Below are 57671 nucleotides of genomic sequence, written 5' to 3'. Positions count from 1 at the left end.
TTTTGCCCGGACGCTTGCTGCGTCCAGGATCGCTTCCGACCAGTCGAGTTTGCCGGCGCCGCCGAGCCGGTCAAGCACCTCGCGATGCAGTTTTTCGAATACCCCGGCCGCCGCCCATGCGGTGAACCGGCGGTGCGCGGTAGGAACGGTCACTCCGAACGAGGGCGGAAGGTGCCGCCACGCGCACCCACTTGTCAGCACGAACACGATCGCGGTAAAGATCGCACGATCGTCGACCGGCGCGCTCCCACCTCCCTGCGGGCGTGCGGCGAAGCGCGGAATCAACGGTTCCGCGATCTCCCACAATGCATCCGGCACCAACCGCAGCGACAACTCATCTACCGCATGTCACAAGATGCATCATAAGTCACTTCAACCCCACGAGACACGCTCTAAGCCAGAGCGGTGCAGCCGAGTCAGTCACAAGGCCCTCAGTGTTCACGCGTACGGAAATCTCCGGGCGTAACGGCAAAACGCTTCTTGAAAACCCGCGTGAGGTGGCTTTGATCGGCGAACCCGCAATCTTGAGCGATCACTGCAATCGGCCGGCGGGTGCGCCGTAGGAGTTCCTTCACCCGTTCGAGCCGGTGGGTGAGAACGAACTCGTGGGGAGTCGATCCAGTAGCGACACGGAACTGACGGGAGAAATGAAAACGACTGAGAGACGCTGTGGACGCGAGTTCCTCCAGACTGACGTTGCGGTGCAAATTTGCCGCGATATAGTCGCGCACGGCACTCATCTGCCGCGGTGTCAGGCCCCCTGCCGTATGGGTAGCGAACTCCACATGAGCATGGTTGCGCAGCAGCTGCACATTTAACTGGACTGTCAACGAGTCGACGAGGAGTCGACTTCCTACATGCGCCTCCCGTGCCTCGCGGGCGAGACTCGCGACAGTCCGGAATAGTCGGTTGTCCTTCGCCTTTATGATGTCGGCGAGCTCGACCTCGGAGATCTCGCGGTCGAACATATCGCGCCCTGTCGATGCAAGTTGCTCGGCGCCGACGTAGGTGTGTACGACCTCGATGCACTCGGGCCACTCCCACTGCGTGAAAGCGCCCGAGGTCAACAACGTAATATCGCCGGGCCGAACCCTTTCCTCGCTCCACGGTCCGGAGGCTCGTCGCCGCATCAGTGTCGAGCCCCGCAAGTAGGCGATGATGACGTGATCACTGATCGGCGGGACGTCCACGACGTGGCCCGGATATGCGTACCCGCGGAGCGCGGGACCTGACCAATCGCCCCCGGGGTCTTGGAAGGTCAACGCACCGGGCACCCACTGAGGTATCTCATCGACATCGATAGCCATGTTCATGCCGTCCCATACTGAGCACAACGCCCCGCTGCCCGACCACGAGCGGTCAGAATCAGGCTTGCACGACTACCGCATTTTCACAAACGGACCCCGTGGTGTACATACCCGTGCCTGACCCAGCGGGTGCCCAGTCCTTTATGCGTTCAGGAGCGCGCTCTCCCAAAGGCGGACGGTGCGTACGGACTGTTCGAGCATCGGATAGTGCCCGGCTTCGTCGATACGGACCAGTTCGGCGTCGGGCAGCCCGGCTGCGGTAGTCCCCAGATATTCGGCAGTCACCAGTGCGTCCTCTGCACCGTAGAGCAGGTGCACTGGGCCTGGGTACGCGCTAAGCGCATCGGCAAAGCTCGCGCCTGTCCAATTCTTTAAATACGCCGACCACACGTTGTGGTCCATCGATTGGTGGCAGCGTGCGACGATGTTCGCGAGCTGGCGTTCTGACAGGTGAGGCGCGAGGGGCTGCAGTATCGGTCGCGGTGCGGGGAATCCGGCTTCGAAACCTGCATAGGCTTCCGCAGCAAGAGGAGTCCCCTCGCAGGCAACCGGTGTCAGAGCAACGATCGACTCGACGCGCTCGGGAGCGACAGTACCCACTCTGATCGCTGTTGCGCCACCCATCGAATGACCTAGGACTGCAAACCGGCTCCAGCCGAGTTCGTCGGCGCCGGCGAGTGCGGCCTGCGCCATCATATCAAGATTCGTTGCGGGGGAGGACAATCGATCCTCGCCGTAACCGGGGAAATCGAGGTATGCGTACGTAAACTGTTCCAGGTCTGTCAGGGATCGGGTGGCGTACCAGACAGCACTGTCGAGTGCCCAGCCGTGCAATACGAGGACGTGGCGTTGACCGGTTCCTTCGACTGATGCGATTCCTACCATTGGTGATGCCCTTCGTTGCCGGCGCCGAAGCGCCGTAGTCGTTCGTGGGAAATAGGCGCAGTGCGCGTGGAGTCCAGCTCACCGACCGAGCCAGACGCGGGGTTCCCAGCCTCGCCGGAATACCGATCGCAACCGTGCCGCAGCCTCCGTCAGTGCGGTCTCGCCTTGCGGCATCGCTGCAGCGAGGGAGACGAAGCCGTGGATCTGGCCGGTGTACCGCTTGAGCGTGACAGTGGTTCCGGATGCAGCGAGTTTGGCTGCGTACTCCTCGGCGTCGTCACGCGTCGGGTCGTACTCGGCGACGATGACGTGGGCCTCGGGCAGGCCGGCCAGCGAAGGCGCCACCAAGGGTGAGACCTGCCAATCATCGGCGCGATCCTCGTTGCCAACGTACAAATCGAAAAACCACTGCATCATATCTGCTGTCACGAAATAGCCCGTGCCGTACCGCGTGTAGGAGTCGGCGTCGGTTCGCTGCGTCACCACCGGATACAACAGAAGCTGATGAACGAAGCGGGGCGCACCAGCATCTCGGGCCATGAGGGCGACGACCGCAGCGATGTTTCCACCTGCACTGTCGCCGCCGACGGCGATTCGCTCGGGATCGGCATTGATCAGCGCGGCATTGTCAACCACCCACTGCGCCACTGCATAGCCTTCGTGGGCGGGGGTGGGAGCTTGCGCTTCCGGCGCCAAGGTGTACCCGACAGAGACGACAACAGCGTGGCTACGGACAGCCAGCAGAGAACAGATGCCATCAGCACTATCGAGGTCGCCGAGGACCCACCCACCTCCGTGGAAGTACACCAATACCGGGAATGGCCCGGAACCTGCCGGGGTGTAAATCCTCACCGGTATCTGCCCGTGGGCAGTGGTACAGGCGCGATCCTCGATGCGCGCCTGATCCGTTGCGGCAAGCCCGAAGGTGGCCACAGCACCGGCGAAGGCCTCACGGGCGGCCGGAACGGGTAACTCGTTCAGTGACGGCATACCGGAGGAAGCGATACCGTCGAGCCACTGCTGTGTGCGGGCGTCGAGTGTCATGGTTGATGTCCGTTCTGTGATGATGGGAGTGAAAGTCGAGAGCACTGCGGCGCGTTCATCTGGCGGGTTGGAGCACAAAATCGTCGAGCGCGCCTGCTGCGGCCTCGTCACACAACCGGCGGTACTCGGGGAATCCTCCGGCCCACGACATCACCAGTCGATGAGCCCCCTCATAGCTGGGCGCCGCCCGAGTCCACCACGACGCAGTCTGCGGGATCAGCGTCGCGTTCGCGATCTCGGAGTGGTGGGCGAAAAATTTCTCTTCGGCGCTCTCACGAGGCTCGATCGAGGCATAACCATTAATTTGCAGGTGCTCGATCCACTGCAGGATCCACTCGCTCTGTTGCTCGATCAACGAGGGCCCGTTCGTGAACGGCGCGGGGTTGTACGGCCCGCAGTACAGCATAAACATATTGGGGAACATCGCGCTCATCAGACCGAGGTAATTCCGCGGCCGGTCCGCCCATCTTTGCGTCAACGCCACGTCGTCGCGGCCGCGGATGTCGATAGCGCTCAGCGAACCTGTATACGAGTCGAAGCCGGTCGCGAACAGGATGACATCGATCTCGTGTTCTGTGCCATCGTGCAATAGCAACGAATTTTCGGTAACGGTAGCGATGGGATTGCTGCGGATGTCGACCACGCTCACATTTTCGCGATTCAGTGAAGCATAATATCCGTGATCGAGGGGTGGACGTTTAGTAAGCCACGGATCGGTCGGCGTCACGAGCGCTGCCGTTTCCGGATCTTTGATCAACGCCCGAATCTTTTCCTGCAGGAACTCCATCGTAGTGTCGTTGGCTTCCTTACTGGCGAGAACGTCGGCGAAAAGAAACAAGAAGGTGAAACCACCTTGATCCCAGCTTTTTTGGTATTCGGCGCGTCGATCTTCGGGTGAGAGATCGAGTGCCGCACCGACGAAATCGTACGGAAAGGAGCCGAAGGTGGTTCGCGAGTGGTCGAAGATCTCCGTGATATTGCTTTGTGTTTCTTTCACCTCGTCGTCGGTCAACACGTGGTTGCGACCGGGTACCAGATGGTACGGACTGCGGATGAGGTGCACGACCGACCGTGCCTGCTTGGCCACCTCGGGCACGATCTGGACCCCGGTCGCGCCATTGCCGATAACAGCAACTCGAAGGCCATCGAAATCGATTCCTTCACTTGGATACTCAGCGGAATGGTGGGCGGAACCACGAAAGCGATCCATGCCACGCAGTTCAGGAATGTTCGGTTTGGAAAGCGCGCCGACGGCAGGGATGAAGAATCGGGTGGTTGCCTTGACACCGGCTTCCGTGGTGAGGGTCCACAGCGAACTCGTCTCGTCGAATACAGCGGAGGCAAGCCGGGTATTGAATTCGATGTGCTCTCTCAACGCCAACTTCTCGGTGACCCAGTTGAAATACTGCTCGAGTTCAGGCTGCGTGGAGTAGCGTTCACTCCAACTCCATTCCTTCACGAGATCCTTGTCGAACCAGTCGGAGAAAGCGTAGATCATGCTGTCCGAATCTGTCCTCGCGCCGGGATAACGATTCCAGTACCAGGCGCCACCCACCCCGCCGCCCGCTTCGTACAGACGTACAGAAAGACCGATATCGCGGAGTCTTTTCAGGATGTAGAGGCCGGAAAATCCGGCACCTATGACGATCGCATCATAGTCGGCTTGACCGACAGGTGAATTAGCGCTCATTTGATGTAACCCTTCGATGACGCTGGTGCATGGATATTGTTTGGGCATTAAGACGGGCGCTGCCCTCGTTCGTGTTAGAACGACTCGCATTTAGACTTTATTTATGATGAAGGCCAGGTTAGCGTGACGCGGATCGCATTCCTTGAACATCTGTGCGCACATCTTTGAACGACCTTGCTCGTGGTCGCGGCGAACACAATGGAGGCCGTAAGTCTTTGTGTGATTCGATGCGGCAGCCACCCCGATGAGTCAATACCCGGACCTGCGACAACGATCAATGTCCGCTTTATCCACTGTTCACCGCAGTGAACAAGTCGTTCCCGGAGCCGGGTTTACACGTAGGTGATGTTCATCAAGGCGTGTCGCTGAAGCGCCTAGTGATGATTGGTTATCGTCGGACCTGCGTGGAACAAGGGGGTGCGGCGACCATGTGATCTTCAACCGACGTGTCGACGCTGCTGATGGTCGATTCGGCGTCTGCGCAGGACCGACACTTTCCGTCACTCCCCTCCCCGACGGCCACGGGTGGGCGGCGGAGGGTCATTTCGCGATGTCCCCGTCGCCCGCGGAGATATCGCGTCGGGCCGGTGCCTGGCGGTCGATCACGCCGAGAGGCGCCCGCCATTCTCACAGACCCGGCACATCCGCTGCACCCCTCCAGTTGGTCGCGGCGGATGCGGCCGCGCAGGTGTTGCTGACCGCCTGCCGTGACGGCGGGGCTCTGGCGTTCTACGACCCCACCCCCGGCTGGGCAACAGCGAGGACGGGTCCATCGTGGCGATCCCGGGTGCGCGGCAGACCGTCGCGTACGTCATCGTGCAGGAGCTGATGATCGCCGCCAACGAGTCGGTGCCCTGTCGCCGCTTCCGCCAAGGCCGGACCTCGCGCATCGCCTCCCCATCCGGCGCCTGTGGTACGCCAAACCAGCGCCAAGCACGGAGCTAGCATGATCCGAACAGCCAATTGAGCAAGTCATCGATGGCCATCCCGTATACCGGAATCACACTTCCCCGCAGAGGGTCCCGTCCGCCGCAGTGGATGGTCGAAGACCGTGGGTTCGGGCGGTGCGGCGAGCGTGGGTCGACGCGCACATCGGGCACCGGCAAACGTCGTCGACGGCCCACCTGTCGATCCCGGCGAAAAGCACCGCAGGCTCTCGCTCGGTCGCTGCAGTGTCGAAACGGTGCTCGCACAGCATTGCCCATCCAGACCTCGCTCGGGGGTCCGCCTCCTGCGGGTCGCACACCGCCGATCGCCTCACGCCGGCGACACCTGCCGCTCCCGATACGAAAGAAGCGGTGGAACACCATGACACACCGATCGGGCAATCCCCCCGTCTCCCCAAAACTACAGCGCACTACGGAATTCACGACCACACAAGAAGCCGATCGGTACATTGAGATTTATGCATCGGCTCCGCCGAACGATCCCAGGCCAGGCAATCTCGCCGACTTGACCCGCGCCGCCGGCCCCGCTGTCCGTCGCTGTCGCGAATCCGATCAGTACCCGTAGTGGTAACGGCACGCCGCAATGCGGATCTGGTCGGCGACGATTTTTGTGCACCAGCCGGTGCTCGTCGGGGATACGGGGGCGGTCATCAGCTGGCATCACTGTCGGCTTTGCGAACCCGGGCAATCGGCGTTCGACATCGCCTGCAGCGTCTGCGGCGACGGTCCCATCCTCGCCGGCGCGCTCGCCGAGCAAGCGAAGAACGGCAACCTGACCGAGCCGTGCGACGATGGCTTGCGGCAGCGGAATGGGCAGTCACACCGGATCTCTTATGTTCGGGCCACGCATATGCCGCGGACTGACCCTGGGCGACCACGCTGGTTACGTCGCTACACACTGACCAAAATCACGAATCATTCATGGTCGCTCGACAAGACTCAGCGGCGCGCGGTCGTGCAGTCGTTGGCGAGTGCGTGGCGCGTGGGCTGGACCGAACCGTAACGCTCAACTCAAGGACGGCAGAGTGAAAGAACTGAAAGTACCTTTCCGCCAATTACTTCCACACGCCGACAATTTATCTTAGGTAAACCAGCACGCACATTTTGCCTGACTGCACCTTTCGTTGGACATCAACGCACGCATCGATGTCGGGCTGTCCCCCGTCCACCGACGAAAGGCCCGTCGGAACGCTCGCTTATCTGAAAATCCTAGTTCGTTGGACAACACCTCGAGGGGTCGACCACTCTGTAGTGCCTCGAGAGCTAATCCAGTCCTGTGCTCGTCACGAATGCGGCGAAACGAGTTTCCCTCCGCCGCTAGAAGTCGGCGAAGGTGGGATTCGCTCACGAACAGCGCCTGCGCGACCATCGCGCAGGAGACAGCTGGCGTCGGTGAATCGCGAATAATGTCCCGAACTCGCGAAGTGACTGTGCTGGAGCCGATGCCGTCCTCGGCCTCATTGAGACATCCAGGCCCTCGGGCCATGATGAGATCGCGTGTTGGGACGGCCGCAGCCTTCGCCCCAGTCCCCACGTAGCGCCTGCGTTCGTCGCACAGCCCTGCATCGATCATCGGTCCTGGTAGCAAGGTCCGGGCCCGGAACGACGCGGAGGGGGCAAGTGGTTCCGACATCGAGCATGGAGGTGTCGATCTAGTGCATTGCGACTGTGGCATCGGATGCCTTTCCGTGGTGGCAGTACCGCAGTGTTCCGTCAGCATCGTGCTCGGCGGGACACCTCGGCAGGATCTTCCGACGAGGCATCACCGTGGTCGTGTTCCAACGCATCCTGGCTTGCTGAGACCTTGCGTTCCCTCGAGCACCTGCTGGTCCGAGCAGTAGCGACGTGGTCCGCGTTACCGGGTGAACAGTTTCGTAGAGCGAGGTTGGGCGTTTCCGATTACCGATGAGCGCTGGCACGGCCCTGTGTGCAGGAGCTGAGTGCGAAAGTCCCGCGAACGGGTCGCCGGAACTGAGTCAACTTCCAGGACGGGTTCGTCCTTCCCTCGTGCCCAGAAACGGTGTCCCACCCAGCATGCTTTCGCAACACCGGCCGGTGTCGAACTGCAACTGGCTGACGGGAAATGAGGCGGGTTGGGCACCAAGCACCCGATAACAGCGCAGCGCTCATAGTTCGGCGCCGATCCGGTAACCCTCCGCAATGGCGTGACCGATCCGCCGCGGCGTGATGCAGTCGCCGATGACGCTAACCGTTTCATCACGTTCGAGCCCAAGTGGCACCGGAACACGCGGTTGGTGCCAGACCGCCAGTACCTCATCACACGCGACGTCGCCGGTGCCGAAAACAGGACGCAAGAGTAACGGCGCGGCGGAATCGTTTGGAATCATCAGCGAGTGCGCCACCTTGAACTCCACCCCGGCGTCCCCGAGTCGACCGAGCAGCGGTCCCACGCTCTCAGCCGGCACGCGGGAGGCCAGCGCGGTCAGCGGGGTGACAAAGGTGACGTGCCAGCCCTGCTGCGCCAGGGCCTCGGCAGCGCTGTAAGCCGGCCAGAACCCGTCCCCCTCATCGAAGACCACTGCCCGTCGACTTCCCACCTCGGGCACCCGGCCGAGCAGGACGTCGTCGACAGTCGCCGCAGGCCGTCCGCGCAACCCGCTCGGAAGCTGCGCCGGCCGAGACCCGGTAGCTATGACAACGTGCTCGGCTGCCGCACGAATTTCGTCCAGGTCATCCGCCCCGATCCCCGCCGAGAGGTTGACCTCGACCTTCAGCCGTCTGAGTTCCCGTTCCAGATAATCGACGATGTCTATCAACGTGGCACGGTGGGGTGAGGCCGCAGCCACTCGAACACTGCCTCCGAGGACCGTGTTCTCCTCGAACAGGGTGACGCGATGTCCACGGCCGGCGGCTACCCGTGCTGCTTCGAGGCCCGCGGGGCCTCCCCCGATGACGAATACCTCCTTGGACCGCGGCGGCGCGGTACCGACGTTCGGGTGCCGGCCACGCCCGACTTCCGCGTTCACCGCGCAGTGCAGATGGGGGTCGAACGCTCGGCAGTCTTGATTGATACCCAGGCAGCCCCTGATCTCGTCCAACCTGCCGGTCTCCGACTTGACCGGTAGATCAGGATCGGCGATCAGTGCCCGCGCCATTCCGACCATGTCGACATGACCTGATTTGATGGCATGATCGGCGGTGGCCGCATCCCGAATGCGTTGGCCGACAAGAGTCGGCACACCTGTCGCAGCCCGGACCTTCGAGGCCGATGGGATGGCAACCGCATCCTCGTTCGACGAGTCCTTCACATACTTGCCGCGAGTGCCGTGGGTGATGCTGAAGTAGTCGATGCCCAGTTCGGTCAGATTCTCCGCCACTCGGACGCACTCGTCGATCCCCATCCCACCGACAATCTCTTCTTCGCCGCTCAGGCGCACTCCCAGGACGAATCCAACCGGCATGACCGATCGCATCGCCTCGATGACCAACCGTGTGAAGCGCATCCGGTTCTCGAATGAGCCACCGAAGTCATCGGTTCGCTGGTTGGTCAACGGCGACATGAACTGAGCGGGAAGATAGCCGTGCGCCGCATGGACTTCGACCCCGTCTGCGCCGGCCCCGACCAGATTCTGTGTCGAGACACGCCACCCTTCGATGATGTCCTCGATTTCGGCGACTGACAGTTCGTGTGGCGGGTAAGCATCCCGCACAGTTTTGATCGGAGACGGCGCGGAAGGCGGCGCATCCGACTCCCCACCGATGAACTCTCGTCCGAGGTGACACAATTGCCCCACAAAACGGGCACCGTGACGGTGGATCACCGCCACCTTCGCCGCCGTCGCAGGCACGAACTTCTCACCGTAGGCCTCGACGAGCTTTCGCGAACGCAGAGTCGTCGTTCGGTGTACGACAGTGGCACCACCGACGATCAGCCCTACGCCTCCTGCAGCAAGACGCTCGAAATGCTCCGTATCCCCGTGAGTGGGAACACCGCGCTCAGCCATACTCGTCCCGGCAGGCAGTGCCACCAGGCGGTTCTTGAGGGTGATCCCGCCGACCTCAAACGGCGAAAATAGATGCGGGAACTGACTTACCATGATTCCTTCTTCCGTTGCGCACTGCCGCGCTGACGATCCCTGGTGCTCGAAGTAGATGATGTGGAGGTCAGTCGGTCACCAACAAGACCCGCGATGACGGTCTGGACTCGAGCGTGGTCGCTACCCGCTCACGTAGTTGTTTCTCCGGCCGCGTGAGTCGCTCGGTCTCCTGCGAGATGTAGTCGGCCCAATCGCTGAACATGCAGTACTCGACGAAGGTGTCCGGCAGTTCGGCAGACTGCGTCACCACGCATCGGAGTGCCCCGAGCCGAAGCCGTGAGTGCTGTACCGTCCGGATGCCGACCAGGAAATCGGACCGGTTCGCAGGAGCGACCACGTAAGTCGTCTCGATGACCACGCGTCGCTCACCATAGTCACCGGAAGGCGCAGCCGGATTCTCGACCTCTGCAGGATCCGGCGCAATCCCCTCGCTGGGGAAGATGCCACGCCGCAATACCCCGCCGGCAGCCACGAGCATGAGCACGGCCGCGGTCGCGACGGCAGGAACCAGGCCGACGACATCGGCCAGCACACCCCACAAGATCGCCCCGACCGCCTGACTGCCCTGGAACATCAACATGATGAACGCAATGACACGCGCCTTGATCCACGTCGGCACGACTTTGTGCGCCGCGATCATCCAGGTGCTCTGGACCCCCACCCATGCCGCGCCGGCGACGACCATCAGTACCAACATCAAATCGAATCGGGTGATGGCTGCCATCCCGCCAAGTGCCAATGCATAGGCAGCCGAACCCAATGCGACATATCGATTCCACGTCATCCGGGCACGCAGCGGCATCAGCGCGATCGTGCCGACGACCGCTCCCACCCCGATGGCGCCCGACATCACACCGAACTCGAAGGTACTGGTGTGCAGGCGGTCGTGGGCGACCAGTGGCAGGAGCGCCCAAAGGCAGCTCGCGGGTATCCCAAAGATGGTCAACCGGACGAGCAACCGTCGCGTCCATCGGGAGTACCGGATAAAGCGCAAACCGCTCGACACCGCCCGCCCGAGAGGGCGACGTATCGAAGCGCTGCCCGCGCTAGCCGGTACCTGCCGGGCCGCGATCAGCGCGCACCCAGCAAACATCGCACCGACGGATGAAAACGCCCAGGTGGAGCCCAAGCCGGCAAGAATCGCGCCGCCGATCAACGGTCCAACAGCGCGCGCACCGTTGAACACGGCGCCATCGATGGCCGGGACGACGGCCATCATGTCTTTGCTGACAATGTGGGGCAACAACGCTTGCCAGACGATGGCGACGACCGCAAGTCCCACTCCGGCGACGAAGACGCTGCCCATCAGTACAGCGACACCTACATGACCCAGAAAGTCCAGAAAGGCCAGGCCGACCGATGCGGCAAGTAGCACCACCGACGTGACAACCAGGAGCCGACGATGACTGGTGTACTCGACGATTGCGCCGATCGGCACGGCAAACAGGAAGAACGGCACACTGATTGCGAACTGGACCGCCGATACGGTGGTGGCGGATTCGCCCGCCTCGGTCAGGATCCATTGGGCCGCAAGAACTAGTATCCATATGCCTACGCTGGCGCCGAGTTCCACGAGCAAGAGCAGGCGTAGGCGCCGGGTCCGCAAGGGAGCAAAGAACCCCATCTGCGACACGCCCGCCATACCCGCCTCCTCGCTCGATTCAAATCCGCTTCGCTGTTTGATATCTGGGGCACGTCATCTCGTCGTATCGAGACGAGATGCGTGCACCGCAATCGGACCGGCATCGATGCGTGCGGAATCGGGTGAAAAGACGAATATCTCGCCGCAACAACGGTCTCGACGACCACTACACAATGGACTTCTTCACGGCGCCGACGATGGGCATTTGGGCGAACGCGAGCTCAGGAGTGCGGGCGATGAGGAGCCGGCGCACATTGCCGTTGTCGTCGATTTGGGCAGTCGCGTTGAACGATGCCTCGAACTCACCGCCGCGGGTGGTGCGCCCGAGTACCAGTTCGACATCGCCGACCAGCGCGCCTTTGTCGATGTGGTGAACCAGAGTGCTCTTCTCCCGCTGGGCGAGGTACAAGATCAACCCGGCACGGTCACCCACGAATTCTGCTGCCTGGCCACGGCCCTTCGAGAACTGGACCGACATCTCGAAGTCGTCGGAAATCATGGTGAGCACCCGGTCCGGATCGTCGGAATCCATGTACTCGAACCACTGGGCGAGAATCGGGGTCGAAAGCGCGGTATCGGTCACGGGTCATGCTCCTTCGGAGGTCAGGGCGGTTGGCAGCAGCGAGAATTCGGCGTCGAAGGACACCTGATAGCGGTCGATCAGACCATCAGGGCCGATGCGCATCACGCCGACGAAGAACCCGGTTGTGACGCCGTCATCGGTGACCGCACCGTGCGCGAACTGCAGATCATCGGCAATCGCAACCCGCTCGATGTGGTGCTTGCGATCCACCGGGGGACGCCCCTGGAGGTAACCGAGCATGACCTCGCGCCCCTTGTCGCGCGTGATGCCGGTAGGTAGCACCATGGCGAACTCGACGTCCGGTGCCAGCATCGCGACGGCGTCTTCGAGGTGCCCGCTGTCGACGGCGGCATAGTATTTCTCGATGTTACAACTCATGAAATGAACTTAGTTCGGGAAACCCCTTCTTGTCGAGAGTTCGCCGGGTTAGTGTGGCTCTAACCCAAACTGAAGTCACGTCAATTGGAGCGTCATGCCCATCACCACCGCCGTCGAAGCACCCTGGCCTCGCTCGGAACCGTCCACACTGACCCCAGGGGTCGAGCAGACACAGCTTCGCGAAGCAATTCGCGGCCTGCTCACCAAATGGAGCGGCATCGAGCAGGTCCGCGCCGCGGCCGAGACCGCAGTCGGTTACTCACCCGACCTCTGGCGACGACTGGTCGAGGACATGTCGATCACCGCGCTCGCCGTACCCGAGGACCGCGGCGGCCTGGGGTACGGCATGGTCGAGTTCGGGATCATCCTCGAAGAATGCGGTCGCAACCTGGTCTGCGAGCCCGTCTACACCTCGGCAGTCGTGGGAATGTCCGCCCTCCTCGCGGCAACCGCCGATGACATCTCCGATCTGCTCGGAAACGTACTCGAGGGCACGATGATTGCCACTGCGACCTCACTGACACCGGCGACCGATGACGTCCAGGCGAGCGAGGCCGGCGACGCGTGGACTCTCACCGGTATGGCGACCCACGTGCTCGGTGGCGCCGGCGCCGATGTGGTCATCCTCTCCGCGAACACCGCCTCCGGGCGTCGCTTGTTCGTCACCACTGCGGGCGATCACCTGGTGCCGTCCGAACGCGAGGTCATCGACCCGACCAGACGACAAGCGGATTTGACGTTGCGGCAGGCCCCCGCGCTCGCACTGACCACCGCGGCCGACTACGACCAGGTCTGCACACAGCTGCTGGATCTCGCGACGCTCGCACTGGCCTGCGAGAACACCGGCATCGTCGACGCGCTGCTCGAGATGACCGTGCAGTACGTCCAGACCCGGCACCAGTTCGGCCGGCCGATCGGATCGTTCCAGGCGATCAAGCATCGCCTCGCCGATGTCCTGGTCGAGCTCGAGCGAGCGCGCTCGGCCTGCCGTTACGCCGCAGCCGTCTACGACGAGGACCCAGCCACCGCCCGCCTGGCCATTGCTGTGGCCGGCTCGGTCTGCACTGATGCCGCCCTCTATGCGGCCGCCGAAACCGTCCAACTCCATGGTGGTGTCGGCTTCACGTGGGAGCATCCCGCTCACTCCTATTTCCGTCGCGCCATGGGAAACGAAGCTCTACAGGGTGATTCACGGGTGCACCGCGCCCGGATTGCCTCCCTGATCGGAATCTGAACTCAGTTCAGGTTGGGTATTGACGGAGGTCACCATGGTGGTCGATACTGAAGTGAATCCAGTTCAAGTTTCCTGTAGATCGACAGAAAGGCTCCACGATGATCGACACCGACCACATCCTGTTGGAGAAAGACGGCGACGTCGCCCGCGTCTGGCTGAACCGGCCGCACAAGAAGAACGCCGTTACCCCCGAACTGCTGCACCGTCTCGACGAGATCATCGTCGAGGTCGACAACGACCCGAACCTCAAGGTCCTGGTTCTGCGCGGTGTCAACAACACCTTCTGCTCGGGCTTCGACCTCGACGTCCTGCTCTCGGATTACGTCGGGAGCACCAACGCGATGGACGTCGCCGTGCTCTCGGCCAAGGTCTGTGACCGTTTGTACTCGATGAACACCCCGTCGGTCGCGGTCCTCGAGGGTTACGTTACCGCCGGTGGCTTCGAACTGATGATCTCGTGCGACTTTGCAGTCGCCGCGGACGATGCCAAGATCGGCGACTTCCACATCCGTCGCGCACTGTTCGGTGGAGCCGGCCCCATCTATCGCCTGCCCCGCATGATCGGCATCCGCAAGACCAAGGAGCTGATGCTGACCGGCAAGTTGCTCTCGGGCAAAGAGGCCGACGCCTTCGATCTGATCAACGCCTCGGCTCCCGCCGAAGAGCTCGATCAGCTGGTCGAGGACTTCATCGCACCGCTGGTGGACAAGAGCCCGTTCATGATGAAGCTCACCAAGATGACCATCGACCGCGGCCTCGACGCCGACATCCAGTCGCTCATGGTCATGGAGCACCTTGCAGTGGGCAACGCCCTGCAGTCCGAAGACGGCCGCGAGGGCGTCACCGCTTTCCTCGAAAAGCGCGAGCCGAAGTGGGTCGGTCGCTGATCTACCGGCACGAGATCTTCAACTGAAGGGACAGACAATGGAAGAGTCGTCGGCCGTGGTCCTCCGCGGCAGCAGGTGCTCGAAATGTGACACCGTTGCATTCCCGGAGTCCACGATGTGCAGCAAGTGCGCCACCCCGACCGCGGATCCGCTGACTCTCAGTACGGAGGGTGTTGTGTGGGCGTACACGATCCAACGCTTTCCGCCCAAGTCGCCGCCGTATGTCCCCCCCACAGAGGGTTTCACTCCCTATGCAGTGGGCTACGTCGAACTCCCTGAAGGCATCAAGGTCGAGGCAATTCTCGACTGCGATGATTTCGATGAACTGGACCGGGCACCGGTGAGTTTGGTTGCCATCTCACCGGTGCCCCGATTCACGGTCGGACGCTTCACCACGCAAGGGGTCTCCCAATGACACAGCCTGTTTCCATCGTAGGCGCCGGACTCTCGAAGTTCGGAAGGCAGCCCGGCGTCACCGGGCGCGAGATGGCGGTCACGGCAATCACCAATGCGCTCGCCGATGCCGGACTGTCGTGGCCCGATGTGCAGGTCGCATTCGGCGGCAGCGACGGATCCGGCCTGGCCGACACGCTCGTCGCCGAATTGGGTTTCACCGGGATACCGTTTACCAATGTCAAGAACGGTTGCGCCACCGGCGGTAGCGCACTGTTCTCCGCGGTCAATGCCGTCCGGGCAGGCGCCGCCGACATCGCACTCGCGGTCGGATTCGACAAACACCCCCGCGGCGCCTTCGATCCCCGTCCGGAAGAGTGGGGCCTGCCCGAAGGTTACGGTGATGCCGGCCTGATGGTCACCACCCAGTTCTTCGGCGCCAAGATCACTCGCTATATGCGCCAGTACGCCATTTCTGCCGATACCCTGGCCCGGGTCGCCGAAAAGGCATACCGCAACGGCTCTCTCAATCCCAACGCATGGCGGCAGGAACCGATGTCCGCCGAAACCATCGCCACCGCCGACATGGTCAACGATCCGCTGACGCGTTACATGTTCTGCTCGCCGGGTGAAGGTGCCGCCGCGGTCGTGGTTGCCAGCGCCGAGGCACTCGGGCGCATCGATCGCACACCCGTCCATCTGCGAGCAATCACCCATCGCACCAGGCGCTTCGGTTCATTCGAGGTCTTCAGCCCCGCAATCCAGGGCAGTGGAGAACCGACCAGCGTCAGCGCCGACGCAGCCCGGGCCGCGTTCGAACAGTCCGGTCTTGCACCGTCGGACGTCGATGTGGCCCAGCTACAGGACACCGAGAGCGGTGCCGAGATCATGCACATGGCCGAGTGCGGCTTCTGCGAGCCGGGCGAGCAAGAAGAGATGATCTCCCGTGGTGACACCGAGATCAGTGGCCGGATCCCGATCAACACCGACGGCGGATGCATCGCCAACGGTGAACCGATCGGTGCGTCGGGCCTACGGCAGGTTCACGAGATCGTCACCCAACTACGCGGCGAGGCCGGCGACCGTCAGGTGCGAGGCACCCCCCGAGTCGGTTTCACGCACGTGTACGGTGCGCCCGGCATCAGTGCCTGCACCGTTCTGACAGTGTGATTCGCAGAATCCGACATGACCGTGCCAGCTACGACTAGGGCACAGAGAGTAATTCAGTGACAGCACAAACCCTTCCCGCACTGACCACCTTCACCGATGAGGCAGTCGCATGGCTTCAAAGTGTGGCCCCGCCCCGCACCGCATCGGTCTGGGGCAGCGGTTCCGACTCGGTGGCGGTCTTCGAGAACTGGACCGCTGAGCAGGAGCGGGAGCACACCGACGAGATCTCGCGCTACGAGAAGCTCAAGTTCGACGCCGGATGGGGTGCACTGAATTGGCCGACCGAATATGGCGGTCACGACTTACCGTTGTCGTACGTGCTCGCCTTCCGGCGGGCCGAAGAAGCCTTCGATATTCCTCGTCGAACCGAGATGTTCTCGGTGACACAACAATTGGTGGCACCGACTATCGCGCAGTGGGGCACCGAAGAGCAGAAGGCCCGTTACGTGCGCGCTCTACTGCGCACCGATCTCATCGCCTGCCAGCTGTTCTCCGAAACCGAGGCCGGCTCCGATCTCGCGGCCGTCCGCACCAAGGCAGTTCAGAATCCGGACCGCACATGGCAAATCGACGGCCACAAGGTCTGGACATCGGGCGCTTCGGTGTCCGACTTCGGCGTCGCGGTCTGCCGGACCGATCCGGCCGCCGCCAAGCACGCCGGACTTACCGTATTCCTGGTCCCGATGGACGCCCGCGGCGTCACCATCCGACCCATCCGGCAGATGACCGGCGGCAGCTCGTTCAACGAGGTCTACCTCGACACCGTCACCCTCGATGACACCTACCGCCTCGGCCCGGTCGGCAAGGGCTGGCAAGTCGCGCTCACCGTACTTGCGGCCGAACGTCTCGACGGCGGCAATTTGGGCCTGGCCAACGCCGATCAGGCGGTGGCACTGGCCCAGAACCTCGGTCGTGAACTGAGCGAGATCGAGCGCGACAAGGTCGCCGACCTCGTCACCCGCAGCTACCTGCAGCGTGTCAGCAACATGCGGGTTGCAGGCGCCCTGGTGGCCGGAAACAATCCAGGCCCCGAGGCCTCGCTCGGTAAGCTGCTGGCCACCGACACTATGGCCCGGACATCCGAGGTCGCTCGGATGCTGCTCGGCCGCGACCTCACCGCCGATTCCGGGAGGTGGGGAACCTTCGCCTGGAGTGAGCATGTTCTGGGCGCCCCCGGGTACAAGATCGCCGGCGGCACCGACGAGATCCAGCACAATATCATCGCCGAACGAGTGCTCGGGCTACCGAGGGAGCCGCGACCATGACCGGCCCGAATCTCACAATCAGCTCAGATCTTAAATTCAGGGTCGCACAGCGCCTACAGTCCGACTGCGGGCTCACCATGACCGATTTCCAGGTGCTTCCCGGAGGACACTCCGGTCTCACCTATCGGGTCAGCACCTCCGGGCCCGACGTGGTGATCAAGGCCGTTCCCGAAGGCCAGCGCTCGATCGGCCGGCATGACATGCTGCGGCAGGCCACAATCTTGCAGGCACTCGAGCACACCGACGTTCCCGTACCCCGCATCCTCACCGTCGACGAGCAGGAACCCGCTTGGTTCGCGATGGAGTTCGTCACCGGCGAATCACTGGAACCGGTACTCGACGAACCTGCCGTCGAGCCGACGCTTGCCGCCGCGCGTATGCGTCGTGCCGCCGAGGTGCTCCCGCTCTTGCATGCGGTCGACCTCGCTTCGATACCGGGGATCTCCGAACCTCTCTCCCCCGAAGGTGAATTGACGCGATGGGCGAAGACGCTGGGCGCGGTGCCTCCCGAGCTCGTGGTCGGCGGTGACACACTGCTCACCCAGCTCGAAGCTGATATACCTGAGCCCGTCACCCCCACCCTCGTGCACGGTGACTATCGTCTCGGCAACATTCTGTCCCAGGGACTCAAACCGGTCGCCCTGATCGACTGGGAGATCTGGAGTGCCGGTGATCCACGCGTCGAACTCGGCTGGTTCCTCGTCTTCGCCGACGGCAGCAACTTTCCCGGTGTGGGACGAAAGGTACCTGGGCTGCCCACCGAAGATGAACTCGTCGCGCTCTACACCGGTGGATCATCGAATCTGCCCGACCAGAACTGGTTCAATGCACTGGGTCGGCTGAAGATGGCCGCCATCATGGGCCACAACCTGCGTCGCCATCGCGAGGGCCGCCATCACGACCCAGATCAAGAAAAACTCCCGGCCACGATCAATCGTTTGATCGAGACCGGTACCGCCCTGCTGCGTCCGTAGACGAGCACCTTCAAACCGCAGGAGTCATCGTGGATTTCGCCTATTCCCCTCGCACCGAGGAACTGAAGGACAAGCTCGAAACTTTCATGACCGAGCATGTATACCCCGCCGAGACGGTGTACGACGCACAGATCGCGGCCAACGAGAACCCGCACGAGCAACCACAGATCATGCGCGAGCTGCAGAACACCGCTCGTGAGCAGGGGCTCTGGAATCTGTTCATGTGCCACGACAACCTGGGTGCCGGGCTCACCAACCTCGAATACGCACCACTGGCCGAGGTCGTCGGCCGGTCGATCATCGGCAACGAGACCATCAACTGCTCGGCCCCCGACACCGGCAACATGGAAATCCTGGCCATGTTCGGCACCGAGGAGCAGAAGCAGCAGTGGCTCAAACCATTGCTGGACTGCAGCATTCGTTCTGCATTTGCCATGACCGAGCCCTCCGTCGCCAGCTCGGACGCCACCAACATCACCTCGACCATCACCCGTGACGGCGACGAGTACGTACTCAACGGCCGCAAGTGGTACACCTCCGGCGTCCTGGACCCGGATTGCAAACTCATCATTTTCATGGGCAAGTCCGATCCGGAAGGCCCGACCTACCGTCAGCAGAGCATGATCCTGGTTCCGGCTGACGCACCCGGCATCGAGGTCCTACGCGATCTGCCGATGTTCGGGTTCAAAGACCGCCTCGGACATGGCGAGGTCCAGTTCACCGACGTACGGGTGCCGGCGAGCAACATGCTCGGTGCCGAGGGTGACGGCTTCGCCATCGCCCAGGGTCGCCTCGGCCCCGGCCGAATGCACTACGCGATGCGCGCAATCGGGATGGCCGAGCGCGCACTCGACATGATGTGCAAACGGTCGTTGGAGCGCATCGCCTTCGGCGGACCGCTGTCCGACCAAGGTGTCGTCCGCGAATGGATTGCTCGCAGCCGCATCGAGATCGACCAAATTCGTCTCCTCGTCCTCGAGTCGGCCTGGCTGATGGACACCAAGGGCAATGCGGCCGCCCGATCAGAAGTGGCCGCGATCAAAGTCTCCGCGATGGAAGTCGCACACAACGTGGTCAACCGCGCCGTCCAGACGTACGGCGCAGCAGGGGTCAGCGACGACACGATCCTCGCCCGCCTGCACGCCATCACGCGTGCTCTACAGATCGCCGACGGCCCGAACGAAGTGCACCTGCGGACCATCGCACGCCTGGAAGTGAAGAAGCACAGATGAACACAACAGATCTGACGGGCAAGGTCGCTCTTGTCACCGGCGCGAGCCGGGGCCTCGGCCTGGCCATCTCCCGCGGCCTCCTCGAAGCCGGCGCCACCGTGATCGTGTCAAGCCGCAAGATCGAGGCCTGCGAGGGCGCCGTTGCGGCATTGAATGAATCCGGCCCCGGCACCGCCCACCCGTTTGCACTGCACGTCGGCAAATGGGACAGCATCGAACCTGCCGTCGATTCGATCATCGAGCAGTTCGGGAGCCTCGACATCGTCGTCAACAACGCGGGTATCGCACCGTTGGCGAAGAATTTGGCCTCGGTCTCCGAAGGACTGTGGGACAAAACCATCGAGGTCAACCTCAAGGGGCCGTTCCGCTTGATGGCCGTTGCCGGTGACCGCATGGTCGCCGCCGGCGGGGGATCAATCATCAACATCTCGAGTATCGGTGCCGAGCGCCCCAGCCCTCCCGAGGCGATGTATGCCGCGGCCAAGAACGGACTCAACGCCCTCACCCGCGCATTCGCACAGGAGTACGGCCCGACCGTCCGTGTCAACTGTGTGATGCCCGGTGGTTTCGCCACCGACATGGCAGAGAACTGGGACGACGAGTTCATCGGCAAGATCATCGACCGACTGCCGGCAGGCCGCCTCGGGCTACCAGCCGAAATCGCCGGAGTGGTTACCTACCTGGCCTCTGACGCAGCCGGTTACACCACCGGTGCCATCATCCCCGTTGATGGTGGACGAACCGCGGTCTACTGATGCCGACTGGAGAAGTGATGACCGACAACAGCTCCGCACGCGAATCAATGCTCACCTCGATGTTCGGGCTATCCGGCCGTGCCGCGATCGTCACCGGTGCGTCGTCGGGACTCGGACTCGGCTTTGCCCGCACACTCGCCGGCGCCGGCGCCACGGTCTACGCCGCCGCGCGCAGACTCGACCGGCTCCACGCGCTTGCCGACGAGATCCCCGGCATCGTTCCCGTGCAGTGCGACATCACCGACGACAGTGATCGCAAGGCCCTGGTCGACGAGTGCTACAACCGCTCCGGCCGCCTCGACATCCTGGTCAACAACGCCGGCAAGCCCGGCCCCCCACAAGCCGAACAGGAGACCGCCGAGGGGTTCAACTCGATTCTCGAGGTCAACCTGGTGGCGGGATTCCACCTGGCCACATACGCGGCCGGCCGCCTCGCCGAGGGCGAGCAGGCGTCGTACATCAACATCTCCTCGGTGATCGGCTTGGTCTCCACCGCCCCGATCGGCGGTGCAAGTTATGCCGCATCCAAGGCAGGCACGCTAGGACTCACCCGCGAACTCGCCGGTCAATGGGGCCGCCGGGGTATCCGTGTGAACGCGGTTGTCCCCGGGTGGTTCGATACCGAGATGACCGACGGCCTCTTCAGCAACGACAAGTCCGCAGGCTGGGTACGCCGGAACACCATGCTCGGCCGCGGCGGCATCGAGGGTGAGATCAACGGGGCCGTGCTCTTCCTCGCCTCGGACGCGTCGATCTACATGACTGGTCAGACACTCATCGTCGACGGTGGCTGGACCGCGCGCTGATGTTGGCCGTTCAGCTCACAGCATGGGGCGAATCACCTGTAGTTCGTGAGATCCCCGAACCTGCATTCACCGGCAAACAGCTCCTGATCAAGGTCGGCGCGGCCGGATTGTGCCGATCCGACCTCGGCGTCATGGACTCCCCCGCCGGGCGGTTCGATTATCCGCTACCCCTGACCCTCGGCCACGAGGTCGCCGGCGTCGTCATCGACGCCGGACCAGAAGGGGACCGCAGCCTGATCGGCGAATCGGTGGTGGTGCACGGCATCTGGCCCTGCCAGGCTTGCCGGAACTGTCGACGTGGTCGACAGAACTACTGCCTCGAGCTCGTCCCCCGGCAGGACGGTCGCCTCTCACCGATGGGCAACGGTCTCGGTCATCACGGCGGTCTCGCCGAACTCATGGTGGTCCCGTCTGCCGACGTACTCGTTCCCACCGGCGCCCTGCCTGCCGAACAGGCTGCACCGCTGGCTGACGCCGGACTCACCGCCTATCACGCGATTCGTCTGCACAATGACCTGATCGACAGTGACACTGTTGCCGTGGTCGTCGGAATAGGCGGACTCGGCCACCTGGCCGTCCAGATCCTGCGGGCACTCGGTGTCCGCCGAATCGTCGCCGTGGACACCCGCGAGCAGGCTCACGCGCTGGCCATCGAATCGGGCGCGCAGGGATGCCATCTGACACTCGAGGGGGCTGCACGCGACATCGCGACCCTCGGCGGAGCCGATCTGATCTTCGACTTCGTCGGTGCACCACCGACCATCGGACCCGCACCGGGGCTGCTTGCGCCCGGCGGGCGAATCGTCGTCGTCGGCAGCGCCGGCGGACGACTCACCGTCGGCAAAGACCTCGGTTTCCCCAGCGGCTGGCAGGTCGGTGCCCCGTTCTGGGGCACTACCGACGACCTCCGGGACGTGGTTGCGATGGCACAAGCCGGCACCTTGCATGCTGAGGTCACGAGATTCAGTTTCTCCGAAGTTCCGGATGCCTACCGACAACTACGTTCGGGCTCGTTCGCCGGCCGCGGAGTCCTTGTCCCCGGCCTTTGAGTTCATAATTTTTACGACCGCGACGATGAAAGAGACAGCGCAGTGAAGCAACTTGCACAGGAGATGGTCGCCCGGGCCGAGTCCGACCCCGATGCGGTTGCCGTCATCGACCAGCTGGGGAGCCACACAATCGGGTCGATTGTCGATGCCGCCCGTACGCTCGCCGACCGGATCGCAGGCATCGATGAGGCACCGCCCACCGCGCTCATCCAGGCCGACAACACCTGGCATACCTTGGCCACCGCCGTGGCCGTCGGGTTACGGGGCGGCTTGGTCGCCGTCTTCAGCCCCCACGCCACCGAAGCCGAGTTCGAGTTGGCACTCGAGGACATCGCCCCTGACATCGTTGTGGCCGATCCGACCTCACTTTCGCAATGGGGCATCGACTCCGCGCGTTTTCCCGACTCCGAACAGGCGTTCGATACGCTGTTACTACGTTCTGCTCCGCGAGGGTTCGGCGACATTGCACGCTGGCAGGGTGGCACCGCGATTGCGATGACCTCCGGTTCGACTGGACGCCCCAAGTGCGTTGTCCAGTCCGAAGAGGCAATCCGGTACGCATGCCAGAGCACGATCGACACCGTCGGACTGCAACCGGGTGACGCGATCGGCGCGTTTGTCCCATTGTCTTCGGTAGCTGCATTCTGCTTCGGCATGTATCTGCCGGCCTACCTTGGTGGACCCCTCGTGGCGATCGGTAAGTGGTCGCCCGCCGGGGCAGTCGACGCGATGGAGAAGAACGGTGTTGCGTGGACGATGCTGGTGCCCACCATGGCGCTACAGCTCTCGGTGACCGAGGGCTCCGAAGGCAGGCTCTCGGCCGTTCGGGCCCTGACGGTGGGCGGTGGCCCGATGAACGAGGGGGCACTAGAGAAGGCCGAGACAACACTGGGAACCACATTCCTGCGGGTGTTCGGGATGTCCGAGTGCCTGGGCCACACCACACCAGCGCTCGACGATCCCCCGGCCGTCCGCCTCGGCCGGGACGGGCGCCCCTTTCCCTGCACCATCGTGCGGGCCGTCGATTCCGACGGTCTCCCGGTACCCACCGGTGAGATCGGCGACGCCCAGGTGAAGGGTCCATCGATGTTTGTCGGCTACGCACGTGGCGGCATCCCGGTCCCGCCGACGCTGACCCAGGACGGGTTCCTGCCCACCGGCGATCTCGTGGAGGTCGGCAACGACGGCACCGTCCAGGTGATAGGACGTAAAAAGCAGATCATCATCCGCGGTGGCCGCAACATCGACGTCAACGAGATGGAGTCGGCGATCGCCGACCTTCCCGGTGTCGTTCAAGTATGTGTGGTCCCTGTTCCCGATGACCTCCTCGGCGAGCGGGCTGCGGCGCTGGTAGTCACCGAATGTGAAAATCTCACTCTCGAGCGTGTGACAGAACAGCTTGCTGCGGCAAACTTCCCCAAGTTCAAATGGCCCGAGTACGTCTTCACCGTTGATGACCTACCTCAGAACCGTGTTGGTAAGTTGTCACGACCCGATGCGGTGAGCATGGCGTCTACCCTGGCTACTAAAATTGACCCTAATTCACCTCAGGGCAGGTAGACTCGAGCACGCGTGTACTTGTCCAATTACAGGGGGACCCATGAGCACTGATACCGAGGTTCGCCGGGAGAGCCCGCGGTCCAAGCGCAGTCTCATTCTGTCGGTCGCGATCGATCAATTCGGCAAGGTGGGTTACGAACACACCAAGTGGGCATCCATTGCCGACGAAGTGGGCATCGGCCAGACCGCGCTCTATCACTACTTCGAGTCAAAGGCACACTGTCTGCTGACCATCATGCGACTCGAGTTGGCCGACTCGGCCGAACGGTTCACCGCCGCCACAGCCGAGACGTCCGACCCGGTCGAAGCATTACGCGCAGCCGTTGCCGTGTCCCTCGAGGCATCGCCGACAGATGCCTTACAGCGTCGCATCCTGCAGAACCATATGGATTTGCTGGCCACCGAACGGCAGTCGGTCAAAGAGGAGGCCGAGCGTCTCCGGTCTCGCGAACTCGTCGCCAAGATCGAACAAGACTGGACCGATCTCATTACCCGCGGGATCAAATCCGGCGACTTCGTCGATTCCGACGCGCATCTACAGGGCCGCTTGGTACTCGCGCTGGTCATCAGCGTCTGGCGCTGGTACCGCCCAGGCGGCAAGGTCACACTCGACGAGATTACCGCGCTGGTTACCGACGCGGCCCTACGCGTCGTTCGCGCGTAGGCATCTTGCGGTCGGCGCGCCCTGCCGACGCCGCGCTGAAATGAACAGAATTCACTTAGGAGACTTGATGTACAACCTCATTCTCATCGCCGCCCGTCCCACCGACTGGACCCACGAGCAATTTATGACGTGGTGGCGCGGAGAGCATGCCGAAGTCACCTACCCGCTCCCCGGATTGCTGCGTTGGCAGCACACCGAACTTCTCGAATCCTTCGGCAGTCGGTCAGAAGGCTGGGACGGCCTCTCGGTCCTGAGCTTCGCATCACGTGAATGCCTCGACATCGCGTTGGCGAGCCCGGAATGGCAGGCTGCGGTCGACCACGTCGGAACCATGGGTGGTCGTCGAATGATGTGGTACGGCGACGAGAAAACTATGATTCCCCTCGTCACCACCGGCGAATGACCTCCGAGTGGGCCGAGGCCGGTGCCCACCAAGTCGCCGAGGGCGTCCACCGAATCCCGCTGGAGATGCCGCAAGACGGATTGCGCGCGATCAACGTGTACGCGTTGGAGACCGACAACGGATTGGCGCTGATCGATGGTGGGTGGCACCGCCCGTCGACCCACCACGAACTTTCCGCGGCGCTCACTCGGATCGGATATTCGCCTGCGGACATCCACGACATCTACGTCACCCACGTACATCGCGACCACTACACGTTTGCGGTGGAATTGCGACGCCGCCACGGATCCCGGATCCACCTCGGCCGCGCCGAGGCCCCGGGAATCGCCGCTATCGCGAGGCTGAACAGCAATGTCCCCGAGAGTTCGCTCCGCGAACTTCATCGTGCGGGCGACACCGTCATCGCCGAGCAGACGCACCGGACGGCGATCGCCGAGCCTTTCGCCCTCGCCGACTGGGAACAGCCCGATATCTGGCTGTCCCCTGGCCCAGTCGACATCGCCGGTCACTCGTTGATCGCCACCCACACCCCCGGCCACACCAAGGGCCACATGGTCTTTCACGATGTCGACCGAGGTGTGTGTTACACCGGCGATCACGTGCTGCCGACGATCACACCGTCCATCGGGTTCGAACTCGGCAACTGGGAACTACCCCTGGGGCAGTACCTACGGTCTCTGACGCTGATGCTCGACGAGCCGGAACGAGTCATGTTGCCGGCCCACGGTCCGGCCGGCACCCACGTACGCGCGCGCTGCCTGGAACTGCTCGCACACCACGACCACCGCTTGAACCAAACGCGTAATGTTGTTGCACGATTAGGTCCGAGCACCGGTCTGCGAGTCGCTCAGGCCCTTAGGTGGACGCGCCGCGAGCGCGCATTCGACGCACTCGATTGCTTCAATCAAATGGTCGCTACCTGCGAGACACTGGCACACCTCGACGTCCTCGTCGACCGTGACCTCCTGTCGGTAGTCACCGAAGACGGCGTGGACGTCTTCAGCATGAGCTGAGGAAGTCGAACACCACCTACGTCCCCGTATGGGTAGCCCGGGTACATGATTTCCGGGATACCCCTACGGGGACGAATTCTTGCTCTCTCGGGGAGGATGAAACTCTTTCAGTCGGCAGTCCAACCACCATCGACGTAGAGTTCGGATCCGGTCACGAACGTCGAATCGTCGCTCGCGAGGAACGCCACCATCGCGGCTACCTCCGACGCTCGGCCCAGCCGTCCCATCGGAGTGTGCGCAACCATCGCCCGATGACGTTCGGTCCCCTCGAAACGTTCGAGCAGCTGTTCGGTCTCGATGAAACCGGGGTGTACCGAATTTACTCGCACGCCCTTGGTGGCCCAGTGCAACGCAGCGTTCTTGGTCATCGTGCGCACTGCACCCTTGGCGGCCGCGTAGGCGAAGCTGTTGCCCAGACCGCCCACGGTACCCAGGATCGAACAGATGTTGACGACGGAGCCGCCGCCCGTCCGTTCGATAAGATTGCCGGCGTGCTTCATGCCGAGCCAGGTTCCGGTCTGACTCACCGCGATGACCCGGTTGTAGCGGTCGAGGTCTTCATCGACGACGGTCTCCAGGCTACCGATCGCTCCGTTGTTCACTACGGTGTCGAGCCGCCCGTAACGGGCCGAGACAGCCTCAACCACGCTCTGCCACTGCGACTCCTGTGTGATGTCCAGAGCAAGTCCCTGGTGTCGGTCGGGCTGTTCCTGCGCCGACACCAGCTTCTCGCACGCCTGCGCGTCGACATCGGTAGCCACCACGTGGGCGCCCTCATCGGCGAGGCGCGCGACGATCTCGATCCCGATCCCTCCGGTGGCTCCCGTCACGAGCACCACTTTGTCGCGGAGTCTGGTGTCCATCGAAGTCACTGTCCTGATCCCTTCCCGTCACAACTTACTCAGGACATTGCGGCCACCGACGATCATTGCGATCGCTACACCTACTGTGGTCACCGCCGTCATCAGCAAGGCCATCGCGGCCACCATCGGGTACGAGCCGTTCTGCCACATGTCGTAGAGCAGGGTACCCATGACCTGCGTGGTGGACGCGCGGACGAGGAGTGACGCCGCAAACTCGTGGGTGAGCAGGATGAAGATCAGTGCCACAGCACTGAAGATCGTGGGACGCATGAGCGGCAACATGATTCGAAGAGTCGTCACGAGCGGGGAGGCCCCACTGGTCGCGGATGCTTCGGTGTAGGTGTTGCCCAGTGACAACATCGAGGTCATCTGCATCCTGACTGCAAAAGGCAGCATCAGGACGACGTACACCAGGATTATCACTGTTCGGGTGCCGTAGAGGATAAATGGCGGTTCGGTGTACACCATCAGGAATCCGACACCGAAAATCACCGCAGGAATGCCCATCGGTAGTGCCGTTATCAGATCTCCGATCAAGCCGAGGATCTTGTATCGACGTCCACGGATCAGCAGGTTCGCGATCACGTAGCCGATGGGGATACAGATCGCGACGGCGCCGATGGATGTCACAACGCTCGTGATGACCGATTCCACTATGGCGTTGGTGCGGAACAGTTCTTTGTAGTTCGCGAGCGTGAACAGGTCCCAGCCCAGCGATCCCGACCAGTACGGCGTCAGTGAGACGATGATCAAACCGATCAATGGAAGTACCAGCGCGAACAGGGAGAAAACCGCGATGGTCACAGCTGCCCAGGTTCCTCGGCCGGTGGGGTTCACGAACGATTTTCCACCGTGGGTGACAAACCGGGATTGGTCGCCGAGCAAGCCCTTCTGGATGAGGACCACCGCGAGGCCGAAGATGACAAGTGGCGAACCTGCTGCGGCCGCGGCGGCGAAATCCGACGGCGATTGTGAGACCCGTTCGTACATCTCAGTGGTGAGAACTTTGACTCCACTGTTCTGCCCGAGCATCAATGGACCGGTGAACTGCCCGAGCCCGAGCAACAGCGCGATACCACCGCCGTAGATCAGGGACGGGCGCAGGAGCGGGAGAACCACTTTGAAGAAGATACCGATGGTTGACGACCCGCTGATCTGCGCGGCCTCGAGGTGTTCGGAACTGATGTTCTGCATCCCGGAGCTGACGAACAAGTACACGAAAGACGTGAGGCCGAAACCGGTGAGAATAATGATCCACGGCACCGAGTAGACGTCCACGGGCCCGGAGTCGAGACTGCTCCACCACGGAAGTTTGCGCAGCAAGACGTTGAGATAGCCGGGTCCGGGTGACAGCAGGAACGCCCACCCGACGATGCTTGCGACTGCAGGCATGACGATCGGCAGGATCGGGATCATCTTGAGCCATCCCAGTCTCGAGGGAAGGCGACTGGCAGCATAGGCAAGAAGCGTGCCCAAAACCATGGCGATCACCAGCGACCCGACCGCCAGGGCGGCGGTGGTCCCGAGGGTCTTGGCAATGTCGTATCGGCCGTACTGCGATTTGTAGCCGGCAGCACCGTCCTCGAATGCCAGCACTTGCAGACGGATCATAGGCAGGACAACGAGGTACGCGAGCACCGCGAGCAAGGCTATGTAGCCGATTCGAGCGCGCCAATGTGTCGGGATCGAGAACGATCGTGTGGGCGCCACTGCAGTCATAGTCGTCATGACGCGGTTCCTCCACTGCCTGCCGCGACCAGATCGGGCTCGGCGACTACAGAACCATTGGGTTCACCGTAAACCCGCAGGCTGTCGGGCGAGAAGCTGATCACCAACGGCGCACCGGGTGTCAGCTGACGCAACCGCGCTCCGTGGTCGGATGCCCGGGCCCGCAACGCCAACGGCTCGGTACCGGTCTTGACCGAGACGTCGAAGTATCGGCCGGCGTATTCGTAGTCGACGAGTTCGGCATGGAGGGGAACGTTGCCCACCGGGACGTCCTGTAACGATTCGTGCAGGAAAACGTCGTCCGGACGGAAGCGGGCGACTGCGCTGGTGCCCTCGTCGGCCCGGTCACGCACCACGGCGCCACCGAGATCGATGCCGTCACCTGCGTTGGTCTTCCAGCCTTCGTGGCCACGCTTGAGTTCGAGTCGATTGCCCATCCCGATGAAGGCGGCGACGTATTCGGACGCCGGCATCTCGAAGACACGTTCGGGAGCGTCATACTGTTCGATCCTGCCCGACTTCATGATTGCCAGACGATCGCCCAACGCGAAGGCCTCAGCCTGATCATGCGTCACGAAAACGGCTGTGAATCCGATCTTCTGGTGCAGCTGGTGGATCTGCGACCGCACCTGATCCCGGAGACGCGCATCGAGGTTGCTCAATGGTTCGTCGAACAACATCAAGTCCGGCTGGGCGACCAGTCCGCGGGCCACCGCGACCCGCTGCTGCTGACCACCACTGAGCTGGGAGGGGTACCGATCGAGCAGCGCGCCGCAATCGACCATGTCCGCAGCCGCTTCCACCGCTCCGCCGGAGATCGCCTTCTTGAGTTTGCGGACCTCGAGCGGGTACTTGATGTTGTCGCGAACGGTCATGTGCGGCCACAACGCATAGGACTGGAATACCATCCCGATATTGCGCTTGTGCGCGGGAACATCGACCTTGGTGCTCGCATCGAAGACCGTCTGGGTCCCGAATTCGATCGACCCACCTTGCGGGGTCTCGAGACCGGCCAGACAACGCAGGGTCGTGGTCTTGCCGCAACCGCTGGGTCCGAGCAGGACCAGGAACTCGCCTTCCTCGATGTCCAGGTCGAGTTCATCGACGACCACATTCGATCCGTAACTCTTGTTCAGACCGGAAACTTTGAATTGGGAGGTCATTTAGAGACGCTTTCTGTGAAGATCCTTGGTGTACGTACACCGGCGGCCTGACCACCGTCGATGATGAGGTCGGTCCCGGTGATGTAGGCGCTGTCATCGGTGGCGAGGAAGCGGATCGTCTTGGCCACCTCCTCCGAAGAACCTCGTCGCCGCATCGGGATGCTGCGCACGTAGGCGGTGGTGTCGTCCGCCGCGAAGTCCGGCACCGAAGTGATCTCGGTTTCGATGCTCCCTGGACACACCGCGTTGACACGGATTCCGCGGTCGGCCAATTCAAGGGCGGCAACCCTGGTCAGCGTCCGAACGCCGGACTTCGCGGCACCGTACGCCCCGAGTTCCGCGGTGGCCAAAACACCCCGCAGGGAGGCCAGGTTGACGATGGAACCGCCGTCGACCATGGCCTCGGCTGCGGCTTTGATCCCGAGGAATGTACCGATCAAGTTGAGGTCGAGCATCTTCCGAAAGCCGTCCAAGAATGTCTGTTGGAGCGGAGCCTTGATGGCCGCCCCCGCACTGTTGACCAAAACCCCGAGCACGTGCCCGTTGGCAGCTATCGCCGATGTGGCGGCAGCCCAGTCTTCTTCACTCGTCACGTCGAGATGGAGATAGTGGGCATCCGGACCCAAGGCATGTGCCCGCGCCTGTCCCGCAGCATCGTCGACATCGCTGAGATACACTGTTGCACCCTGCGCGGCAAAGAGTTCGGCGCTTGCTCCGCCTATACCACCGGATGCACCGGTCACCAATATGGTGAGTCCACGCAGTGACGTCGCCATGTCATCCATCGTCGTAATACCTTTCGAGTGTTGACCGGTGCTCAGCTCTGGAAGAGATGCGCCCATCCTTGGGAGTACTGACCGACCTTCTCAGGGCCAGGTCGTCGACCTGGCCGACGCGATGTCCTTCGCCCGGACAACTGGACCCGGGATATCGAGGAGGACTGCGGCGCCGCCGCTCAGCGCGGTCCGGCCTTCGCGGGCCACCAGCAAGTCCGCGAGCGCCTGCGCAGCATCCAGGTAGGGCCCACCCTCGTCATATCCGTATCCCTTCGAACCGAACGCGAGTTTTCAACGAACAACGGAACGAGAACTGAACTGAACTAATGTCAGTTTGACACTATCGGCCAATCTTTGTGATGTCAATCACGAACGCCCCACTGAAGTGAATCTGCTTCGATTTTGTCGGAGATCGCAGTTGGCACGACTGAACGCGCCGCTCATTTCGGGTCAGAAATGAGCGAAGCCGCTCGGTCAGCACGCGGTGGTGGCTGCGGTCAGCCCGAAAACCAAGGCGGACGCGATCCCGCCGGCATATGCCCGATACCAGAGGCCGCCGGTGTCGGAGCCGGCGGCCAGCAATCCGGCGATCGGAGCGCCGTCCGCGCCCAGCACCCGCGCGTGATCATCGATCCGGATGCCATGGAACGGAAAGGTGATGGCAGGAGCAGCCTCGATGAAGTAGTATGGCCCCTCCGCCAGTGGCGCACGATCACGGGTACGGCTGGGTGAGAGATGATCACCGGCATCGGCGGCCCGGTTGAATTCCGCGACTGCCGCGGCGATGGCCTTGCCGTCGTATCCCCACTCCCCCGGGAGGTATTCGAACTCGTCGAGATCTTCGGCCATACCGACCCTTCCACCTCGCCTGTTGGCGAGATCGAACTTGTCGAGAGCGATGGCGCCTTCGACGTAGGACGCCAACATCCAGTCGCGATGGACGCGTGCGTCCGCGATCAACAGCCCACGACTCTCAGGCTGATCAAGGAGAGCCATAGTCGTCAGATGGTCACCGAGCGTCTCGTCGACGAAGCGTTCGTTGTTCAGGTTGAACAGCAGTGCATGTTCGCTGTAGTAGAGCGACATGTCCACGAAGTCAGAGGGGTCGGCCAGTTCGACGCCACTGGGAATCAGGTGCCCGTAGAAGCCTGCGTCCTCAGATCCGGTCGAAGCACCGACAGCCGAGGCCAGCCGGTACCCGGCACCACAGCTGTTCGGGTTCGACCGGAGCTGCATCTTCCCGGCGTCGGGGTGCACGTGCTCGGCAAGAAGTTCTTTGTCGCCCTGGAATCCACCGGTCGCGAGCAATGTGTTGAGCGAGCGGATCTCGCGGATCACGCCATCGACGCGCACCGTCGCACCGACGACACCACGGTTCTCCACGAGCAGAGCCTCGGTATCCGCGCGGAGCATGAGTTCTCCCCCGGCTTCGATGACCATCCGCCGGCAGGTGTCGATGTAATGGTTGGTGTCGAACTTATGACCCTGACCACCGAAATCCAGGATGCGCTGGGCATCGTCGACGTCGATACCTACAGATCGGATCCACTCGATCCCGTCGGTGAAGCGATCAACCAGAGCTCGTTTGAGTGACTCGTCTCCACGTGGGTTCTCGGCGTTCATGATCTCGTACGTCGGCGCGGTCCAGGCATAGCCGGCAAACCGAGCGGATCCGCCGACGTCGCCGCTGACCTCGACCACGCATACCTTCTTGCCGTTGCGCGCAGAGTTGGCTGCGGCGGTCAGCCCGGCCATACCCGCACCGATAACCAGGAGGTCAAAAGCTCCGCTGAACATGATCTTCCTCACTTCCGGCGGCCGGGTCGACCGGGTCCTGCGACCCGACCAGCCACCACGATAGGGCCGTGACATGCAGCTTACGGCACTAGAACTGATTTCGGTTCAGTTAGATTTTCACGAACATGGGGACGTGTCAACGAACACCCCGGCAAAAGGAGAGCCGCCAGTACACACACCACTTGCATTGTGTGCTGCATCACTCTATGTTGAACTGAATTGACTTCAGTCCAGGAAGGACCAGACATGAAACACAAGTGCATCCGCGCAGCGGTGACAGCGGCTGTTGCCGCCCTCACGCTGACCGCGTGCGGTAGCGGCTCGTCGGGTACATCCGAGCCGGTTTCGGGTTCCTGGGACGACGTGATCGCCGCGGCGAACGAGGAAGGCAAGGTGACGATCTATTCGACGCAGGCCGCACCGCGCCTCGCGGCACTCGAGACGGCATTCGAAGCCGCCTATCCGGCGATCGATCTCGAAGTCGTTCGTGGTGTCGACGCCGACCTACTGTCCAAGGTCGATGCCGAAAGCAAGTCCGGCAAAGGCATTGGAGACGTCGCCGTCATCACCGACGTCTCCTGGATGGATGCCAACAAAGACACCGACGCTGCGGGCAAGCTGATCGGTCCGAACTTCGACAACCCAGAATACGAGCGCGACACCAGCATCATTGCCGACCGCTTCTTCCTCGAGGGAGCAGTCCTCCTCGGATTCGGCTGGAACACGTCCTTGTTGCCGAGCGGTATCTCGACGCCTCAGGATTTCCTCGATCCGGCGCTGAAAGGCAAGATCGGCATCGTGAACCCCGCCACGTCGCCCACATACCTCGATTACTACTCACACATCGAAAAGTATTACGGCGGACGTAAAGTGCTGGAACAGATCGCAGACCAGAATCCGCGCATCTATCCCAGCAATCAGCCGCTTGCCCAGGCGATCGCCTCCGGTGAGATCTCCGCGGGGCTCATGGCAGACCCGATGCTGCCCAACAAGGAAGCCGGCGCGCCGGTCGAGTGGGCTGCCGGTGAGCATATCTGGGGTGCCAAGTGGTATGGGTTCGCACTGGGCACGTCGCCCCACCCGAATGCCGCACAAGTCCTTGCCAACTTCATGGTGAGCCAGCCGGGTCAGGCTGCCACCTCTGTCGGGTACAGCTCCGTGCTACCCGACATCGAAGGATCGTTGGCTCGCGCACAGGGTGTCCCCGACCAGAACGTCGAGGTGACCACTGGCGATGGTGCACAACGCTACCGCGATGAACTCGAGAAGACCTTCAGCTGAAGCTGCGCTCGCTCCCCCGCGTGCTGCTCTCACCACCGGCAACACGCGGGTTCGTGCGCCCAGGTCCCGAACTTCCAGGATCCGGCCCCAACCGAAAGAAAACTGATGACCGACAATCAATTCGCGGGAAAAATCGCCGTCGTAACCGGCGCCGGATCCGGCATCGGCGCAGCAACCGCCCGAGCGCTCGCCGATCGCGGTGCCCTCGCCGTCTATCTATGTGACGTGAACAAGGACGCAGCCGAGGCTGTAGCCGCCACAATCGACGTGGGACAGGCCATCAGCCTCGACGTCAGCGATTCGGCCGCGGTCGCCACCGCCTTCGGACTAGTCGTAGCGGCCCAGGGTCGGATCGACGTGGTGGTTCATGCCGCCGGCGTCGATGATCCGACGAGCAAGCAACGCATGTACGACGCCGCAGAGAAGGGCGAACCGATCGATATCCTCGCGCACCTCGAGGATGACGACTGGCGGCGAATCATGTCCATCAACCTCGACGGAACGTTCTTCGTTCTGCGTGAGGCCGTACGCGCAATGAAACCGATTGGAAGCGGAGCGATTGTGACGATCGGCTCGTCGACGGGCTTCGACACACTCATCGGCTACCCGCACTATTCAGCATCCAAAGCCGGGGTCCACGCGCTGAGTCAGTCTGTGGCCAAGGAGGTTGCCCCATTCGGGATCCGCGTGAACACCGTAGCTCCCGGCCCGGTGGACACCGGCATGGCCAGCCGTACCCCGGCACATCTACGGGAGACGATGGCGAAGAGTGGCGCCCGCGGTTACGCAACACCAGAAGAGATTGCCGACAACATCCTCTATCTGGCGTCGGACGCTGCAGCCAATGTGGTCGGCGCGGTGCTGTTGAGCAACGGTGGTCGCTTCACGGTCTGAGAACATAACGACAGCAAACCCCACAGCCGTAACAGACCGTCCGGCTCGGCATTCTCCCATCGGAAGTTTCGCCATCACCACCCCAAATCGGGTCATCTGACCGACCTACCCGCCCACCGAGACCATTTCATGATCGCCGAGGTCGCGTCGCCCGGCCGGAAATCTGCGGTTCCTGGAAACAAGTGACTCGATGGCGAGCCTATTGACCCATGTCAGAGACGTCGCCGGATCGGTGCCTGTGCGCTCGCGCCAGAGAAGAAGCCATGAGCATATACGGCACCGATATCGTGAAGTTGCCCTCCTTCCGAGGGCCGGCGGGGTCTTCCGCGTCGCTGCGCTCGCATCGGCGATTTTCGGGGCAGCGACACGTCGGGAACTCTCGCCGGAGGACTTTGCGCACGTCGACGACGACTACACCTAGGGCATTCGAGCCGGTTGCCGCTGGGCAGCGGAGTGTCCGCTCGAGAGAGCGTGTCCGCACCGACCAGGACGCGCGTATCCCTCGCGAGGGTGTCCTGTCGTCACAGCACACAACCGAGTCCCGCTTCACCCGCCGCGGACTCGGAAAGATCTAGCGAGAACGGTTGCCGCGCAGAGCGGTCTGGGCCGATGACGCATGCGTTTCGTCCTCTGTTACCTATGTGGCTGATATGCACTCGAGTCTCGGCAACCCCGACAATGGCCCGCCTCGTTACTCGCCACACATGCGAATACCAACGGGGCACCGCGTCCGGTCACCGGGAATGCCTCGACCCCCGCGCCGGAAGCTCCACTACAACGGTGAGGACACCGATCCCCCGACAGGACCGATCCCCCTACAACGGAGTACCGAAGCAGATGCACATAGGAATCGCGCCGCCCATCGTCGTCCAGCATCCCGCCGTCGTAGCGGAGTGGGAGGCCGCCGCCGGGATCGAGGAATTGACGCGGATAGCCGAAACGGCGGATCGCCTCGGCTATCACCACCTCACCTGCAGTGAGCACGTGGCTGTGCCCATCGATGTTGCGGCCGAGCGCGGCGCCACGTACTGGGACCCGCTCGCCACCCTCGGCTTTCTCGCCGCACGGACGAGCAGCATCCGGCTCGCCACACAGGTCCTGGTGCTCGGTTATCACCACCCGCTCGAGATCGCCAAGCGGTACGGCACGCTCGACGCCGTCAGCGGGGGCCGCCTGGTTCTCGGTCTCGGCGTAGGCAGCCTGCGTGAGGAGTTCGCCCTGCTCGGCGCCCACTTCGACGACCGCGGACCCCGCGCCGACGACGCCCTCGCCGCCCTGCGCGCGTCGCTGTCCCGTTCCCGGCCGGAGTATCACGGCGCCTTCTACGATTTCGAGGACGTGGTTGTGGAACCGCACGCCGTGCAACCACGGGTCCCGCTGTGGGTGGGCGGGCGCACGCTCCGCTCTCTGCGGCGCGCGGTCGCCTTCGGTGACGGCTGGGTCCCGTTCGGTCTGTCGCTCGACGAACTGTGCGCACTCCTCGGCAAGGTCGACCTACCCGGCGGCTTCGAGGTGGTTCTCAGCGCTGGGGCACCACTCGACCCGATCGGTAATCCCGATACCGTGCGCCGCGCCCTCGAACGACGCCGCGACGCCGGCACCACGATCGTCAGCACGACCCTCGCCTCCACCGGGGCCGGACATTACTGCGAGCAACTGGGCGCCCTCCGGCAGCTCGGCGACGAGCTCGGCCTCACTTTCCGAAGTTCTTCCCCCGACGACAGGACACATCCGTGACCGACTCCGAAAAACAACTTCTCCAGTCTCTCCTCGGACGGGTCGCCGTGCTCGAGGACAAGCTCGCGATCCTCGAATTGATGACCGCCTACGGTCCCGCCATCGACAGCGGCTCAGCCGAGGCGGTGGCCCGGCTGTGGACCGAGGACGGTGTGTACGACGTGGACACCGGCGTGCTGCGCGGACACGCAGCCATCACTGCGATGGTGCAGTCGCAGGCACACCAGGGCTGGATCGGCGGCGGTTGCGCGCACATGCTCGAGCCCGGACACATCCGGGTCGATGGGGACACCGCGGTGGCGACCTGTAAGTCCCAGTTGATCATTCGCGACGAAGACGGATTCCGTGTACACCGGATCACGGCCAACCGCTGGGAGCTCGCCAAGATCGACGGCGTGTGGAAGGTGACCCGCCGGACCAATCGGCTCCTCGACGGGCGTGAGGAGGCACGGGCCCTGCTCGCCGCCGGCGTCCTCAGCTGATCCAGACGACCGCGGGGCCCGCACATAGTGCGGGCCCCGCGGTCGGTGGCAGGGTCAGGCCACCATCTCGGACTTCGGTACCGCGACGTCAGTGGGACGGTCGATCCTGTTGCGGGTCAGCAGGAGTCCCATGATTCCGGCGAGCACACCCGCGACAGCGAGGGTGAAGAAGGCGTACACGAAACCCTGTTCCGGGAAGTGCGAGGCACGACCCACGAGCATCACTCCGGGGATCGCGAGGATGGTGATCATCACCTGGCTGCCGATCGCGCTGCCCAGCGAACCGGACAGATTGAGCATCCCGCCGGCGATACCCTGGGTCTCGGCGGGCACCGTGCGCATGATCAGGTTGGGGAGCGTCGCCGACGCGGAGCCCAGCCCGAGTCCGATGACCAACTGCCCGAACATCAGCTGAAGAGTCGAATCATGCAGCGTCGCAAGTAGGAATGACCCGAGGGCGAGCGCAAATCCGCCGAACACCAGAACCGGAGCCGGGCCGATGCGACGCGTGAAGTACCCGCCCACCGGTCCCGCGATCATCGACACCACGCCGGTGGGCACCGTGTAGATCGCGACGGCAAGTGCGGTCGCGCCGAATCCGTACCCTAGCCCCAGGTCGGGGTCGGTCATCACGAACATCGGGATCAGCATCGAGTGGCTGACCAGGACGAACTGGACGAAACCGCTGGCGGCCAACGTCTTCGCGACGGGCGGGTGCCGCAGCATCTGCAGATCGATGAGAGGTTCCTTCGGGGTGCGCTCGTAGACCAGCCAACCGGCCAGGACGGCGAGGCCCCCGCCGAGGAAGAGCAGCGTCTGCGGCGAGGTGTATCCCCAGGTGGACGCCTTACCGATACCGAACAGCAGCAGAAACGCCCCGGCTCCGAGAATGAGCGCCCCGAGTACGTCCAGCTTGGAGCGAGTCCGCAACGTGGTCTCGGGAACGAAGATTGCGACCGCAATCCCCACCACGGCCACGTGGAGCAGTTGCGCCCAGAACACCCCCGTATAACCGAAGTGATCGATGAGGTAGCCGCCGATGATGGGTCCGAGGATGGTGCTGGCGCCCATGCCGGTAGCGATGAATCCGACCGCCACGGGAATGATTGCGGGCGGCAGAATATCGCGGATCAAGCCGTAGGCCAGGACGAGAATGGCCATGCCCGCGCCCTGGAGCCCCCGGCCGACCAGGAAGAGTTCGAAGTTCGGGGCCAGAGCGCCCAGCAACGACCCGGCACCGAACACCGCGGCCGACACGAGCATCATCCGCTTCTTGCCGTAGATGTCACCGAGCTTGCCGACGAGCGGGGTGGAGGCGGCGAGCATGAGCGTGACGATGGTGATCACCCAGCCGACGTTCGCAGTTCCGAAGTGCTTCGAAATCTCGGGCAGTGCCGGGGTGACGAAGTTGTAGGCGAGGGGGATGACTTCGACCAGGAGAATGATCAAGGCCAGTAGGGCGTACGACTTCCCGCGCGAGAGCGGTGCGCGCTCCGCCTCGCCTGGGGACAGGGGAATGTGGTTCATATGAGGCTCCGGTGTTTCGAGAGGATCAGCACGCTCAACCTGGCATGCGCGTCAGTGACCTCGACCACAATTCCCACTGAGCGAGACCTCGCGGAAAGTAGAAATCATTCTTGTCAAAACTTCGCTTCGAGTAGTGACATGCGGTGCTCCCATACGTTAGAACTAGAATGAAATCTAATTTTCTACATGAGGAGTACGCATGACGGAATCGCTGAACCTGGCTGGACGCACTGCCGTCGTCACCGGCGCCGGTGCGGGACTGGGCCGCGCCGAAGCCCTCGCCCTCGCCGCGGCCGGGGCCGCCGTCGTCGTCAACGACATGGGCGACAATGCACACACCGTGGCGGAGGAGATCGCGACTGCCGGAGGTCAGGCGATTGCGGTCACGGGTGACGTCTCCGACTGGAGGCTGGGAGAACGCCTCGTCCAGGAAGCAGTCGGCACCTTCGGATCGATGGACATCCTCGTCAACAACGCCGGGATCCTTCGCGACAAGATGATCTTCAACCTGTCCGAATCCGACTGGGACGACGTCATTCGCGTTCACCTCAAAGGGCATGCCGCCACGTCGCGCGCGGCTTCGGTGCACTGGCGCGAAGCGAGCAAGACCGCCGGAGGCCCGGTGTATGGACGTGTGATCAACACGTCGTCCGAGGCCTTCCTCTTCGGTTCGGCCGGCCAACCCAATTATTCGGCGGCCAAGGCCGGGATCACCGCGCTCACCCTGTCGACGGCGCAGGGACTCTCGCGATATGGAGTGCGCGCCAACGCCATCTGCCCGCGCGCCCGGACTGCGATGACGGCCGACGCCTTCGGGGCGAATACCGCCGGCGACGCCGGACCCGATCCCCTCTCGCCCGAACGCGTCGCCACACTCGTCCACTACCTGGCCTCCCCCGCCTCGGGCGAGATCAACGGGCAGGTCTTCGTTGTCTACGGCAAGATGGTCGCCTTGATGGCGGCACCCAAGGTCGAGAATCGCTTCGATGCAGCGGGATCCGCCTTCTCACCCGAGGAGCTCGAAGGACTTCTGACTCCCTATTTCGCAGGCCGCGGACCGTACGAGAACTACGCCGCGTTCAGCGTGGCGGAGCTCGAGAAGGCGGCGCTGGCCACCGCCGCGACCGTAGGTGTCTGACCCGAACGCGCAAAGGAACACCATGAGACTGCAGGGCAAGACAGCAATCGTGACGGGCGGCGCGGGCGGGATCGGACGAGCCATCACCCGGGTCTTCGTCCGTGAGGGCGCCAACGTTCTCTTCGTGGACATCGACGACGAACGCGGCACGGCTCTCGAGAAGGAACTCGGCGCGGCCACCCGCTTCCTGAACGTCGACATCGCCCGGCGGGAGTCCGCCGACCAGATCCGCGACGCCGCAGTCGACGCGTTCGGGTCCGTGGATGTTCTGGTCAACAACGCGCACGCGTCGCGCCAGGCACTGCTGGTGGACCATACCCAAGACATGTTCGACCTTTCCTTCCAGACCGGGTTCTATCCCGTGGTGCACCTGATGCAAGCGTGCTACCCGCAACTGAAGTCGGCGAAAGGTTCGGTGATCAACTTTGCGTCCGGGTCCGGCCTGGACGGCATGCCCACCCAGACGTCGTACGCCGCGGCGAAGGAAGCGATCCGGGGCGTGAGCCGCGTGGCCGCCAACGAGTGGGCGGCCGACGGGATCCGAGTAAACGTGATCTGTCCGTTCGCGGCCACCGAAGGAGTCCTCGCGTGGCAGGCCGCGTTTCCCGAACGCGCGGCGGCCTCCGTGGCGAAGGTTCCCCTGCAGCGCATCGGCGACCCCGAGACGGACATCGCGCCCGTGGCGGTGTTCCTCGCTACCGACGATTCGCGGTACATGACCGGCCAGACATTGATGGCGGACGGCGGCAGCATCAAGCTGCGGTAGTACGTCCGGACAAGGAGAGAACGATGGATCGATTCGATGGCCGAGTCGCCCTGATCACCGGCGGAGCCCGCGGCCAGGGCCGTAGCCACGCGGTGGAGTTTGCCGAACGCGGCGCAGACATCGTCCTGTGCGATCGGTGTTCGGACAGCCCGGTGGTCGGCTACCCCCTCGCCACCGAGGCCGATCTCGACGAGACCGCGGAACTGGTGCGGTCGACCGGACGTCGCTGCATCACAGCGATACTGGATACCGCCGACCGAAGCGCCATGGACGCGCTCGTCGCACGAGCCGAATCCGAACTGGGACGAATCGACATTGCCGTGGCGAATGCCGGCGTGTCCGTGGCCGCACCCGTCCAGTCCCTCACCCAGGAGCAGTGGTCCGAGGCCATCGGTTCCAACCTGACCGGCGTCTTCAACACCGTCGGAGCGGTGGCCCCGGGGATGATCCGCCGGGGATACGGGCGCATCGTTACCGTCTCCTCCATGCTGGGGCGGGCCGGAAATGCCAACATGGCCGCCTACGCCGCATCCAAATGGGGCGTCATCGGACTTACCAAGAGTGCGGCGCTCGACCTCGCACCGCACGGGATCACCGTCAATGCGGTTGCCCCCGGCAATATCTCGACTCCCATGATCCACAACGATTCCCTGTACCGGATGATGCGGCCCGACCTCGACAATCCCGGATCCGACGATGTCGCACCGGTCTTCCGCAGCCTGCACGCCCAGCCCGTGGCGTGGCTCGACCCCGCCGAGATCACCCGCGTCGTCCTGTTCCTCACCGCGGAGGGCAGCGAACACATCAGCGGCATCGTCCTGCCCGTCGACGCCGGGAACGCAGCTCGCGTCACGGGTTGACCGCCGACGGCGCGACGGCACGCACGGCACCCCGCGAGCGGAGTCAGCTCACGGGGTGCCGTATGCGGTTCGTCTGAGATTCAGGCGAGGTCGAACCGGTCGAGATTCATCACCTTGTTCCACGCAGCGACGAAGTCCTGCACGAACTTCTGCTGCGCGTCGGCGGCGGCATAGACCTCGGCGAGAGCACGCAGCTGCGAGTTGGAACCGAAGACGAGGTCGACGGCGGTCGCGGTCCACTTGGTCTCACCGGTGACCCGGTCACTGCCCTCGTAGACGTTCTCGGCCGAGGCGGATCCCTTCCACTCGGTACCCATGTCGAGGAGGTTGACGAAGAAGTCGTTGGTCAACACCTCGGGCCGGTCGGTGAAGACGCCGTGCTCGGTTCGGCCGAAGTTCGCGTTCAGGGCCCGCAAGCCACCGACGAGAACCGTCATCTCCGGAGCGGTCAGATTCAACATGTAAGCCCGGTCGACCAGGAGGGCCTCGGCCGGCAACTTCTCGCCCGCTCGCAGGTAGTTGCGGAACCCATCTGCCCTCGGCTCGAGCACGGTGAACGTTTCCGCGTCGGTCTGTTCCTGCGACGCATCCGTGCGCCCGGGAGTGAACGGGACCGTGATGTCGTGGCCGGCGGCCTTCGCCGCTTTCTCCACAGCCGCGGTACCGGCCAGGACGATCAGGTCCGCGAGTGACACCTTCACCCCGCCGGACTGCGACGAGTTGAAGTCCAGCTGGATCTGCTCGAGGGTCTGCAGGATCGTCGACAGCTCGGTGGGGTTGTTCACCTCCCAGTTCTTCTGCGGCTCGAGCCGGATCCGCGCTCCGTTGGCGCCGCCCCGCATGTCGGTGCCGCGGAAGGTTGCCGCCGACGCCCAGGCGGTGGACACCAACTGGGAAACGGACAGCCCCGAATCGAGGATCTTGCCCTTCAGCGAAGCGATCTCACTGTCACCGATGAGCGGGTGATCGACCGCCGGAACCGGGTCCTGCCACAGCTGCGCCTCCGGAACCCAGGGGCCGAGGTAGCGCGTGACAGGTCCCATGTCGCGGTGCAGCAACTTGTACCACGCCTTGGCGAACTCCTCGGCGAACTCCTCCGGGTGATCGAGCCAACGCCGAGTGATCTTCTCGTAGGTGGGGTCCATGCGCAACGAGAGGTCCGTGGTGAGCATCGTGGGGTTGCGTCCCGCCGACGAGTCGAACGGGTCCGGGATCGTGCCCGCACCCGCGCCGTCCTTGGCGGTCCACTGCCAGGCACCGGCGGGGCTCTTGGTGAGCTCCCACTCGAAGCCGTACAGCGTCTCCAGGAAGCTGTTGTCCCACTTCGTCGGGGTGGGGGTCCACACGACTTCGAGGCCGCTGGTGATCGCGTCCTTGCCGACGCCGGTGCCGAATGCGCTCTTCCAGCCCAAGCCCTGCTGCTCGATCGGGGCGGCTTCCGGTTCCGGACCGACCAGGTCGGCGTCACCTGCGCCGTGTGTCTTACCGAAGGTGTGGCCTCCGGCGATCAGTGCGGCGGTCTCCACGTCGTTCATCGCCATGCGGGCGAACGTCTCCCGGATGTCGCGGGCCGCTGCCAGCGGATCCGGCTGCCCGTTCGGTCCCTCCGGGTTCACGTAGATCAGACCCATCTGCACGGCCCCGAGCGGACCGGACAGTTCGCGATCACCGCTGTAACGCTCGTCGCCGAGCCAGGTGTCTTCCGGACCCCAGAACACTTCCTCTGGTTCCCAGACGTCTTCGCGGCCGAAGCCGAATCCGAAAGTCTTGAACCCCATCGACTCGAGGGCACAGTTACCGGCGAAGACGAGCAGATCCGCCCAGGAAATCTGCTTGCCGTACTTTTGCTTGACCGGCCACAGCAGCCGGCGCGCCTTGTCGAGGCTCGCGTTGTCGGGCCAGCTGTTGAGCGGGGCGAAGCGCTGGGCACCCTGCCCGCCACCGCCGCGACCGTCGGCGATGCGGTAGGTGCCGGCAGCGTGCCAGCTCATTCGGATGAAGAGCCCACCGTAGTGGCCGTAGTCGGCAGGCCACCAGTCCTGCGAGGTCGTCATCAGATCGATGACGTCTCGCCTGAGCGCCTCGACGTCGAGCTTGGCGAACTCCTCGGCGTAGTCGAAGTCGGCGCCCATCGGGTTGGATTTCGACGAGTGTGCGTGCAGCACTGACAGTTCCGGCTGGTTGGGCCACCAGTCGCGGTTCGTCCTCGGACGATGCTCTTTGACCGTGGGGGACGGGATTGCGGGGTTTTCACTTTCACTGGTGCTCTGAGTGTTGCCGTCATGAGCGACCGGGCAGCTATCGGACACAGCATTCCTTCCAGGAGCGAGTAGATCGGGCTGTTATCGCGGTTTTTTTCGCGAAGTGTGTGATGTCGAGCAGTCGGGGCACAGACCCCAATAGATGACCTCGGCCTCCTCGACGACGAAACCGCCGTCGTCGGACACAGTCAGGCAGGGCGCCTCGCCGACGGCGCCGTCGACGTCGGCGATAACCCCGCACGCCCGGCACACGACGTGATGGTGATTGTCACCGACACGCAACTCGTAGCGTGCGACGGAGCCGGACGGCTCGATCCGCCGCACCAAGCCCACGTCGGTGAGCACATGCAGAACGTCGTACACAGTTTGCCGGGAAACTCCTGGTAGGTGCGTTCGCACGGCGTCGAAAATAGTTTCCGTGTCGGCGTGCGGATGCTCGCGGACGCCATCCAGCACCGCCAGGCGAGGGCGAGTCACGCGTAGCTGGGCTGCACGCAACTGCACTTCGTAATCCCGCGTCGAGGGCACCTCACTACTATGACGCACTTTTCTGGAATCAGTCACGATTTTGGATAACCAGATGCACTACTTCTCCGGAACAGCGACTACTTCGCCTCGATCTCGGCTGTCGCTCGTCAATGCGCTGCGTCGAACGCTTCCTGCACCTCTGCGGGAATGCGGCCTCGCGAGGAAATGTCGTACCCGTTCTCCGCCGCCCACTCGCGGACCGTACTCGCCTGGGCACGGCCGCGCGGCTTCGCGCTCGCGGTGGACCGACCTTTCCGGCCGTCGACCCGGGTGGCGTGCTCGATGTAGAAGTCCATGGTGCGCAGGAACTCTCTGGCGTTCTTCGTCTTCAGGTCGATCTCGTAGTCGACACCGTTGACCGAGAAGGTGATGTGCTCGCCCTTCCCGACCTCGATCAGACTCCCGTCGATGTCGTCGACCAATTCCACGACCACTTTCTTCGCCACCCTGAACTCCTTTTGATCTGGTTACAGCCCACAAGACACTACTGCCCACACGCGGTTTCCCGGTCCGGCTTCGTCCCGGTTCGAGGAATCGGTCCGCCGCGCATCTCCCGGCTGAGGGCGTGACAGACACAGGGCGGGGGTCGACGGGATCTCCAGGAGACTCACCCCCTGTGCCGGAGTGACGGAAAGAATAGAACCTGTGTCAACTCTATCGTCTCGCGCGCCGTTCGCTGTAGCATTCGGGAATGAGCCGAGTGGGTAGCTACAGCGACGATGACCTGGCTGGTTGGTTGTCGGCTTCACCGGAGCTGGGTAAGGCACTGGGCGGCTTCACCGATGCCGTGTACAACCGGAACCGGTTACCGTTGCGCGTACGGGAGATTGCACGGATGGCGATCGCCGTGGCGAACGAGTGCGCGGTGTGCCGCGGGGCTCGGGACGGCGGTGGGCCGGACGCCGGTATCGACGAGCACTTCTACGATCACGTCCTCGAGTGGGAGTCGTGGCCGGGATACGGCGAGCGGGAGCGGACGGCGGCCGAGTTCGCCTACCGATTCGCCACCGACCACACCGCGCTACGCGAAGACGAGGATTTCTGGCGGCGGTGTCATGAACACTTCTCCGACGAACTTCTCACCGACCTCGCCTTGTCGTGCGCGCTGTGGTTGGGAACCGGCCGCGTGCTGCGGGTGCTCGACATCGGTCAGAGCTGTCGGCTCACGCTCTGATCGTCAATTCCATTCATTCTGCGGCAGAACGTCTTTCATTATCCGCTGCAGTGCGGGGTTGCGGTTGTCCGCGCGCCAGGCGGCGTTCATTTGCACGGGCCGATCCCGCACCGAGGTGACCGGCCGGAACACCACACCCTCGGGATGCATTGTCTGCGCAGATTCCGGCACCAGTGCCATTCCCAGACCGGAACGCACGAGGACGAGCATCGTATGAACCTGCGTCACGTATTGCACGTACCGCGGCGACGCTCCGACGATGGTGAAGGTGCTGATCAGCAGTTCGTGAAAATACCGCGCATCGACGGGTGAATACATGACGACGGGTTGATCGTCGAAGTCCTCCACGGTCAGGTGGTCCTGCTCGGCCAGCGGGTGTCCCTGCGGGAGCGCGGCGACGAGGTTCTCGTGGTGAATAGGCCGGGTGTCTATTCCGGGCCGGGTGAGAATGGGCCGGATCAGTCCGAGGTCCAATTCACCGCTGGTGAGAGCATCGATCTGCACTGACGTCACCATTTCACGGAGATCGATCTTCACATCGGGAAGAGTGTCGCGGGCGGCCTCGAGCAGTCGCGGTAGCACCGCGTGGGCCGAGGCGCCGGTGAACCCGACGACCACAGTTCCCAGATCACCCGCGGGTACCCGCCGCACCGTCAGTACCGCGCTCTCCGACAGGGAGAGGATGCGGCGCGCGTCGGGCAGGAACGCCGTTCCCGCGGCGGTCAGCGTGACCGATCGACTGGTGCGGTCGATCAGCTGCACGCCCAGTTCACTTTCGAGCTGCTGAATTTGCCGGCTCAGCGGAGGCTGAGTCATGTGGAGCCGTTCCGCGGCCCGCCCGAAATGCAACTCCTCCGCGACGGCGATGAAGCACGACAGCCGCGCAAGGGAAAACATCGACCTACTCCTCTGCCGTCGAACCGGGGCGCTCGTCCGAACAATGTAGCGGACCTGCGCACGTGCACCCCGGATCGACGGTCACCCGGTTCACCAGCGTGGGCAGGTGTTCTCGAAAGCCGGATCGATCGACTGCATGTACCCGGTGTCGTCGCGGTCGCGAACCCCGCAGTCGAGGTACTGCTCGTGCAGTGCGCCGAGCGCGTCCTCGTCGATCTCGACGCCCAATCCCGGCGTCGTCGGCACCGCGACCGTGCCGTCGACGAACTTCAGCACGCCGGGCTTGACCACGTCCTCCGTCTTCCACGGCCAATGTGTGTCGCAGGCGTACGTGAGGTTCGGCGTGGCCCCGGCGAGGTGCACCATCGCGGCCAGGCTGATGCCCAGGTGCGAGTTCGAGTGCATCGACAGTCCCAGGCCGAAGTTGTCGCAGATGCCGGCGAGCAACCGCGACCGCTGAAGGCCACCCCAGTAATGATGGTCCGACAGCACGACCTGCACAGAATCCTTCAACACGGCAGGCTTCAGCTGATCGAACGCGACGACGCACATGTTCGTGGCCAACGGCATCTTCGCCTCACGCGCGACTTCGGCCATGCCGTCGAGGCCCGGCGTCGGATCCTCCAAGTACTCGACGATGCCGTCGAGTTCCGAGGCGACCCGGACCGAGGTGTCGACGGTCCACGCCGCGTTGGGGTCGAGCCGCAACGGAAGATCCGGGAACGCGGCGCACAGCGCCTTGATGCCGGCGATCTCCTCGTCCGGTGAGAACACCCCACCCTTGACCTTGATCGCCTCGAAACCGTACTCGCCGATCATCTTCTGTGCCTGACGCACCAGTCCGTCCGGGTCCAGCGCCTCACCCCACTCGTCCGGGCGGGCACCGGGGTGCCCGGCCCACTTGTAGAAGAGGTAAGCACTGAAGGGCACCGTGTCGCGCACCTTGCCGCCGAGCAGATCGGACACCGGCCGGCCGAGCGCCTTGCCCTGCACGTCGAGGCACGCCACCTCGAAGGGGGAGAACACCCGATCGGTCGTACTGGCGGTGGTGATCATCCCGGCGACTCCGTCACCGCCGGTGATCGACAGCGTGGCAATCTTCGCGTCGATCACCGCCCGAATGGCGTTCAGCGAGAACACGTCGAGTCCGGTAATGGACTCGGCGGCAGCCTGGAGTCGAGCGAGGTGCGCGGTATCGGCGTAGGTCTCACCCAACCCGACGAGGCCGCTGTCCGTGTCGAGTTGGATGATCGCACGGAGCGCATACGGTTGATGCACGCCGACCGTGTTGAGTAGCGGCGGATCCACGAAGGCGACCGGTGTGATGCGGGCACCAGTGATGCGGATGGGTTCCGAGGACATCAGCGCACCGCTTGAACCGCGAAAGCGTCGGCGAGCGCTGCCCGTCCGGCAGCGGTGATCTGGGCCAGTTCCCGCTTGTGAGCCTCGCTCGGCTGCACGAGCGGCGGGCGCACCGGCCCGGCTTCGAGGCCCTCCATGGTGACGCCGAACTTGACGAGTGACACCGCATAACCCGGCACCTGATCGCGCAGGCGGACCAGAGGATGGAAGAAGCTGCGGAGCAGCGCGTCGGTGAGTTCCTCGTTGCCCGATTCGAGTGCATCGTAGAAACCGAGAGCCAGTTCTGGTGCAAACGCGAAGGTCGCCGACGAGTACAGCGTGACACCGATGGCCCGGTACGCCTGCTGGGAGATTTCTGCCGTGGGCATGCCGTTGAAGAACAGGAACTGCTTACCCGACGGTGCGAGCGCGTCCTTCACGGCGTGGACGATACGCGCGACCTTGTCCAGGTCACCGGTCCCGTCCTTCAGGCCGATGACGGTGGGGAACTGGGCCACCGCGACGGCGGACGCCTCGTCGAAACGGGCGTTGCTGCGGTTGTAGACGATGAGGGGCAGGTCGGTGGTGTCTGCGACCGCGCGGGTGTAGTCCACCAATCCGGCCTGCGGCATAGTCACGAGGTAGGGCGGGAGCAACAGGATGCCATCGGCGCCATTGGCCTTGGCGCTCGTCGCAAATTCCTTCGCCTGCGCGATCGAGCCGCCCGCACCGGCGAACACCGGGACCCGTCCCCCGACCGCGTCGACGGCCGTGGCCACGATCCTGCCGAACTCCTCGAGTCCGAGGGCGTGGAATTCGCCGGTGCCGCAGGCGATGAAGACGCCGCCGGGTCCGGCATCCACCCCCTTGGTGACGTGCTCGGCGAGCCGGTCGTAGTTGACGTCACCGGATTCGGTGAACGGTGTGACGGGGAAGAACAGGACTCCGTCGAGCATGGGTTTCTCCTTTTACGAGACGATGTCAGTCTTGGGTGAGGCGGCCGTCGATACGACGCCACAACTGTTCGGGGTTGCCGTCGGCGACGGCGGTGGGCAGCAACGATGGCGGAACATCTTGGTAGGCAACGGGTCGCAGGAAGCGTTCGATCGCCAGCGATCCCACCGACGTGGTGCGCGAGTCGGATGTCGCGGGGTAGGGACCGCCGTGCACCATCGCGTGTCCGACCTCCACCCCGGTGGGCCAGCCGTCGAACAGGATTCGGCCGGCCTTGAGTTCGAGAACGCTCAGCAGGCGTCCGGCCTCGTCCAGGTCTTCCTCGTCTGCGTGGACGGTCGCGGTCAGTTGACCTTCGAGCCTCGCCGCCACGGCGCGCACCTGCTCGGCATCGCGACACTTGACGACCAGGCTGGAGGCCCCGAACACCTCCTGCTGCAACACGTCCGAGCCCAGGAACGTGTCGGCGTCGCTGCTGAAGAGTGCCGCCCGGCACGAATTGGGTGCGTCCGACTCGGCGCCGCGGGCCTCCACGGTGGCAGTGCCCTCGAGGGCGGCAACCCCGTCGGCGTAGGAGCCGGCGATGACCGGGGTGAGCATCGGCGTCGGCACAGTTTCGGCGACGGCCGCATTCGCGGCCGAGACGAACGCGGCCAGGCCGGGACCGTCGACGGCGATGACGAGTCCGGGGTTGGTGCAGAACTGACCGGAGCCGAGCGTCAGGGACGCGACGAATGCGCGACCGAGGTCGGCGCCGCGGGTGGCGAGTGCGTTCTCGAGGAGGAACACCGGGTTGATCGAGCTCATCTCCGCGTACACCGGGATCGGTTCCGGCCGCCCCGCGGCCGCCGCCACCAGAGCGGTTCCACCGGAACGTGATCCGGTGAATCCGACCGCCTTGATCCGGGAGTCCTTCACCAGTGCCGTGCCGAGCTCGGGACCGGCACCGTAGAGGAGCGAGAAGGTTCCCGCCGGCATACCCGTGCTCGCGACGGCGTCCGTGATGGCCCGTCCGACCAGTTCGGAGGTACCCGGGTGTGCGTCGTGGGCTTTGACGACGACGGGGCAGCCCGCCGCCAGCGCGGACGCGGTGTCGCCACCGGCGACGGAGAACGCCAGAGGAAAGTTGCTCGCGCCGAACACCGCAACGGGTCCGAGCGGGACCTTGCGCTGGCGGATATCTGCCCGGGGCAGCGGGGTGCGGTCGGGCTGGGCGGGGTCGATGCGGGCACCGTTCCAGCCACCGTCACGGAGGACGCCGGCGAACAACCGCAGCTGTCCGGACGTGCGGCCCACCTCACCGGTGATGCGGCCCTGCGGAAGTCCGGATTCGGCACACGCCCGGGCGACGAGCGTGTCGCCGAGGGCCTCGACGTTGTCGGCAATCGCCTCGAGGAACCGGGCGCGGTCCTCGCTGCTCGTTGCGCGGTACGGCGCGAATGCCGCGTCGGCCGCTGCGCAGGCTGCCTCGACGTCCCGCTCGGCCCCGTGCGCGAAACCCGGTTCCAGCCGCTCGCCGGTGGCGGGGTTGATGCCGTGGATCGTCGGGCCCGAACCCTGCACGGGCTTGCCCGCGATGATCATCTGTCCGGTCACGTCGGTCCGGTTCACCGTTGCTGTCATGATGTGGGTCCTCTAGTTCTCTGCGTTTCGTATGTGCCGGTGAGAGGTCATTTCGCTGCCACGGTTGACTCGGCGGAGCCCACCTCGGCCAGGTTCGCGACGTCGTCGATGTCTTCCTTGTCACGCCGGAAGTACGTCACCGCTGCGGCGGCGGCGAGGGCGAAGAGCGACAGCACGACGAGGCCCATCGTCACCGTGCCGGTCTGTTCCTTGATCACCCCGAAGCCGAACGGGGCGACGAAGCCACCCAGGTTGCCGAGCGAGTTGATGATTGCGATCGCCGGTGCCAGCACCATGGGGTGCAGCGTGCGCTGCGGGATCGACCAGAACAGCGGGCTCGCGCTCTTGAATCCCATCGTCGCAACGCACAGCAGCGGAAGCGCCAGCCACGGGGTGACGAACGCGGCGGCCATCGTGCCCACACCGCCGATGAGCAGCGCGGCGACGAGGTAGGGCTTGTGCCTTCCGGTGCGGTCGGCCGAGCGGTTGGAGAAGTACATCGCGAAGATCGCGCAGATCCAGGGCAGCGACGACAGCAGCCCGACGGTGACGTCGTTGGTACCCGGGATACGGCGGATGATCGACGGAAGCCAGAACGTGTTGGCGTAGATCGCCATGGTGATCGCGAAGAAGATGCCGCAGCACACCAGGATCCGCGGCTGCAGAAGCAGCTTCCAGCGCGAACCCGACTCGCCACGCTTCACCGACGCCTTACTGCGCAGCACGTCCTCCTCGGCTATGACGGCCTGCAGATCGTGCTTCTCCACGCCGGTGAGCCACTTCGCGTCGTCGATCTTCGAGTCGAGCAATCGGTAGGCGATGCACCCGACGACCACCGACAGCAGTCCCTCCAGCGCGAACATCCACTGCCAGCCATGATGCCCACCGAGCCCGTCGAGGGACAGCAGCGGTCCGGACAGCGGTCCCGAGATCGCGGCAGCAATGGAGGACCCCGCAATGAACAGTGCCGTAGCGCGGCTGCGGTGGTTGTTCGGCAGCCAGCGGGTGAAGTAGAAGATGATCGCCGGGAAGAAGCCGGCCTCGGCGACACCGAGGAGGAACCGCAGGACGTAGAACATCTCCGGACCGTTGACGAACGCCATCGCCGCGGACACCAGGCCCCACGAGATCATGATGCGGGTGAGCCACACCTTGGCGCCGAACTTCTCCATGAGCACGTTCGACGGCAGTTCGAAGATCGCATAGGCAATGAAGAAGACACCCGCACCGAAACCGTAGGCTGCGGCGCCGATGCCGACATCGGCCTCGAGGTGAGTCTGCGCATAACCGATGTTCGACCGGTTGAGCTGATTGCAAATCAGCATCACGATGAACAACGGCACGACGCGGCGGAAGATCTTCGATACCGCACTGTCGACCGCCGGGGAGACGGCGAGGGGGAGGGTCATCGGTGACTCCTCTCGGGTTCTGGTGTAACGACTGGGCTACCCGGTGCACGCTGGTTCACCGGCGTGACCTGAGTCATAAAGCCACGCTAGAGCCGCGTTCGATACATGTCCAAGTCAAAAAAAGTCGTGATCAATGCTCATATTGAACTGATGGCCGGCGACGATCCCTTGGTAGCGTCGCCTGCGTGGCAGCCTCCGACTTCGAGTTTCTCCGTACGACCCGGGACCATTTCCCCCAGCTGCAGAAATGGCTACGCGAACCCCACGTCGGACGTTTCTGGAACCACGAGACATCGGACGCCGATATCGAGCGCGACTTCGGGGGAAGTATCGACGGCACCGAACCATGCGAGGATTTCCTGGTCCTGCGCGGTGGCCGTCCTCTGGGATTCATCCAGCGGTATCACCTCGCCGACTACCCGGAAGACCTCGCACTGCTCACGGCACTCGTCGAGGTACCGGACGGGAGCTTGTCGATCGACTACTTCATCGGCGACCCGGAACTCATCGGCCGCGGCGTGGGCACTGCGATGATCACCGCGTTCGTGGACAAGTGCCGCGCGGACTCACCCGACGCGACAGCAATCATCGTTCCCGTCGTCGTACCGAATCGTGCGTCCTGGCGGGCACTCGAGAAGGCCGGCTTCCGCCGCGTCGGAGCGGGCTACCTCCCGCCCGACAACCCCATAGACGACGGGGCCCACTACATCAGCAGGCTGGATTTGCGCTCGGTATGAGGCTGCGGCGACCGCGGAACGTCTTGCGGTAGGCCGACGGTGGGACACCGAGGACGGCACCCATGTGCTGGCGCAAGGACGCCGTCGTCCCGAAACCGACCTCCCGGGCGATGACGTCGACGGACAGGTCGGTGGTCTCGAGGAGTTGCCGGGCGCGGTCGACCCGGCGGGTGATCAACCAGCGGTTGGGGGTGGTGCCGACCTCTTCACCGAACCGCCGGGTGAAGGTGCGAACGCTCATGTTGGAGTGTGCAGCCATCCGGGTCAGCGTCAACGATTCCCCCAGCCGCTCCAAAGCCCAGTTACGAGTGACCGCGGTGGACTCCGCACCGGCTGCCGGAATCGGCCTCTCGATGTACTGCGCCTGCCCGCCGTCGCGCCACGGCGGGACGACGCATCGGCGCGCCACTTGATTTGCCAGGTCGGAGCCGTGGTCTCGGCGCAGGATGTGGAGGCAGAGGTCGAGTCCGGCGGCGACGCCCGCCGAGGTGAGGACCTGTCCCTCGTCGACGAACAGGACGTCGGGATCGACCCGGACCTGCGGGTACGTCCGTTGGAAGTGCTCGGTGTTGCGCCAGTGGGTGGTGGCGCGCAGACCGTCGAGGAGACCCGCTGCGGCGAGGATGTAGGAGCCGGTGCAAATGGAGACATATCGGGTGCCGGGCCGGACGAACGCGAGTGCCGCCTCGATCTTCGGCGGCAGATGGCCGTCGTAGGCGGGGCCCAATTCATACGACGCGGGGATCACGACCGTGTCCGCCTCGGCCAGCAGCTCTGGCCCGTGATCGACGGATATCGAGAAGTCCGCGTCCGACCGCACCGGTCGGCCGTCGGCCGTGCACGTCTGTACTTCGTACAGCGCATTGCCATTCGCGTCGTGCGCCCGGCCGAAGACGCGCGAGGGGATGCCGAGTTCGAACGGAATCACACCGTCCAAGGCGAGCACGACCACCCGATGACGTTCGACCATGGCCAGATTCTTTCACATGTTGGCATTCCGGCAACTTTTCCGGCGGGACGCCGTCCCGCAGACTTACCGTCGTGACGTCCGACATCGCGCCCCCGGCACCCCAGGCCCGAATAGCCCCGCCCCGCCTGCACTACGCCTGGCTGGTGGCGATGGTCGCTTTCCTCGCTCTGGTGGGGGCGGCAAGTTTCCGTGCTGCGCCGTCCATCCTCATCGACCCGCTGCACGAGGACTTCGGCTGGTCGCGGGCAAGCATCTCCTCGGCGGTGTCGATCAACCTGGTGCTGTACGGGTTGACGTCACCGTTTGCCGCAGCTCTGATGGAGCGGTTCGGCATGCGCCGGGTTGTGACGGCGGCGCTCGTCCTCGTGTCTGCCGGCAGTGGGCTGACCATCTTCATGACCGCCACCTGGCAGCTGGTGCTCCTGTGGGGTGTATTCGTCGGTTTAGGCACTGGTTCGATGGCGCTCGCGTTCGTCGCCACCGTGGTCGATCGCTGGTTCGTGGCGCGGCGCGGTCTGGTCACGGGCATTCTCACCGCCGGCAGCGCGGCTGGACAGCTGGTGTTCTTGCCGATCCTCGCCGTGCTCGCCGAGCGATACAACTGGCAGACGGTGGCGTTGACGGTGTCGTTCGCGGCCCTCGCCGTCGTCCCGCTGGTGCTGATGTTTCTCCGCAACCGGCCATCGGATGTCGGTACGGTGCCGTACGGAGCAGGGCCCGACTACCTCGCGGAACCACCCGCACCGACTGGACGCGGCGGCGCTGCGGGCCGGGCCGTCACCGTGTTGCTCTCCGCGGCCCGCACTCGGGTCTTCTGGCTGTTGGCGGGCACCTTCGCGATCTGTGGTGCAAGCACCAACGGGCTGGTCGGCACCCATTTCGTGCCCGCCGCACACGATCACGGCATGCCGACCACCGCGGCGGCGAGCCTGCTCGCCGTCATCGGAATCTTCGACGTCGTCGGAACCATCGCGTCGGGGTGGTTCACCGACCGGTTCGATTCGCGCAAGCTGCTCGGCATCTATTACCTGTTGCGCGGCATCTCTTTGATGCTGTTGCCGATCCTCTTCGCGGGCACCGTTCACCCGCCGATGATCGCGTTCGTCATCTTCTACGGCCTCGACTGGGTGGCCACGGTGCCCCCGACAGTTTCTCTCTGCCGCAAGCACTTCGGCGCCGATGCGCCGATCGTGTTCGGCTGGGTGCTGGCCTCGCACCAGATCGGGGCCGGCATCGTCGCGTTTCTGGCAGGGTTTGTGCGCGACGAGTTCGGTCGATACGACGCCGCGTTCTACGTGGCCGGGGGTCTGTGTGCGATCGCCGCTGTCATGTCGCTGGCCATCGTCGCGAAGACGCCGCGCGCGATCGCCTGAGGTCACGGTTGCGCGGCCTGGGCGAATCCGCCTCCTCGACACCGCCTCGCTTCCTAAGATCCATGTATGGCAGCTCAACGCGCATCGGACGAGGTCGTCGACCAGTCCAAGATCGAGAATCGGGCCCCGTCGGTGGCCGCAATGTTCATCAATCGGGTAGCCACATCGCCGAGTCACGAGGCGTTCCGCTACATCCGACCCGGGAACGGCGACGAGTGGGTGAGCGTCACCTGGTCCGAGGCCGGTGATCGTGTGCGCAACCTCGCCGCCGGCCTGATCTCGCTCGGGGTGCAGGCCGAGCAGCGCGTGGCGCTGGCTTCCGCCACCCGCTACGAATGGGTGCTGGCCGACCTCGCGGTGATGTGCGCCGGCGCCGCCACCACCACGGTGTATCCCACGACGACCGCTCCCGATGTGGCCTACATCGTCGCCAACTCGGGGAGCCGTGTCGTCATCGCCGAGGACGACTCGCAGCTGGCGAAGCTGCGGGACAATCGCACTGAGCTCACGGATGTCGAGAAGGTCGTTTTGATCGACGGCACACCCGGCGAAGGCGACGACTGGGTGATCACGTTCGAGCAGTTACACGACCTCGGCGCCGAACTGCTGGCCGAGAAGCCGGATGCGGTGAACGAGCGGATCGATGCGATCAAGCCGGATGATCTGGCCACCCTCATCTACACGTCCGGGACCACCGGGAAGCCGAAAGGCGTGCGTCTTCCGCATTCGGCGTGGACCTATGTCGCGGCCGCGATCGACTCCACCGGCCTGCTCGATCCCGACGACCTGCAGTATCTGTGGCTACCACTCTCGCACGTCTTCGGAAAGGTGCTGCTCGTCCTGCCACTGCAGATCGGGTTCGCCACCGCGGTCGACGGACGGGTCGACAAGATCGTCGAGAATCTTGCGGTAGTGCGCCCGACCTTCATGGGCGCCGCTCCCCGGATCTTCGAAAAGGCCTATGCCCGCATCGTCTCCACCGTCCAGGAAGAGGGCGGCGTGAAAGCGAAGATCTTCGACTGGGCCATCGGGGTCGGCCTCGCGGTGTCCAGGGCCAAACAGGCAGGAAAGAGCCCATCCCTTCTCGAGTCGGTGCAGCATGCACTCGCAGATCGATTGGTGTACAGCACGATTCGCGAGCGGTTCGGTGGGCGCCTGAAATTCTTCATCTCCGGATCCGCTGCGCTCAATCGTGATGTCGCCCAATGGTTCGACGCCGTCGGCATCAAAGTTCTCGAGGGTTACGGACTCAGCGAGACCAGCGCGGCATCCTTCGTCAACCGGCCGTCGGCCTACCGCTTCGGAACGGTCGGCTGGGCTATCCCCGGAACCGAGACGAAGATCGGCGAAGACGGTGAAATTCTGATCAAGGGCCCCGGCGTGATGAGCGGCTATCACGAGAACCCGGAGGCGACTGCGGAGGCGTTGACCGAGGACGGCTGGTTCCGCACCGGTGACATCGGTGAGATCGACGAAGACGGCTACCTGCGGATCACCGACCGCAAGAAGGACATGTTCAAGACGTCCAACGGCAAGTACGTGGCACCGTCCGCGGTGGCCTCCACCTTCAAGGGGATCTGCCCCTACGTCGGCGAGCTGATCGTCGACGGTGAGGGCAAGTCGTACTGTGTCGCGCTCATCTCCCTCGACGCCGAGGCCATCGGCGAGTGGGCGAAACATCACGGTATGGGCGACAAGTCGTTCTCCGAGATCGCGCAGGCACAGGAGACACGCAACCTGATCGGCGGTTATGTCGAAGAGCTCAACGCCGGACTCAACCGGTGGGAGCAGATCAAGAAGTTCCGGATTCTCGATCGCGAACTGACCGTCGAGAACGGCGAAATCACGCCGAGCATGAAACTCAAGCGCAAGGTTGTGATGAACAACTTCTCCGACGAACTCCAGGATCTCTACAACTGACTTGACCCTCACGCGGCGTCAGGCCCCACGGTAGAGACGTGAGCGAGAAACACACGGTAGGCGTCGTCGCCAAGCTGGTCGGAGTGAGTGTGCGCACGCTGCATCACTACGACGAGATCGGCCTGGTGACGCCGTCGGACCGCACACCCAGCGGGTACCGCAGCTACTCGGATGCAGACGTCGAACGTCTTCACCGCGTCCTGACGTATCGGGCGCTGGGTTTCCCCCTCGAGGAGATCGCAGCCCTTCTCGACGACCCGGACGTGGATGCCCTCGCGCATCTGCGGCGACAGCACGAACTGCTGAGCGAACGGATCGATCGCTTACACGAGATGGCTGCAGCCGTGGAGAAGATGATGGAGGCGAAAAGTATGGGCATTCAGCTCACCCCAGAAGAGCAGAACGAAATTTTCGGTGCCGACTGGCCGGGCGAAGAATACGCCGCAGAGGCCGAGGAACGATGGGGCGACACCGACGCGTGGAAACAATCCCAGCAGCGCACGGCCAAGTTCGACAAGAAGGACTGGCAGCGCATCAAGGCCGAGGGCGACGCTCTCGAAGCGAAGCTCGCCGAAGCAATGGCGGAAGGCGTCGAACCCGGCTCGGATCGTGCGAACGCCCTGGCGGAGGAGCACCGCGCCGGAATCGCGAAGTTCTACGACTGTGACCACCCGATGCACGTGAATCTCGCCGAGATGTACGTCGCGGACGATCGTTTTCGCCAGCATTACGACGACATCGCGCCCGGGTTGGCGCAGTTCGTTCGCGACATCATCGTCGCGAACGCCGAGCAGCAGTGACGGGAAACGGCGGGGGTGGCGGGCTCGAGTAAGCGGCGCAGCTGACGGACACAACGGAGCGAACTCGACGGCACGCTGCCGTCGAGTTCGTTTCCGCATGTCGGCACTATTCTGAAACCCATGGCCGATCCGCAGCGTCCCAGTCCCAGCCAGTACGTCGGGTATCTGTTCGGTCGCACGCTTCCGGACTCCATGCAGGAATGGGTCCGCAACGACCTCGTGGGTCCCGGCGCCTCCGTGCGGTACGTCCTTCGGTTCATGCTTCCCGTCGTCGCAGTGCTGTTGCTGTTCCTTCTCATACCCGGCCCCATCTGGGTCCCCTTGGCGATGATGGCGCTGCTCTTGCTCCCGCTGTTGTACTTCGCGGTCGCGTTGATGAACATCTATCGTCGGCACCGTCTTCTCAGTCACGGACTCGACCCCGACCTCCTCACGGCGAAGGCGCAGCGCCGGGCCGACCGCACCCGAGAGGACTATGAAAAGCGCCATGGCCGTGGGGTGGAGTGACGCAGCACACGTGAGCGATCGATAAGTAATGCGTTAAAGTGGCGACGTCCGAGTGGTAGCCCCACGAGCCGCGCACCCTGAGGGTGACCGCAGGTTCCGACAGCCTCGACGGGAAGCAGTTCTAGATGACAGTCACAGATTCGACGGTTACGCCCGATATTCACACGACCGCGGGAAAGCTCGCCGACCTGCGTAATCGTCAGGCCGAGGCGCAGCACCCCAGCGG

52 protein-coding genes and 1 pseudogene (1 of these 53 running past the window's edge) are annotated in these 57671 nt (G+C 63.7%); 28 read left to right on the top strand and 25 right to left on the bottom strand.

What is annotated here, in order from left to right; all coding sequences use genetic code 11:
* From R4P95_RS25990 to R4P95_RS25970, 5 genes and pseudogenes are all read right to left on the bottom strand, one after another.
* Window positions 1-318 (bottom strand): annotated as a pseudogene (locus R4P95_RS25990) (IS5 family transposase) (it extends 466 nt beyond the left edge of the window).
* 113 nt (window positions 319-431) lie between these two features.
* Window positions 432-1190 carry an AraC family transcriptional regulator gene (locus tag R4P95_RS25985; protein WP_317753836.1) on the bottom strand — a complete coding sequence of 253 codons (759 nt, stop codon included), beginning with the start codon at window positions 1188-1190 and terminating at the stop codon, window positions 432-434.
* A gap of 258 nt (window positions 1191-1448) precedes the next feature.
* Entirely contained in the window at window positions 1449-2192 is a 744-nt protein-coding gene (locus tag R4P95_RS25980; protein WP_317745680.1) for an alpha/beta fold hydrolase, read from the bottom strand.
* A 78-nt stretch (window positions 2193-2270) separates the two neighbouring features.
* Window positions 2271-3236: an alpha/beta hydrolase gene (locus tag R4P95_RS25975; RefSeq protein ID WP_317745682.1), complete on the bottom strand. Its 966-nt coding sequence runs from the start codon at window positions 3234-3236 to the stop codon at window positions 2271-2273.
* Between the two features lie 55 nt (window positions 3237-3291).
* Window positions 3292-4926, bottom strand: a complete 1635-nt coding sequence (locus tag R4P95_RS25970; RefSeq protein ID WP_317745683.1) for an NAD(P)/FAD-dependent oxidoreductase — start codon at window positions 4924-4926, stop codon at window positions 3292-3294.
* 1530 nt (window positions 4927-6456) lie between these two features.
* On the opposite strand from R4P95_RS25970, the gene R4P95_RS25960 reads away from it, so the two are divergent.
* Window positions 6457-6876 carry a hypothetical protein gene (locus R4P95_RS25960; protein ID WP_317745684.1) on the top strand — a complete coding sequence of 140 codons (420 nt, stop codon included), beginning with the start codon at window positions 6457-6459 and terminating at the stop codon, window positions 6874-6876.
* Window positions 6877-6954: 78 nt separating this feature from the next.
* On the opposite strand, the gene R4P95_RS25955 is transcribed toward R4P95_RS25960, so the two are convergent.
* From R4P95_RS25955 to R4P95_RS25935, 5 genes are all read right to left on the bottom strand, one after another.
* Window positions 6955-7242: a helix-turn-helix domain-containing protein gene (locus R4P95_RS25955; protein WP_249354545.1), complete on the bottom strand. Its 288-nt coding sequence runs from the start codon at window positions 7240-7242 to the stop codon at window positions 6955-6957.
* A 757-nt stretch (window positions 7243-7999) separates the two neighbouring features.
* A complete protein-coding gene (locus R4P95_RS25950; protein ID WP_317745686.1) occupies window positions 8000-9931 on the bottom strand; it encodes an FAD-dependent oxidoreductase in 1932 nt (643 codons plus the stop codon).
* Window positions 9932-9998: 67 nt separating this feature from the next.
* On the bottom strand, window positions 9999-11573 hold the full coding sequence (locus R4P95_RS25945; protein WP_213575293.1) for an MFS transporter: 1575 nt from the start codon (window positions 11571-11573) through the stop codon (window positions 9999-10001).
* Between the two features lie 166 nt (window positions 11574-11739).
* Window positions 11740-12105 (bottom strand): hypothetical protein, encoded by a 366-nt coding sequence (locus tag R4P95_RS25940; protein WP_249354547.1) that lies wholly within the window; start codon window positions 12103-12105, stop codon window positions 11740-11742.
* 54 nt (window positions 12106-12159) lie between these two features.
* Entirely contained in the window at window positions 12160-12534 is a 375-nt protein-coding gene (locus R4P95_RS25935; protein ID WP_317745688.1) for a nuclear transport factor 2 family protein, read from the bottom strand.
* Window positions 12535-12628: 94 nt separating this feature from the next.
* On the opposite strand from R4P95_RS25935, the gene R4P95_RS25930 reads away from it, so the two are divergent.
* From R4P95_RS25930 to R4P95_RS25865, 14 genes are all read left to right on the top strand, one after another.
* The gene (locus R4P95_RS25930; RefSeq protein ID WP_317745689.1) at window positions 12629-13768 is read left to right on the top strand and encodes an acyl-CoA dehydrogenase family protein; all 1140 of its coding nucleotides are present in this window, start codon (window positions 12629-12631) and stop codon (window positions 13766-13768) included.
* A 98-nt stretch (window positions 13769-13866) separates the two neighbouring features.
* Complete coding sequence (locus R4P95_RS25925; protein ID WP_213575299.1) at window positions 13867-14655, top strand: enoyl-CoA hydratase/isomerase family protein; 789 nt, start codon at window positions 13867-13869, stop codon at window positions 14653-14655.
* 37 nt (window positions 14656-14692) lie between these two features.
* The gene (locus R4P95_RS25920; protein WP_317745690.1) at window positions 14693-15070 is read left to right on the top strand and encodes a Zn-ribbon domain-containing OB-fold protein; all 378 of its coding nucleotides are present in this window, start codon (window positions 14693-14695) and stop codon (window positions 15068-15070) included.
* The gene (locus R4P95_RS25915) at window positions 15067-16218 is read left to right on the top strand and encodes a thiolase family protein (RefSeq protein ID WP_317745691.1); all 1152 of its coding nucleotides are present in this window, start codon (window positions 15067-15069) and stop codon (window positions 16216-16218) included. Before R4P95_RS25920 ends, R4P95_RS25915 begins: the two co-directional genes overlap by 4 nt.
* A gap of 56 nt (window positions 16219-16274) precedes the next feature.
* The gene (locus R4P95_RS25910; RefSeq protein WP_213575305.1) at window positions 16275-17483 is read left to right on the top strand and encodes an acyl-CoA dehydrogenase family protein; all 1209 of its coding nucleotides are present in this window, start codon (window positions 16275-16277) and stop codon (window positions 17481-17483) included.
* Window positions 17480-18457: a phosphotransferase family protein gene (locus R4P95_RS25905; RefSeq protein ID WP_317745692.1), complete on the top strand. Its 978-nt coding sequence runs from the start codon at window positions 17480-17482 to the stop codon at window positions 18455-18457. The genes R4P95_RS25910 and R4P95_RS25905 overlap by 4 nt, the downstream gene beginning before the upstream one ends.
* Window positions 18458-18486: 29 nt before the next feature.
* On the top strand, window positions 18487-19689 hold the full coding sequence (locus tag R4P95_RS25900; protein WP_317745693.1) for an acyl-CoA dehydrogenase family protein: 1203 nt from the start codon (window positions 18487-18489) through the stop codon (window positions 19687-19689).
* The gene (locus R4P95_RS25895; RefSeq protein WP_317745695.1) at window positions 19686-20444 is read left to right on the top strand and encodes a glucose 1-dehydrogenase; all 759 of its coding nucleotides are present in this window, start codon (window positions 19686-19688) and stop codon (window positions 20442-20444) included. The genes R4P95_RS25900 and R4P95_RS25895 overlap by 4 nt, the downstream gene beginning before the upstream one ends.
* A gap of 17 nt (window positions 20445-20461) precedes the next feature.
* A complete protein-coding gene (locus R4P95_RS25890; RefSeq protein WP_213575311.1) occupies window positions 20462-21250 on the top strand; it encodes an SDR family NAD(P)-dependent oxidoreductase in 789 nt (262 codons plus the stop codon).
* The gene (locus R4P95_RS25885; RefSeq protein WP_317745696.1) at window positions 21250-22299 is read left to right on the top strand and encodes an alcohol dehydrogenase catalytic domain-containing protein; all 1050 of its coding nucleotides are present in this window, start codon (window positions 21250-21252) and stop codon (window positions 22297-22299) included. Before R4P95_RS25890 ends, R4P95_RS25885 begins: the two co-directional genes overlap by 1 nt.
* Window positions 22300-22362: 63 nt before the next feature.
* Complete coding sequence (locus R4P95_RS25880; RefSeq protein WP_397517711.1) at window positions 22363-23859, top strand: class I adenylate-forming enzyme family protein; 1497 nt, start codon at window positions 22363-22365, stop codon at window positions 23857-23859.
* 40 nt (window positions 23860-23899) lie between these two features.
* On the top strand, window positions 23900-24523 hold the full coding sequence (locus R4P95_RS25875) for a TetR/AcrR family transcriptional regulator (RefSeq protein ID WP_317745698.1): 624 nt from the start codon (window positions 23900-23902) through the stop codon (window positions 24521-24523).
* A 67-nt stretch (window positions 24524-24590) separates the two neighbouring features.
* Complete coding sequence (locus R4P95_RS25870) at window positions 24591-24926, top strand: EthD domain-containing protein (RefSeq protein WP_213575319.1); 336 nt, start codon at window positions 24591-24593, stop codon at window positions 24924-24926.
* Entirely contained in the window at window positions 24923-25939 is a 1017-nt protein-coding gene (locus R4P95_RS25865) for an MBL fold metallo-hydrolase (protein WP_213575321.1), read from the top strand. The genes R4P95_RS25870 and R4P95_RS25865 overlap by 4 nt, the downstream gene beginning before the upstream one ends.
* Window positions 25940-26046: 107 nt before the next feature.
* On the opposite strand, the gene R4P95_RS25860 is transcribed toward R4P95_RS25865, so the two are convergent.
* The 5 genes from R4P95_RS25860 to R4P95_RS25840 form a co-directional block, all read right to left on the bottom strand.
* A complete protein-coding gene (locus R4P95_RS25860) occupies window positions 26047-26811 on the bottom strand; it encodes an SDR family NAD(P)-dependent oxidoreductase (protein ID WP_397517696.1) in 765 nt (254 codons plus the stop codon).
* A gap of 18 nt (window positions 26812-26829) precedes the next feature.
* Window positions 26830-28521 carry an ABC transporter permease gene (locus R4P95_RS25855; protein WP_397517710.1) on the bottom strand — a complete coding sequence of 564 codons (1692 nt, stop codon included), beginning with the start codon at window positions 28519-28521 and terminating at the stop codon, window positions 26830-26832.
* A 5-nt stretch (window positions 28522-28526) separates the two neighbouring features.
* Window positions 28527-29693, bottom strand: a complete 1167-nt coding sequence (locus R4P95_RS25850; RefSeq protein WP_213575326.1) for an ABC transporter ATP-binding protein — start codon at window positions 29691-29693, stop codon at window positions 28527-28529.
* The gene (locus R4P95_RS25845; protein WP_317745700.1) at window positions 29690-30478 is read right to left on the bottom strand and encodes an SDR family oxidoreductase; all 789 of its coding nucleotides are present in this window, start codon (window positions 30476-30478) and stop codon (window positions 29690-29692) included. Before R4P95_RS25845 ends, R4P95_RS25850 begins: the two co-directional genes overlap by 4 nt.
* Before the next feature lie 465 nt (window positions 30479-30943).
* Window positions 30944-32266, bottom strand: a complete 1323-nt coding sequence (locus R4P95_RS25840) for an FAD-dependent oxidoreductase (protein ID WP_317745702.1) — start codon at window positions 32264-32266, stop codon at window positions 30944-30946.
* Between the two features lie 246 nt (window positions 32267-32512).
* Here R4P95_RS25840 and R4P95_RS25835 point away from each other — a divergent pair, with 246 nt between their 5' ends.
* From R4P95_RS25835 to R4P95_RS25820, 4 genes are all read left to right on the top strand, one after another.
* Window positions 32513-33547 carry an ABC transporter substrate-binding protein gene (locus tag R4P95_RS25835; RefSeq protein WP_213575333.1) on the top strand — a complete coding sequence of 345 codons (1035 nt, stop codon included), beginning with the start codon at window positions 32513-32515 and terminating at the stop codon, window positions 33545-33547.
* 105 nt (window positions 33548-33652) lie between these two features.
* Window positions 33653-34441: an SDR family NAD(P)-dependent oxidoreductase gene (locus R4P95_RS25830; RefSeq protein ID WP_213575335.1), complete on the top strand. Its 789-nt coding sequence runs from the start codon at window positions 33653-33655 to the stop codon at window positions 34439-34441.
* Window positions 34442-35278: 837 nt separating this feature from the next.
* A complete protein-coding gene (locus R4P95_RS25825; RefSeq protein WP_317745704.1) occupies window positions 35279-36178 on the top strand; it encodes a TIGR03619 family F420-dependent LLM class oxidoreductase in 900 nt (299 codons plus the stop codon).
* Complete coding sequence (locus R4P95_RS25820; protein WP_317745705.1) at window positions 36175-36660, top strand: nuclear transport factor 2 family protein; 486 nt, start codon at window positions 36175-36177, stop codon at window positions 36658-36660. The genes R4P95_RS25825 and R4P95_RS25820 overlap by 4 nt, the downstream gene beginning before the upstream one ends.
* 54 nt (window positions 36661-36714) lie before the next feature.
* Here R4P95_RS25820 and R4P95_RS25815 read toward each other — a convergent pair whose 3' ends face one another.
* Window positions 36715-38187 carry an MFS transporter gene (locus R4P95_RS25815; protein ID WP_213575341.1) on the bottom strand — a complete coding sequence of 491 codons (1473 nt, stop codon included), beginning with the start codon at window positions 38185-38187 and terminating at the stop codon, window positions 36715-36717.
* Between the two features lie 199 nt (window positions 38188-38386).
* On the opposite strand from R4P95_RS25815, the gene R4P95_RS25810 reads away from it, so the two are divergent.
* The 3 genes from R4P95_RS25810 to R4P95_RS25800 are packed head-to-tail and all read left to right on the top strand — an operon-like array spanning window position 38387 to window position 40951.
* Window positions 38387-39325, top strand: coding sequence for a 3-oxoacyl-ACP reductase (locus tag R4P95_RS25810; RefSeq protein WP_213575343.1), 939 nt, complete (start codon window positions 38387-38389; stop codon window positions 39323-39325).
* Window positions 39326-39347: 22 nt separating this feature from the next.
* Complete coding sequence (locus R4P95_RS25805; protein ID WP_213575345.1) at window positions 39348-40091, top strand: SDR family NAD(P)-dependent oxidoreductase; 744 nt, start codon at window positions 39348-39350, stop codon at window positions 40089-40091.
* 23 nt (window positions 40092-40114) lie between these two features.
* Window positions 40115-40951: a mycofactocin-coupled SDR family oxidoreductase gene (locus R4P95_RS25800; protein WP_213575347.1), complete on the top strand. Its 837-nt coding sequence runs from the start codon at window positions 40115-40117 to the stop codon at window positions 40949-40951.
* A gap of 80 nt (window positions 40952-41031) precedes the next feature.
* On the opposite strand, the gene katG is transcribed toward R4P95_RS25800, so the two are convergent.
* The 3 genes from katG to R4P95_RS25785 all read right to left on the bottom strand — a co-directional run bounded on the left by katG (window position 41032) and on the right by R4P95_RS25785 (window position 44186).
* On the bottom strand, window positions 41032-43260 hold the full coding sequence (gene katG, locus R4P95_RS25795) for a catalase/peroxidase HPI (protein ID WP_317745706.1): 2229 nt from the start codon (window positions 43258-43260) through the stop codon (window positions 41032-41034).
* Between the two features lie 33 nt (window positions 43261-43293).
* Window positions 43294-43740: a Fur family transcriptional regulator gene (locus tag R4P95_RS25790; protein WP_159918509.1), complete on the bottom strand. Its 447-nt coding sequence runs from the start codon at window positions 43738-43740 to the stop codon at window positions 43294-43296.
* A 107-nt stretch (window positions 43741-43847) separates the two neighbouring features.
* Window positions 43848-44186, bottom strand: coding sequence for a histone-like nucleoid-structuring protein Lsr2 (locus R4P95_RS25785; protein ID WP_213575350.1), 339 nt, complete (start codon window positions 44184-44186; stop codon window positions 43848-43850).
* Between the two features lie 245 nt (window positions 44187-44431).
* Between R4P95_RS25785 and R4P95_RS25780 the strand changes: the two genes are divergently transcribed.
* Window positions 44432-44914 carry a carboxymuconolactone decarboxylase family protein gene (locus R4P95_RS25780; protein ID WP_213575351.1) on the top strand — a complete coding sequence of 161 codons (483 nt, stop codon included), beginning with the start codon at window positions 44432-44434 and terminating at the stop codon, window positions 44912-44914.
* A gap of 3 nt (window positions 44915-44917) precedes the next feature.
* On the opposite strand, the gene R4P95_RS25775 is transcribed toward R4P95_RS25780, so the two are convergent.
* From R4P95_RS25775 to R4P95_RS25755, 5 genes are all read right to left on the bottom strand, one after another.
* Entirely contained in the window at window positions 44918-45811 is an 894-nt protein-coding gene (locus R4P95_RS25775; RefSeq protein WP_213575353.1) for a LysR substrate-binding domain-containing protein, read from the bottom strand.
* 90 nt (window positions 45812-45901) lie between these two features.
* Window positions 45902-47173, bottom strand: a complete 1272-nt coding sequence (locus R4P95_RS25770; RefSeq protein ID WP_317745707.1) for a glucarate dehydratase family protein — start codon at window positions 47171-47173, stop codon at window positions 45902-45904.
* Complete coding sequence (locus R4P95_RS25765; RefSeq protein ID WP_213575357.1) at window positions 47173-48108, bottom strand: 5-dehydro-4-deoxyglucarate dehydratase; 936 nt, start codon at window positions 48106-48108, stop codon at window positions 47173-47175. Before R4P95_RS25765 ends, R4P95_RS25770 begins: the two co-directional genes overlap by 1 nt.
* Window positions 48109-48133: 25 nt before the next feature.
* A complete protein-coding gene (locus R4P95_RS25760) occupies window positions 48134-49729 on the bottom strand; it encodes an aldehyde dehydrogenase (NADP(+)) (protein WP_213575359.1) in 1596 nt (531 codons plus the stop codon).
* Between the two features lie 47 nt (window positions 49730-49776).
* Window positions 49777-51138: an MFS transporter gene (locus R4P95_RS25755; RefSeq protein WP_213575361.1), complete on the bottom strand. Its 1362-nt coding sequence runs from the start codon at window positions 51136-51138 to the stop codon at window positions 49777-49779.
* 185 nt (window positions 51139-51323) lie between these two features.
* Between R4P95_RS25755 and R4P95_RS25750 the strand changes: the two genes are divergently transcribed.
* Window positions 51324-51875, top strand: a complete 552-nt coding sequence (locus R4P95_RS25750; protein ID WP_213575363.1) for a GNAT family N-acetyltransferase — start codon at window positions 51324-51326, stop codon at window positions 51873-51875.
* Here R4P95_RS25750 and R4P95_RS25745 read toward each other — a convergent pair.
* Window positions 51847-52845, bottom strand: a complete 999-nt coding sequence (locus R4P95_RS25745; protein WP_317745708.1) for a GlxA family transcriptional regulator — start codon at window positions 52843-52845, stop codon at window positions 51847-51849. The genes R4P95_RS25750 and R4P95_RS25745 overlap by 29 nt on opposite strands.
* Window positions 52846-52916: 71 nt before the next feature.
* Between R4P95_RS25745 and R4P95_RS25740 the strand changes: the two genes are divergently transcribed.
* The 4 genes from R4P95_RS25740 (at window position 52917) to R4P95_RS25725 (ending at window position 57445) form a co-directional block, all read left to right on the top strand.
* Window positions 52917-54218, top strand: coding sequence for an MFS transporter (locus R4P95_RS25740; protein WP_213575366.1), 1302 nt, complete (start codon window positions 52917-52919; stop codon window positions 54216-54218).
* A 66-nt stretch (window positions 54219-54284) separates the two neighbouring features.
* Window positions 54285-56138: an AMP-dependent synthetase/ligase gene (locus tag R4P95_RS25735; protein WP_213575367.1), complete on the top strand. Its 1854-nt coding sequence runs from the start codon at window positions 54285-54287 to the stop codon at window positions 56136-56138.
* A gap of 38 nt (window positions 56139-56176) precedes the next feature.
* Window positions 56177-56938 carry a MerR family transcriptional regulator gene (locus tag R4P95_RS25730; RefSeq protein ID WP_213575368.1) on the top strand — a complete coding sequence of 254 codons (762 nt, stop codon included), beginning with the start codon at window positions 56177-56179 and terminating at the stop codon, window positions 56936-56938.
* A gap of 120 nt (window positions 56939-57058) precedes the next feature.
* Window positions 57059-57445, top strand: a complete 387-nt coding sequence (locus tag R4P95_RS25725) for a DUF5313 family protein (protein WP_109325471.1) — start codon at window positions 57059-57061, stop codon at window positions 57443-57445.
* Window positions 57446-57671 lie beyond the last annotated feature (226 nt).

The organism is Rhodococcus sp. IEGM 27, from assembly GCF_033142305.1.
GTDB lineage: Bacteria > Actinomycetota > Actinomycetes > Mycobacteriales > Mycobacteriaceae > Rhodococcus_F > Rhodococcus_F oxybenzonivorans.
The sequence above is the reverse complement of the archived record's forward strand: the minus strand, read 5'-3'. Positions and strand labels throughout refer to the sequence as shown.

Excerpts from the sequence above, each read along its gene's own strand:
- R4P95_RS25915 (WP_317745691.1), top strand. The coding sequence starts at position 15,067 with ATGACACAGCCTGTTTCCATCGTAGGCGCCGGACTCTCGAAGTTCGGA.
- R4P95_RS25875 (WP_317745698.1), top strand. The coding sequence starts at position 23,900 with ATGAGCACTGATACCGAGGTTCGCCGGGAGAGCCCGCGGTCCAAGCGC.
- R4P95_RS25895 (WP_317745695.1), top strand. The coding sequence starts at position 19,686 with ATGAACACAACAGATCTGACGGGCAAGGTCGCTCTTGTCACCGGCGCG.
- R4P95_RS25755 (WP_213575361.1), bottom strand. The coding sequence starts at position 51,138 with ATGACCCTCCCCCTCGCCGTCTCCCCGGCGGTCGACAGTGCGGTATCG.
- R4P95_RS25870 (WP_213575319.1), top strand. The coding sequence starts at position 24,591 with ATGTACAACCTCATTCTCATCGCCGCCCGTCCCACCGACTGGACCCAC.
- R4P95_RS25945 (WP_213575293.1), bottom strand. The coding sequence starts at position 11,573 with ATGGCGGGCGTGTCGCAGATGGGGTTCTTTGCTCCCTTGCGGACCCGG.
- R4P95_RS25745 (WP_317745708.1), bottom strand. The coding sequence starts at position 52,845 with ATGGTCGAACGTCATCGGGTGGTCGTGCTCGCCTTGGACGGTGTGATT.
- R4P95_RS25835 (WP_213575333.1), top strand. The coding sequence starts at position 32,513 with ATGAAACACAAGTGCATCCGCGCAGCGGTGACAGCGGCTGTTGCCGCC.
- R4P95_RS25930 (WP_317745689.1), top strand. The coding sequence starts at position 12,629 with ATGCCCATCACCACCGCCGTCGAAGCACCCTGGCCTCGCTCGGAACCG.
- R4P95_RS25775 (WP_213575353.1), bottom strand. The coding sequence starts at position 45,811 with ATGTTTTCCCTTGCGCGGCTGTCGTGCTTCATCGCCGTCGCGGAGGAG.
- R4P95_RS25880 (WP_397517711.1), top strand. The coding sequence starts at position 22,363 with ATGGTCGCCCGGGCCGAGTCCGACCCCGATGCGGTTGCCGTCATCGAC.
- R4P95_RS25935 (WP_317745688.1), bottom strand. The coding sequence starts at position 12,534 with ATGAGTTGTAACATCGAGAAATACTATGCCGCCGTCGACAGCGGGCAC.
- R4P95_RS25765 (WP_213575357.1), bottom strand. The coding sequence starts at position 48,108 with ATGCTCGACGGAGTCCTGTTCTTCCCCGTCACACCGTTCACCGAATCC.
- R4P95_RS25940 (WP_249354547.1), bottom strand. The coding sequence starts at position 12,105 with ATGGATTCCGACGATCCGGACCGGGTGCTCACCATGATTTCCGACGAC.
- R4P95_RS25980 (WP_317745680.1), bottom strand. The coding sequence starts at position 2,192 with ATGGTAGGAATCGCATCAGTCGAAGGAACCGGTCAACGCCACGTCCTC.
- R4P95_RS25960 (WP_317745684.1), top strand. The coding sequence starts at position 6,457 with ATGCGGATCTGGTCGGCGACGATTTTTGTGCACCAGCCGGTGCTCGTC.
- R4P95_RS25830 (WP_213575335.1), top strand. The coding sequence starts at position 33,653 with ATGACCGACAATCAATTCGCGGGAAAAATCGCCGTCGTAACCGGCGCC.
- R4P95_RS25825 (WP_317745704.1), top strand. The coding sequence starts at position 35,279 with ATGCACATAGGAATCGCGCCGCCCATCGTCGTCCAGCATCCCGCCGTC.
- R4P95_RS25970 (WP_317745683.1), bottom strand. The coding sequence starts at position 4,926 with ATGAGCGCTAATTCACCTGTCGGTCAAGCCGACTATGATGCGATCGTC.
- R4P95_RS25840 (WP_317745702.1), bottom strand. The coding sequence starts at position 32,266 with ATGTTCAGCGGAGCTTTTGACCTCCTGGTTATCGGTGCGGGTATGGCC.
- R4P95_RS25890 (WP_213575311.1), top strand. The coding sequence starts at position 20,462 with ATGACCGACAACAGCTCCGCACGCGAATCAATGCTCACCTCGATGTTC.
- R4P95_RS25885 (WP_317745696.1), top strand. The coding sequence starts at position 21,250 with ATGTTGGCCGTTCAGCTCACAGCATGGGGCGAATCACCTGTAGTTCGT.
- R4P95_RS25925 (WP_213575299.1), top strand. The coding sequence starts at position 13,867 with ATGATCGACACCGACCACATCCTGTTGGAGAAAGACGGCGACGTCGCC.
- R4P95_RS25975 (WP_317745682.1), bottom strand. The coding sequence starts at position 3,236 with ATGACACTCGACGCCCGCACACAGCAGTGGCTCGACGGTATCGCTTCC.
- R4P95_RS25770 (WP_317745707.1), bottom strand. The coding sequence starts at position 47,173 with ATGTCCTCGGAACCCATCCGCATCACTGGTGCCCGCATCACACCGGTC.
- R4P95_RS25780 (WP_213575351.1), top strand. The coding sequence starts at position 44,432 with ATGAGCCGAGTGGGTAGCTACAGCGACGATGACCTGGCTGGTTGGTTG.
- R4P95_RS25850 (WP_213575326.1), bottom strand. The coding sequence starts at position 29,693 with ATGACCTCCCAATTCAAAGTTTCCGGTCTGAACAAGAGTTACGGATCG.
- R4P95_RS25760 (WP_213575359.1), bottom strand. The coding sequence starts at position 49,729 with ATGACAGCAACGGTGAACCGGACCGACGTGACCGGACAGATGATCATC.
- R4P95_RS25845 (WP_317745700.1), bottom strand. The coding sequence starts at position 30,478 with ATGGATGACATGGCGACGTCACTGCGTGGACTCACCATATTGGTGACC.
- R4P95_RS25920 (WP_317745690.1), top strand. The coding sequence starts at position 14,693 with ATGGAAGAGTCGTCGGCCGTGGTCCTCCGCGGCAGCAGGTGCTCGAAA.
- R4P95_RS25815 (WP_213575341.1), bottom strand. The coding sequence starts at position 38,187 with ATGAACCACATTCCCCTGTCCCCAGGCGAGGCGGAGCGCGCACCGCTC.
- R4P95_RS25805 (WP_213575345.1), top strand. The coding sequence starts at position 39,348 with ATGAGACTGCAGGGCAAGACAGCAATCGTGACGGGCGGCGCGGGCGGG.
- R4P95_RS25800 (WP_213575347.1), top strand. The coding sequence starts at position 40,115 with ATGGATCGATTCGATGGCCGAGTCGCCCTGATCACCGGCGGAGCCCGC.
- R4P95_RS25905 (WP_317745692.1), top strand. The coding sequence starts at position 17,480 with ATGACCGGCCCGAATCTCACAATCAGCTCAGATCTTAAATTCAGGGTC.
- R4P95_RS25955 (WP_249354545.1), bottom strand. The coding sequence starts at position 7,242 with ATGGTCGCGCAGGCGCTGTTCGTGAGCGAATCCCACCTTCGCCGACTT.
- R4P95_RS25735 (WP_213575367.1), top strand. The coding sequence starts at position 54,285 with ATGGCAGCTCAACGCGCATCGGACGAGGTCGTCGACCAGTCCAAGATC.
- R4P95_RS25810 (WP_213575343.1), top strand. The coding sequence starts at position 38,387 with ATGACGGAATCGCTGAACCTGGCTGGACGCACTGCCGTCGTCACCGGC.
- R4P95_RS25865 (WP_213575321.1), top strand. The coding sequence starts at position 24,923 with ATGACCTCCGAGTGGGCCGAGGCCGGTGCCCACCAAGTCGCCGAGGGC.
- R4P95_RS25725 (WP_109325471.1), top strand. The coding sequence starts at position 57,059 with ATGGCCGATCCGCAGCGTCCCAGTCCCAGCCAGTACGTCGGGTATCTG.
- R4P95_RS25855 (WP_397517710.1), bottom strand. The coding sequence starts at position 28,521 with ATGACTGCAGTGGCGCCCACACGATCGTTCTCGATCCCGACACATTGG.
- R4P95_RS25950 (WP_317745686.1), bottom strand. The coding sequence starts at position 9,931 with ATGGTAAGTCAGTTCCCGCATCTATTTTCGCCGTTTGAGGTCGGCGGG.